Origin of the sequence: Mesorhizobium sp. LNHC221B00 (assembly GCF_000502935.1) — a bacterium.
Classification (GTDB): Bacteria; Pseudomonadota; Alphaproteobacteria; order Rhizobiales; family Rhizobiaceae; genus Mesorhizobium; species Mesorhizobium opportunistum.
In genome coordinates, this window is the sequence record NZ_AYWR01000024.1 from 1 (window position 1) to 56672 (window position 56672).

General features: G+C 64.0%; 51 protein-coding genes and 2 pseudogenes (1 of these 53 running past the window's edge). 25 read left to right on the forward strand and 28 right to left on the reverse strand.

What is annotated here, in order from left to right:
• The 3 genes and pseudogenes from X741_RS01000000167145 to X741_RS142380 form a co-directional block, all read right to left on the reverse strand.
• Positions 1–335 (reverse strand): annotated as a pseudogene (locus tag X741_RS01000000167145) (excinuclease ABC subunit B); the annotation flags it as partial.
• A 128-nt stretch (positions 336–463) separates the two neighbouring features.
• Complete coding sequence (locus X741_RS142385) at positions 464–2062, reverse strand: DUF2778 domain-containing protein (protein WP_032928240.1); 1599 nt, start codon at positions 2060–2062, stop codon at positions 464–466.
• Between the two features lie 587 nt (positions 2063–2649).
• A complete protein-coding gene (locus tag X741_RS142380) occupies positions 2650–3591 on the reverse strand; it encodes a LysR substrate-binding domain-containing protein (protein ID WP_023779848.1) in 942 nt (313 codons plus the stop codon).
• Positions 3592–3692: 101 nt separating this feature from the next.
• On the opposite strand from X741_RS142380, the gene X741_RS142375 reads away from it, so the two are divergent.
• Positions 3693–4907 (forward strand): TauD/TfdA family dioxygenase, encoded by a 1215-nt coding sequence (locus X741_RS142375; RefSeq protein ID WP_031250412.1) that lies wholly within the window; start codon positions 3693–3695, stop codon positions 4905–4907.
• Between the two features lie 292 nt (positions 4908–5199).
• On the opposite strand, the gene X741_RS142370 is transcribed toward X741_RS142375, so the two are convergent.
• A complete protein-coding gene (locus X741_RS142370; RefSeq protein ID WP_023779850.1) occupies positions 5200–6471 on the reverse strand; it encodes a hypothetical protein in 1272 nt (423 codons plus the stop codon).
• A 106-nt stretch (positions 6472–6577) separates the two neighbouring features.
• On the opposite strand from X741_RS142370, the gene X741_RS142365 reads away from it, so the two are divergent.
• On the forward strand, positions 6578–7645 hold the full coding sequence (locus X741_RS142365) for a CapA family protein (protein ID WP_023779851.1): 1068 nt from the start codon (positions 6578–6580) through the stop codon (positions 7643–7645).
• 184 nt (positions 7646–7829) lie between these two features.
• Positions 7830–8798 (forward strand): DUF3137 domain-containing protein, encoded by a 969-nt coding sequence (locus tag X741_RS142360; protein ID WP_023779852.1) that lies wholly within the window; start codon positions 7830–7832, stop codon positions 8796–8798.
• Between the two features lie 13 nt (positions 8799–8811).
• Here X741_RS142360 and X741_RS142355 read toward each other — a convergent pair whose 3' ends face one another.
• Complete coding sequence (locus X741_RS142355; protein WP_023779853.1) at positions 8812–9306, reverse strand: DUF2314 domain-containing protein; 495 nt, start codon at positions 9304–9306, stop codon at positions 8812–8814.
• A gap of 434 nt (positions 9307–9740) precedes the next feature.
• On the opposite strand from X741_RS142355, the gene X741_RS142350 reads away from it, so the two are divergent.
• Both X741_RS142350 and X741_RS142345 read left to right on the forward strand, forming a co-directional pair.
• A complete protein-coding gene (locus X741_RS142350) occupies positions 9741–9983 on the forward strand; it encodes a DUF1344 domain-containing protein (protein ID WP_023767559.1) in 243 nt (80 codons plus the stop codon).
• 134 nt (positions 9984–10117) lie between these two features.
• Complete coding sequence (locus X741_RS142345) at positions 10118–11740, forward strand: FAD-binding oxidoreductase (RefSeq protein WP_023779854.1); 1623 nt, start codon at positions 10118–10120, stop codon at positions 11738–11740.
• Positions 11741–11792: 52 nt separating this feature from the next.
• Here X741_RS142345 and X741_RS142340 read toward each other — a convergent pair whose 3' ends face one another.
• The 3 genes from X741_RS142340 to X741_RS142330 form a co-directional block, all read right to left on the reverse strand.
• The gene (locus tag X741_RS142340) at positions 11793–12314 is read right to left on the reverse strand and encodes a hypothetical protein (RefSeq protein WP_023779855.1); all 522 of its coding nucleotides are present in this window, start codon (positions 12312–12314) and stop codon (positions 11793–11795) included.
• Between the two features lie 222 nt (positions 12315–12536).
• Positions 12537–13667, reverse strand: a complete 1131-nt coding sequence (locus tag X741_RS142335; protein ID WP_023779856.1) for a hypothetical protein — start codon at positions 13665–13667, stop codon at positions 12537–12539.
• A 6-nt stretch (positions 13668–13673) separates the two neighbouring features.
• Complete coding sequence (locus X741_RS142330; protein WP_023779857.1) at positions 13674–14108, reverse strand: hypothetical protein; 435 nt, start codon at positions 14106–14108, stop codon at positions 13674–13676.
• Between the two features lie 804 nt (positions 14109–14912).
• On the opposite strand from X741_RS142330, the gene X741_RS142325 reads away from it, so the two are divergent.
• Positions 14913–15851: a diacylglycerol kinase family protein gene (locus tag X741_RS142325; RefSeq protein ID WP_023779858.1), complete on the forward strand. Its 939-nt coding sequence runs from the start codon at positions 14913–14915 to the stop codon at positions 15849–15851.
• A gap of 93 nt (positions 15852–15944) precedes the next feature.
• Here X741_RS142325 and X741_RS142320 read toward each other — a convergent pair whose 3' ends face one another.
• Genes X741_RS142320 through X741_RS142310 form a run of 3 tightly spaced genes read right to left on the reverse strand, consistent with a single transcriptional unit; the run spans position 15945 to position 19686 of the window.
• Entirely contained in the window at positions 15945–16862 is a 918-nt protein-coding gene (locus tag X741_RS142320; protein ID WP_023779859.1) for an NAD(P)-dependent oxidoreductase, read from the reverse strand.
• Entirely contained in the window at positions 16859–18073 is a 1215-nt protein-coding gene (locus tag X741_RS142315) for a mandelate racemase/muconate lactonizing enzyme family protein (protein ID WP_023779860.1), read from the reverse strand. The genes X741_RS142320 and X741_RS142315 overlap by 4 nt, the downstream gene beginning before the upstream one ends.
• Positions 18070–19686 carry a GMC family oxidoreductase N-terminal domain-containing protein gene (locus X741_RS142310; RefSeq protein WP_023779861.1) on the reverse strand — a complete coding sequence of 539 codons (1617 nt, stop codon included), beginning with the start codon at positions 19684–19686 and terminating at the stop codon, positions 18070–18072. Before X741_RS142310 ends, X741_RS142315 begins: the two co-directional genes overlap by 4 nt.
• A gap of 203 nt (positions 19687–19889) precedes the next feature.
• Between X741_RS142310 and X741_RS142305 the strand changes: the two genes are divergently transcribed.
• From X741_RS142305 to X741_RS142295, 3 genes are all read left to right on the forward strand, one after another.
• Positions 19890–20831 carry a phosphoribosylaminoimidazolesuccinocarboxamide synthase gene (locus X741_RS142305; protein WP_023779862.1) on the forward strand — a complete coding sequence of 314 codons (942 nt, stop codon included), beginning with the start codon at positions 19890–19892 and terminating at the stop codon, positions 20829–20831.
• Between the two features lie 476 nt (positions 20832–21307).
• Complete coding sequence (locus X741_RS142300; protein WP_013893544.1) at positions 21308–21703, forward strand: acyl-CoA thioesterase; 396 nt, start codon at positions 21308–21310, stop codon at positions 21701–21703.
• 115 nt (positions 21704–21818) lie between these two features.
• Entirely contained in the window at positions 21819–22022 is a 204-nt protein-coding gene (locus X741_RS142295; protein WP_023779865.1) for a hypothetical protein, read from the forward strand.
• Between the two features lie 169 nt (positions 22023–22191).
• On the opposite strand, the gene X741_RS142290 is transcribed toward X741_RS142295, so the two are convergent.
• The gene (locus X741_RS142290; protein WP_023779866.1) at positions 22192–22560 is read right to left on the reverse strand and encodes a helix-turn-helix domain-containing protein; all 369 of its coding nucleotides are present in this window, start codon (positions 22558–22560) and stop codon (positions 22192–22194) included.
• 90 nt (positions 22561–22650) lie between these two features.
• On the opposite strand from X741_RS142290, the gene X741_RS142285 reads away from it, so the two are divergent.
• A complete protein-coding gene (locus X741_RS142285; RefSeq protein WP_023779867.1) occupies positions 22651–23256 on the forward strand; it encodes an NADPH-dependent FMN reductase in 606 nt (201 codons plus the stop codon).
• 58 nt (positions 23257–23314) lie between these two features.
• Here X741_RS142285 and X741_RS142280 read toward each other — a convergent pair whose 3' ends face one another.
• On the reverse strand, positions 23315–24124 hold the full coding sequence (locus tag X741_RS142280; protein ID WP_023779868.1) for an MBL fold metallo-hydrolase: 810 nt from the start codon (positions 24122–24124) through the stop codon (positions 23315–23317).
• A gap of 79 nt (positions 24125–24203) precedes the next feature.
• Positions 24204–24611 (reverse strand): helix-turn-helix domain-containing protein, encoded by a 408-nt coding sequence (locus X741_RS142275; RefSeq protein WP_031250415.1) that lies wholly within the window; start codon positions 24609–24611, stop codon positions 24204–24206.
• Positions 24612–24810: 199 nt separating this feature from the next.
• Here X741_RS142275 and X741_RS142270 point away from each other — a divergent pair, with 199 nt between their 5' ends.
• From X741_RS142270 to X741_RS142255, 4 genes are all read left to right on the forward strand, one after another.
• Positions 24811–25737, forward strand: coding sequence for a DMT family transporter (locus tag X741_RS142270; protein WP_023779870.1), 927 nt, complete (start codon positions 24811–24813; stop codon positions 25735–25737).
• Between the two features lie 422 nt (positions 25738–26159).
• Positions 26160–27635: a family 16 glycosylhydrolase gene (locus X741_RS142265; protein WP_023779871.1), complete on the forward strand. Its 1476-nt coding sequence runs from the start codon at positions 26160–26162 to the stop codon at positions 27633–27635.
• 35 nt (positions 27636–27670) lie between these two features.
• Entirely contained in the window at positions 27671–29449 is a 1779-nt protein-coding gene (locus X741_RS142260) for a type I secretion system permease/ATPase (protein ID WP_023779872.1), read from the forward strand.
• A 2-nt stretch (positions 29450–29451) separates the two neighbouring features.
• A complete protein-coding gene (locus X741_RS142255) occupies positions 29452–30771 on the forward strand; it encodes an HlyD family type I secretion periplasmic adaptor subunit (RefSeq protein WP_023779873.1) in 1320 nt (439 codons plus the stop codon).
• A gap of 73 nt (positions 30772–30844) precedes the next feature.
• On the opposite strand, the pseudogene X741_RS01000000167150 reads toward X741_RS142255, so the two are convergent.
• Together X741_RS01000000167150 and X741_RS142250 are read right to left on the reverse strand one after the other, a co-directional pair.
• A pseudogene (locus X741_RS01000000167150) lies at positions 30845–32228 on the reverse strand (hemolysin family protein).
• A 160-nt stretch (positions 32229–32388) separates the two neighbouring features.
• A complete protein-coding gene (locus tag X741_RS142250; protein WP_023779874.1) occupies positions 32389–33096 on the reverse strand; it encodes an LssY C-terminal domain-containing protein in 708 nt (235 codons plus the stop codon).
• A 111-nt stretch (positions 33097–33207) separates the two neighbouring features.
• Between X741_RS142250 and X741_RS142245 the strand changes: the two genes are divergently transcribed.
• Positions 33208–33918: a gamma-glutamylcyclotransferase gene (locus X741_RS142245; protein WP_023779875.1), complete on the forward strand. Its 711-nt coding sequence runs from the start codon at positions 33208–33210 to the stop codon at positions 33916–33918.
• A 108-nt stretch (positions 33919–34026) separates the two neighbouring features.
• On the opposite strand, the gene X741_RS142240 is transcribed toward X741_RS142245, so the two are convergent.
• From X741_RS142240 to X741_RS142230, 3 genes are all read right to left on the reverse strand, one after another.
• Positions 34027–34833, reverse strand: coding sequence for an extensin family protein (locus tag X741_RS142240; protein ID WP_023779876.1), 807 nt, complete (start codon positions 34831–34833; stop codon positions 34027–34029).
• A 116-nt stretch (positions 34834–34949) separates the two neighbouring features.
• On the reverse strand, positions 34950–36005 hold the full coding sequence (locus X741_RS142235) for an extensin family protein (protein WP_023779877.1): 1056 nt from the start codon (positions 36003–36005) through the stop codon (positions 34950–34952).
• Positions 36006–36203: 198 nt separating this feature from the next.
• Complete coding sequence (locus tag X741_RS142230) at positions 36204–36629, reverse strand: DUF3775 domain-containing protein (RefSeq protein WP_023779878.1); 426 nt, start codon at positions 36627–36629, stop codon at positions 36204–36206.
• Between the two features lie 142 nt (positions 36630–36771).
• On the opposite strand from X741_RS142230, the gene X741_RS142225 reads away from it, so the two are divergent.
• Together X741_RS142225 and greA are read left to right on the forward strand one after the other, a co-directional pair.
• The gene (locus tag X741_RS142225; protein ID WP_023779879.1) at positions 36772–37323 is read left to right on the forward strand and encodes a tetratricopeptide repeat protein; all 552 of its coding nucleotides are present in this window, start codon (positions 36772–36774) and stop codon (positions 37321–37323) included.
• Positions 37324–37619: 296 nt separating this feature from the next.
• Entirely contained in the window at positions 37620–38093 is a 474-nt protein-coding gene (gene greA, locus X741_RS142220) for a transcription elongation factor GreA (protein WP_023767588.1), read from the forward strand.
• A 250-nt stretch (positions 38094–38343) separates the two neighbouring features.
• On the opposite strand, the gene waaC is transcribed toward greA, so the two are convergent.
• Genes waaC through rfaD form a run of 3 tightly spaced genes read right to left on the reverse strand, consistent with a single transcriptional unit; the run spans position 38344 to position 41254 of the window.
• Positions 38344–39327 (reverse strand): lipopolysaccharide heptosyltransferase I, encoded by a 984-nt coding sequence (gene waaC / locus X741_RS142215; RefSeq protein WP_023779880.1) that lies wholly within the window; start codon positions 39325–39327, stop codon positions 38344–38346.
• A complete protein-coding gene (gene waaF / locus X741_RS142210) occupies positions 39324–40331 on the reverse strand; it encodes a lipopolysaccharide heptosyltransferase II (protein ID WP_023779881.1) in 1008 nt (335 codons plus the stop codon). Before waaF ends, waaC begins: the two co-directional genes overlap by 4 nt.
• The gene (rfaD, locus tag X741_RS142205) at positions 40304–41254 is read right to left on the reverse strand and encodes an ADP-glyceromanno-heptose 6-epimerase (RefSeq protein WP_023779882.1); all 951 of its coding nucleotides are present in this window, start codon (positions 41252–41254) and stop codon (positions 40304–40306) included. Before rfaD ends, waaF begins: the two co-directional genes overlap by 28 nt.
• Positions 41255–41425: 171 nt before the next feature.
• On the opposite strand from rfaD, the gene X741_RS142200 reads away from it, so the two are divergent.
• From X741_RS142200 to gmhB, 4 genes are all read left to right on the forward strand, one after another.
• Positions 41426–42058, forward strand: coding sequence for a LysE family translocator (locus tag X741_RS142200; protein WP_013893571.1), 633 nt, complete (start codon positions 41426–41428; stop codon positions 42056–42058).
• A 129-nt stretch (positions 42059–42187) separates the two neighbouring features.
• Positions 42188–43681 carry a D-glycero-beta-D-manno-heptose-7-phosphate kinase gene (rfaE1, locus tag X741_RS142195; RefSeq protein WP_023779883.1) on the forward strand — a complete coding sequence of 498 codons (1494 nt, stop codon included), beginning with the start codon at positions 42188–42190 and terminating at the stop codon, positions 43679–43681.
• A gap of 7 nt (positions 43682–43688) precedes the next feature.
• Positions 43689–44261, forward strand: a complete 573-nt coding sequence (locus X741_RS142190; protein ID WP_023779884.1) for an SIS domain-containing protein — start codon at positions 43689–43691, stop codon at positions 44259–44261.
• Positions 44254–44901: a D-glycero-beta-D-manno-heptose 1,7-bisphosphate 7-phosphatase gene (gene gmhB / locus X741_RS142185; protein WP_023779885.1), complete on the forward strand. Its 648-nt coding sequence runs from the start codon at positions 44254–44256 to the stop codon at positions 44899–44901. Before X741_RS142190 ends, gmhB begins: the two co-directional genes overlap by 8 nt.
• A 14-nt stretch (positions 44902–44915) precedes the next feature.
• Here the strand turns inward: gmhB and X741_RS142180 are convergent, their stop codons facing one another.
• Together X741_RS142180 and X741_RS142175 are read right to left on the reverse strand one after the other, a co-directional pair.
• On the reverse strand, positions 44916–45710 hold the full coding sequence (locus tag X741_RS142180) for a glycosyltransferase family 2 protein (RefSeq protein WP_023779886.1): 795 nt from the start codon (positions 45708–45710) through the stop codon (positions 44916–44918).
• A 181-nt stretch (positions 45711–45891) separates the two neighbouring features.
• Positions 45892–46371 (reverse strand): Lrp/AsnC family transcriptional regulator, encoded by a 480-nt coding sequence (locus X741_RS142175; protein WP_023779887.1) that lies wholly within the window; start codon positions 46369–46371, stop codon positions 45892–45894.
• Between the two features lie 266 nt (positions 46372–46637).
• On the opposite strand from X741_RS142175, the gene trxB reads away from it, so the two are divergent.
• Both trxB and X741_RS142165 read left to right on the forward strand, forming a co-directional pair.
• The gene (gene trxB, locus X741_RS142170; RefSeq protein WP_023767598.1) at positions 46638–47612 is read left to right on the forward strand and encodes a thioredoxin-disulfide reductase; all 975 of its coding nucleotides are present in this window, start codon (positions 46638–46640) and stop codon (positions 47610–47612) included.
• 91 nt (positions 47613–47703) lie between these two features.
• Entirely contained in the window at positions 47704–48600 is an 897-nt protein-coding gene (locus X741_RS142165; RefSeq protein ID WP_013893578.1) for a LysR family transcriptional regulator, read from the forward strand.
• 168 nt (positions 48601–48768) lie between these two features.
• Here X741_RS142165 and X741_RS142160 read toward each other — a convergent pair whose 3' ends face one another.
• The 3 genes from X741_RS142160 to X741_RS142150 form a co-directional block, all read right to left on the reverse strand.
• Positions 48769–49266, reverse strand: coding sequence for an isoprenylcysteine carboxylmethyltransferase family protein (locus tag X741_RS142160; RefSeq protein WP_023779888.1), 498 nt, complete (start codon positions 49264–49266; stop codon positions 48769–48771).
• A gap of 723 nt (positions 49267–49989) precedes the next feature.
• Entirely contained in the window at positions 49990–52041 is a 2052-nt protein-coding gene (locus X741_RS142155; protein ID WP_023779889.1) for an elongation factor G, read from the reverse strand.
• A gap of 192 nt (positions 52042–52233) precedes the next feature.
• Positions 52234–53763: an EAL domain-containing protein gene (locus tag X741_RS142150; protein ID WP_023779890.1), complete on the reverse strand. Its 1530-nt coding sequence runs from the start codon at positions 53761–53763 to the stop codon at positions 52234–52236.
• A 258-nt stretch (positions 53764–54021) separates the two neighbouring features.
• Between X741_RS142150 and X741_RS142145 the strand changes: the two genes are divergently transcribed.
• A complete protein-coding gene (locus tag X741_RS142145) occupies positions 54022–54417 on the forward strand; it encodes a cupin domain-containing protein (protein ID WP_023779891.1) in 396 nt (131 codons plus the stop codon).
• Positions 54418–54486: 69 nt separating this feature from the next.
• On the opposite strand, the gene X741_RS142140 is transcribed toward X741_RS142145, so the two are convergent.
• Positions 54487–55689 (reverse strand): pyridoxal phosphate-dependent aminotransferase, encoded by a 1203-nt coding sequence (locus tag X741_RS142140; protein WP_023767603.1) that lies wholly within the window; start codon positions 55687–55689, stop codon positions 54487–54489.
• A gap of 219 nt (positions 55690–55908) precedes the next feature.
• On the opposite strand from X741_RS142140, the gene X741_RS142135 reads away from it, so the two are divergent.
• Positions 55909–56672, forward strand: the 5' portion of a protein-coding gene (locus X741_RS142135; RefSeq protein ID WP_023779892.1) for an EAL domain-containing protein. The gene runs 130 nt beyond the window's last position; 764 of the gene's 894 nt are visible here — the first part of the coding sequence; the start codon lies at positions 55909–55911; its stop codon lies beyond the right edge, outside the window.

Genomic DNA, 56672 nt, shown 5'->3' on the forward strand with positions numbered 1-56672 from the left:
GTGGCCGCGCCGCCCATCGAGGTGCCGCGCGCCGTGCGGCCCGGGGCGGCGGAGCGCTCGGGTATCTTCTTCGACGGTTTCGGCGATTTGCCGCCGTCGCCCTTGCCGGCCTGACGCCCTTCCTTCTCCGCCTCCTGCTCGATCTGCTCGGCCCAGTCGGCGATCGAACCGGTCAGCGGCGTGCCCGACAGCTCGGGTTGCGGCATCTCGGCGAAGCCGCCTTTGTGCAGCGGTTCGGAGGCGTCGAGGAAATCGGTCAGCGGGCTGCGCCGCTTGGGCGCGGCGCGGTCGTCATTCGCCGTCGGCGGCGTTTTCTTGTCGGGGGATCTGGCCATGTCCCGAATATGGGAGGTCTTGGCCAAAATGGAAAGAGTGGGATGGGGCGGGGCACGCCGCCAGACGCGGCTCCTGACAGAAGGCTGTCAGGAGGAGAAAGCCACGGCCCGTGCCTGTCCGATCCCGATCAGGCGCCGCTTCCGTTGGATGCTACCCGCGTCGCCGATCCGTTCAGGCGCGGCACGACGACCAGGCGCTTGATCTTGCCCTTCTTGTAGGCGGCGAGGAAGCGCGCATAGTCCTTGAAGGCAACGCAGCCGCTGGACTGTCCGTAGCGGCCGCGAAGCAGGTAGCTATGGGCCAGGAAGCCGTCGCGATTGTATTTGTTGCGGCCATCGACGGGGGTGAGGCGCAACGCCTCGACACCGTGGAAGCGCGACTCGCGCAGCGACAGATTGTAGGTGTTGGGCGGCGTCGGTCCACGGTTCTTCTGGTTGACATAGCGCGGCTGGTCCGTCATGGCGCCGACGCCCGAATGCGCTTCGAGTCTCTCGCCGTCCGGCATGTAAACCATGCCGGCGCTGATGTCATAGACGGCAACGCCGTGTCCGGCACCGCTTCCGGCGCTCGGCCCATTGAACAGGTTTCTGAACGCCTGGCCAAGGCCGCCCGAAGGCGTGTCCGGCTTGGCATAGGCCAGCACGTCGCCGCCTTGGCGGCCTTGCCTGGCCTGTTGGGCCGGCTTTGCCTGGGGAACCAGCTTCTGCTGCGCGATCTTGGGCTGTGGAGCCGGCTTGTCCTGCTCCACGGCCTTGTCCTGTTCCACCACCTTGGGCTGCTGCGGCGCGTCATATTGCGGCCGGCGGGTCGGCAGCGGCACGTCGTCGGTGAGCGCGTCCGGCAGCGACGCGGCGTCGCCGGGCTGCGCCTTTTGGGTCTCGACAGGCGCGACCGCGACATCGGCCGAGGCGCCGGTCATCGGCAGCGGCGAGGCGAATGCTTCGTCCTCGACCGGCATCGACTGGACGAGAGCGAGCGCCAGCTGCGCGTTGTCAGGCGTCTCCGGCTGGGCAAAACCCGTCGGCGCCGGCGCGGTCTGCACGACAACGGAGCCGGTGCCGGCTCGGGCGAAGCGTTCCGCCGCGGGCGGTGGAATGTCGTCCGACAGGCTGGCGACGACTTGGACGGACGGCACCAGCGATGCCTGGGTAATCTGGGTCCCGATGCTGGAAATCACCGGGCGTGCGTCGGCCGTGGCGACAGGCTTGCCGGCGCCGGCAAAGACAGCCGCGAGCTTGGTCGGCGACAGCGATGCCTCCATGCGTTCGAAGCGCTCCTGCGCCTTCGACTTCAAGACCGCCGGCTTTGCCGATGCCACGAGACGTGCGGATTTCTCCGCGTGGCTCACCCTGGCCAGCTTGAAACAGCTGGCGCCGCATTGCACGGCATGATCGTGCAGGGCTTGTGCGCCGCCATGGGCATTGGCCAGCACGAACGGCGCCGAGGATGTCAGGAAATGTTGTTTCGGCGGATCGGCCAGCGCCAGCGAGTCCGGCATGGACAGCGTCTGCGGCAGGCCGCCCGACGTCGCCGACAGCGAGGCGCCGACCGAACTGAGGCCGGCCATGGTGCCAATCAGCCAAAGGCCCACGGCAGCGCTGACGCCGGGCACGGCGACCCAGCGGACGATCCGTTCAGGGGTGAAGGATGAGGAACGTGGAGCGTCGCAGGCATTCTCGCCCTCCCAACGCGTGTCCCCGACAATGTTTCTACTCAAGAACGCCATGCCACCAATCTTGCTCCAATCGGCTCCCACGTCCGCGGCTGTGATAGCCGCGACGACCATTCTGTGAGTGATCCCAGGTGGTCCCCGACGCGTTTTCCGCGCCTGTCGTTAGTTGCCGATTGCTTCAAAATATGGACAAAGTTGGTTAACCAATCCCTCTCAAAACCAACAGAGAGACGTGGACTTTGTGCCGAAAAAGGCTTGTCCACGACCATGCACGCGGTATTGCAGCCCTTCCAATCCTGTTTTGCTGCCCGTTTTTGTCCGGCAAGTCAAGCAAAACAGCCCTTGCTAATTTGTGCGGGTGGCTGTTCGGCCGGTCATGCCACGATGGCGGGCGCTCGTTGCGTGGCGTCGGGAAGGCCTTGGGCACCGTCAAAAACTGTTGCCCGCCTGCCACAAATTCTTGGCCCGGACGACTGTCTCGCGACGGCCATCGACTCGTTTTGGGAGCCGGTGCAACGCCAGTTCCGACCCGCCGCGTCGGCTCGAAACTGGCGCCATCGCCTTCCTCGCCTCGGATGCCGCCCACGATACGTTCGTCACGCGGGCCTTCGTGGGCAATCCATTGCGGCACGGGGTCCGCGTTAAGGCAGCCTTACCGCGGGCAGGGCGCCATCGATACCGATGTCGGCGATCTCAGCCAGTTCGGCGGCAACGGTTGCGGCACGGCGCGCCTTCGGACCGTGCTGTGGCCAGACGAGACGGCGCTTGATGGTCAGCGCCGGCACGTCACGGGCGATCTCGATGAGATGGCCGGGATCGAGATGGCGTCGCAACACCAGTTCGCTCGCCAGCAGCGCGCCCATGCCGGCGATCGCCGCTTGTGCCGCGACGATCGTCAACCCGAAGCGCGGGCCCTGGTCGATGGCTTTCGGCTGGCGGCCGGCCGCCGCGAACCAGTCGCGCCAGGAGGGATAGACGTCGTCGCCCATCGTCGGGTCGATGTGCAGCAGCGGCATCCTGTCCAGCACCTCGGCCGCGTCCGGCCTGACATGGCCGCGTACCAAGGTGGGCGCGCAGGCCGGGATCACCCGCTCGGTGAACAGGTCGAGCGATGCGAGGTCCGGTGCGGCACCCCGGCGATAGCTGATGGCGAGGTCGACGCCTTCCTCCTGCATGGCATCATGCGCGACGGAGCCGACGATGCGGACATCCAGCCTGCCCAGCGCTGCCCGCACCTTGTTGAGCCTGGGTGCCAGCCAGAGCGAGGCAAAGGACGGATCGGCCGCGATGGTGAAGGTCTCGGCCCGCCGTTCGAAGCGCAGCCGCCGCATGCCGGAGGCGAGCGCGTCGAAGCCGCGATCGATGTCGGGCAATGCGGCCTCGGCGGCGCGGGTCAGGGCAATGCCGTTGCCCTCGCGGTGGACCAGCTTGATGCCGAGCCGCTCCTCCAATTGCCGGATCTGGTGACCTATGGCGCCGGGCGTCACGCCCAGTTCCTCGGCCGCGCGCGTCAGGCTGCCGGCCCTGGCGGCGGCCAGCAGCGCGCGCAGTCCGGAGAGCGGCAAGTCCCGCAACGTTGTCATGTTTTGAGTTTACCTCAAAAGCTTGAGAAGGAAACTCATTTGAAGAGCGGTTTTTCCTTGCCTAGGCTGGTCGAAGAAATTCAAAGCACAGGGGACACCAGATGCTCGACACGCCAAAGCATGCATGCCAGCCGGGATCTGCCGGCTCTCAAGCGATGCCGGTCCGGGCCATGCGAGCCGAGGGCGGGTGGATCGCCATCGAGCTGGCGGATGGCCGCGCGGCAAAACTCTCGACGCGCTGGCTGCGGCTTGCATGCGCATGTGAGCAATGCGGCGACACCGCCTCGGGCAAGAGGTGGCTGACGCCGGCCGATGTCGGCAAGGCTGTCCGTGCCGAGAGTTTCGATGTCTCGACGCCGGGGCAGGTCACCGCGATCTGGCAGGATGGGCATGTCTCGCGCTACGACGCGGCTTTGCTCGCCGGTCATGCCGGCGGTTCGGGCCCGGTCCGCTTCCAGCCGCAACTGTGGAACAGCGATCTCACTGCCCGGCTCGGCCGCTTCGCCTTCGACGCGGTGGTGGCGGACGACGAAGCGCTGTTCCAGTCGCTGCGGGCGCTGAGGGACCACGGTATCGCCATGCTGACCCGGGTTCCGGCCGAAACGGAAGCAACGGCGCGGGTCGCCGAGCGTTATGGGCCGATCCGCGAGACCAGCTACGGCAAGGTGTTCGATCTCATCTCGCGGCCGGATGCGCGGGTGGCGGGCGAGACGGCGCGGGCGCAGATCCCGCACACAGACGAGCCGTTCCGCTACGCGCCGCCCGGCTTCATTTTCTTCCACGCCATCCGCACCGGTGCGGGCGCCGGCGGTACGTCGCTGATGGTCGACGGCTTTCATGTCGCCGAACTGATGCGAAACAGGACGCCCGACCTGTTCGAGCTGCTGACCCGGCAGGGCGTCACCTTCCACCGCGAGCACGCCGGCGAGGTGTTCTTCAGCGCCGAGGCGCATGTCATCAGCCTCGATGCGACAGGCGCGGTCACCGGCATCCGCTACAATGACCGCTGCCTGGCGCCGCAATGGGCGTCGGAAGACCGCATCGACGACCTGATCGAGGCATTGGCCGAACTGACGCGGCTGATCTGCGATCCGCAGAACCAGTTCCAGCACCAGTTGCAGCCGGGCGAAGTGCTGGTCTTCGACAACCAGCGCGTCCTGCATGGCCGCAGCGCCTTCGATCCGACGCTGGCCGTGCGGCACCTCAGAAGCTGCAATATCGACCGCGACGGCGTGCACAGCGCGTTCCGGTCACTGGCCAGACGGTTCGCGCCGGAGGAGGCGGAACAGGTACTCTATCAGGGCGCGATTTTCTGAGCTTGGCGCATGCATTGTCTTATGCTGCGCTGGTCGACCCCCACTCCGTCTCGGCTTCGCCGAGCCACCTGCCGGGGCGAGCCACGGGTCTCGCCCGTCCTTCGGACCCCCCGATCGACGGGGTAGAGGAAGGCGCCAAGCTTTTTTGTCGTCAACGCTCGTCCAGCAACGCTCCCTTCCTTTCCCTCCGGAGGGGGGGAAAGGTGGCGCTGCGAAGCAGCGACGGATTGGGGGAACCACGTGGCAACCAAGCCTCGGGCCGGGGGCGAGGGATCCAAGTTCTGTTCGGCCCTCAATTAAACCACAGCGCGAACATCAAAAACCCGCCGCCGCCGAACTCGCGCTGGATCTGGTCGAAATCCTCGCTGGTCAGGATCTTGCCGCTTTCGAGGTAGGGCGCGATGCCGGGGCCGGTGATCGACAGCACGAGGTCGAAGGGCTTCGGCTCGTCAAAGAAGCGCTTCATGTTGATGCCCTTGCCGGTGATGCGGAAATGCGGCAGCAGCGCCCGGCCTTCGAGCAGATCCTCGGCCATGGTCAAGGTGGCGAGCCACGCCTGCACCTGCTCCTCGCCGACTTCGAGACCGGTCAGCGGGTTCTCGCCCTTCTGCTGCGGACCGGGCAGCCATTCGCGGTCATTGTCGGTCTCGACGCGGATCGCCTTCCAGTCCTCGCGCGACAGCCGGATCATTTCGAGCAACTCCTGGCGCGCCGCCTTGCGACGCTCCGGCTCGACAACTGGCCAGTTGATCATGTGCACCATCGAGATGAAATCGGCGATGCGCCATTCCGAGGAGAAGATGCTTGAGCCCATCTCGCTCGGCGGCGGCACGAGAATGTCCTGCAGCGGCAGCTTGGCGCGCGGGAACAGCATGTGGAAGGAGCCGTCGAAGGTGCCCTTAAAATCATGCGCCAGCCAGAAATCGGCCTGCGCCATCAGGAATTCGGCATAGCCCTGGAGCCAGTAACCGTCGGCGCGGTCGAAGCGGAAGGTCAGCGTGGGTGCGGCGTCGCCCTGCTGGATGCTGCCGTGCGACAGCGCGGCCATGATCGCGGCCATGCTTTCATCAGGCGCGATCATGCCGTCCTCGTTGAGGTCGATGCCGGCATGGGTAAGGTCGATGACCATGCCGATATCAGCCTCGGCGGGGACCGAGCCCAGTGTCGCGGCGGATTTTGCTAGGCGGTCGCGGAAGGCGACCAGTATGGCGCGGAATTGTTCGTAGGTCAGCGGCTCGGGATTGGGATTATCCGGCACCGGCAGCTGCATCAGCGGCAGCATGAAGGATTGCGGGCTCTCGAAGCCATGGCGGTGCAGGCCGCTGGCCAGAAGCTCCAACGCCGTGAAGAATTCGCCGGCGCCGGCGGCATAGGCCGATGCCGGGTCTTTCGGCGCGGCGGCCTCCAGCGTCGATAGCGCGCCGTCGCGCGCGGCGACGGTCTTGGCCTCGAACAGCGCGGTTGCCGCTTCGGGCATGGTGGCGCTGGCAGAAGACAAGCTGGCAAAGGATAAGGGAAGAACCATCATGAAGCCGGATGCCAGCAGGCTTGCTATTCGTGTCATTCTTTCCCTCCCACGCGGTGTTGCGGGCGACCATACACGAATGTCGGCCTCCGCGCTTCAACCTGTCCGGCGGACGGTCTACACAGGGCAAACGATTGGGCTTTGCGTGTCGAACTATCCGCTCTCCTACAAGCTGTCCTGGCTGCCGCGTTTCCTGAAGCCGTCGCTCGGCGGCGATGCCGGCGGGTTTGCGCCTGCGGCTGCAACGTTGGTGGACCCACCACCGAAGCGGACTGTGCGGCTGGCCTTCATCGGCGATATCTCGGCAGTGGCCAATCGCAGCGCGCCGGACTGCGATCCGGCGATCAAGGCGCTGCTAGGTGCTGCCGATCTGGTGATCGGCAATTGCGAAAGCCCTGTCGTGGACAGGCCCAGTGCCGTTCTGGGCACCAAGCTCGGCACGCATCATGCGATGAGCGAGCGATTTCTGGCCGAGGCGCTGTCTTCGGTCGGTATCGCCCGCGAAAAACTGGTGCTGTCGCTGGCCAACAATCATGTCCTCGATCAGGGCGTCTCCGGCTTCGACCATACGGTGGCGGCGCTGAAGCGGCTCGGTATCCGCACCATCGGCCTGGCGGCCAACGGCCCGGTGCAGTCCGTCAAAGCCGGATCGCTGACCGTCGGCTTTGCCGCCTTCACGCTGTGGCGCAATGCGGATGAAGATCTGTTCGCCGGCCGCGTCTCGATGGGCAGCGACCCGGCAGGCTGGCCGCGTGACGGTTTCGATCTCCTCTGCGCCGTGCCGCATTGGGACTGGGAGTTCCGGCATTTTCCACGCGCCGAAACGCGAGCGCTGGCCAAGCGCCTGGCCGGGCAAGGCGTCGGCCTGATCGCAGGCCATCACGCGCATGTCGTGCAGCCGGTGGAACGGATCGGGAAGACGGTCGTCGCTTATGGGCTTGGCGATTTCCTCGGCACCGCCCTTGTCCTCCAGCCATGGCCGGGGCGCATTGGCGGGATTTTCGTCGTCGATGTCAGTGCCGATGCCGGGACGCGTGGGATGGTCGTCTCGTATAGGCTGCATCCCTTTGTGAGGCTGCGGAGCAGGGACCAGGAGCGGCTGGTGCCGGTGGAGGGGTTGGAGGGGGCGATGAGGGAAAGGGTCGAACGGCGGCTGGGCGCGATCTTCCCTTCTCCCCTTGCGGGAGAAGGTGTCGCCGAAGGCGACGGATGAGGGGTGTTCCAGGGAACACCAGCGTCTCATTCCGCTGGAACACCCCTCATCCGTCTCGGCGCTGACGCGCCGATCCACCTTCTCCCACAAGGGGAGAAGGGAAGATCGCGCTTGCTGCCTCCGGCTGGCGACTTTCTCGCAAAACTGGCTATCATGAGCTCATCGAGGCTTGCGGGGGTTGGCGATGGAAACAGCGGATTTCATGCCTGGTGAGACGGCTACCGCCGCCATCCGGAAAGACGTCGAGAGCTATGAGGCGGCGCGGGCCTCGGTGGCGCGGCAGGTGCGCTGGCGTGTGCCGGTGTTTGTCGGCCTGGTCGTGGTCGCCGTCGTCGTGCTCACCTGGCTGTTCAACAAGGTCGCCGACCCAAACGAGCAATGGTTCTCGCCGCCGCATGTGTTCCTCTATGCCGTCGGATTCGCGGCTTCGAGCCTGCTCTACTTCCAGGCCATGAAGCCGGCCGCCCGGCTGCAGCAATCGTTCCGCCAGACGCTGCTGCCCATTATCTTCGGCTTCATCCGCGATGTGCGCTACCAGCACGGCGGCAGGCCAAACTCCTTCGACCGGCTGCCGCGCGAGGCGGTCGGGCCGTTCAACCGGCAAGCGTTCGACGATGTCATTTCCGGCCGCTACGACGAGTTTCCGTTCGAGCTCTACGAAGCGGAATTGCGGGAAGGGACGGGCAAGGGCTCATCGACGGCCTTCAAGGGCGTCATCGTTGCCTTCGAGGCCATCGAGCCGTTCCCTGGAATTCTGGTGGCGACGCGGCGCACCAACGCGGTCATCGGCTTTTTTCGCGGCATGTTCACAGCCAGGATGCAGGAACTGTCGTCGGGTGAGCCCTTGCTCGATGAGACCTATGAATTCCGCACCGACAATGTCGAGGCGGCGCGGCCGTTGGTGACCGGCCGGCTGGCGCAGGCGCTGAAATGGCTGGGCGAAACCTGGCCGGACGATCCGGCCCGCGTCGCGCTCAATGGCGGCGACGGTTTCCTGCTGTTGCCGCAGGCGAAGAACTTCTTCGAACTGCCGGATATTTCGGTTCCACTCGACTACAACAGGCACGTCGCGCCGATGATATCGGATATGGGCGCCATGTTGGCCACGGCAGCGCTGGTGCGCAAGATCGGGGCGAAGGACCCGGCGGATTAGCCGAGCTTGGCCGTCAGCAGTCGAAACCGTATCTGTCGCGCATGGTGTCCACCTCTTCCTTCGACATTTTCTTGAACATCACGCAGACGGTGAAGGCGCCGACCTGCCGCCCATCGCGGGTATAACCCCAATCGGAAATATCGCCCCGGGTGAATTCTATGTTCTGGCCGAGGACGACATTGTGCACGGCTTCCGGTTCGTTCGCCAATATGCCGACGAAGCCGGTTTCGGTGCGCCGGAACGGGATGACCCAGAAGTGCTCGGTGACGTTGCCGTCGCGCACCTTGACCTTTAGTTTGAACCTCTCCGTGTCGGACGGAGGAGCCTCGGACAACGCCAGGAATTCGTCCAGGCTGGCGAGCGCTTTCGCGGTCGCTGCTGCCATCTCGGGGTCGTCCTCGGTAAACATGATCGTCTTGTCGCCATCCGAGTCCGCGTCCTGCGCAGAGGCGGACCCAGGCCCAAGCGCCAGCAGCAGCGATATTATGGTCCGGAATACAAACTTCATGGAATCACGCCCCCCCTCTGGCTGCCGATATTCTCGTGCACCCATTTCGAATTTGCAACCATAGCGCGAGCCAAGGTAGAGGTTTCGTGCCGATCGGTGAAACAAAACTTGTACGGCTGGAAAGCCAGCGGGTGGTTTCGTGAAGCGGCCCAACGAGGATTGCGGCGGCAGCATGGTGTTCGGACATCGCTCGCCGCAATCGGCCAAGTGACTCTTTTCGTGGACGGAGCGCGCTTGCCGGGAAGCGCCCAAGCGGCAAGAGGTCACCTCAGCCGCAGGCAATGTGTCGGAATTAAGCCTATGAATTGCTTTGCGAAAATTCACCCAACGTGATTTGCGGCTGGCATGCTTTCCGCTCAGTTTCAGGCCGTTCGGTGCCGTCGTTCCCCAAGGCGACATCGGGCGAGAACTGAAACAGCATGGAGTGCTTACCGATGAAGAAGACCCTCGCAACCACCGCCGCCCTGCTCGCCTTCCTCGGCACGGCCTATGCCGCGACCGTTCAGGGCACCATCCAGTCGGTCGACGCGACGACCAAGTCGATCACGCTCGACGACGGCAAGATCTACCAGCTGTCGCCGGACGCGGCGGTCGGGAAGCTGAAGGTTGGCGCCAAGGTGGCGGTGACGGTCGACGACAAGACCGGCATGGTGACGTCGATCAAGAAGGCTTCGTAAAAGCCGCCGACGTTCAAGCACTTGCCTTCTCCCCGTCATTATCTCGGGGAGAAGGTGCCGGAACGCCGTTCCGGCACAGCCGCTATGGTTTTTGCCAAAAGGCCGCGCTATCCCTTGGCCAACGGGGGATATTCATGGCCGAGCTCCAAAAAAGGTTTCGCCTGTCGCGGCGGCTGCTGCTGGGTGCGGCGGTGGCCGGCGGCGCGGTGTTGTGGGGCGGAACCACCATGGCGCGGCTGGCGCGCGGGCCTTCCGGACCGAAGAATGCTGGCCGCATCGCAGATGTCGACGGCATTGCCCTGCCGCTGAAGCCGCTTGAGAACGCGCCGGCCTTCGATCCTGCGCTGCCCTGGTCGGCCGAAGGCGGCGACATCAATGATGCCAGCGGCCTGTCGAGGACGCCGGTCTATGGCGTGGTCGAGGTCGGCGAGGAGGACCATATCGCCAGGGCGTTGGCCTTCGCTCGCGACAACGCGCTGAAAGTCTCGCTGGCCGCCATCCGTCATTCGATGGGCGGCCACGCCTTCGACGACAACGCGCTGGTGCTTGACCTCAGAAAGTTCAACAAGGTGACCGTCGACTCGGCGGCCCGGACCATGACGGTGCAGCCGGGCGCGCGCTGGCACGACATCCAAAACATGCTGCATCCGCGCTTCGCGGTGAAGTCGATGCAGTCGACCGACATCTTCTCCGTCGGCGGCTCGCTGTCCGTCAACGCGCATGGCATGGACCATCAGGCGGGTTCGGTTGCCGGTTCGATCCGCTCGATGCGGGTGATGCTGGCCGACGGGTCGGTGATCACCTGCTCTCCGAGCGAGAACACCGGGCTGTTCCGTCATGTCGTCGGCGGCTACGGCCTGTTCGGCGTGGTGCTGGAAGCGACGCTCGATATCGTCGACAATGCCGTCTACCGCACCTCACGGGAAATCATCAAATCCGACGACTTTCCGAAATTCTTTGCCGAGGTGCTGGAGCCGAACAGGGGGATCGGCCTGTTTTACGGCCATCTGTCGACGGCGCCGGGCAATTTCCTCGAGGACATGATCGTCTATCGCTACGACAAGGTGGCCGAGCAGCCGCCGGCCGGCCAGCCCGAGATCGGCGAGCCGGAGGGTGTCGGGCTGAAGCGGGTGATCATGAACCTGGCCAAGCAGGGCAGCCTGTTCCAGGAGCTGAAATGGTTCACCGAAAAGACGCTGGAGCCGAAATTCGAGAGCTGCACGGTGGCGCGCACGGCTGCGATGGCGCAGGGCGAGGCCTGCCTCGTCACCCGCAACAACCCGATGCACGATTCGGTGCCCTATCTCTTCAACGATTTGGTGGATGAGACCGACATCCTGCACGAATATTTTATTCCACGCGCGGCGTATAATCCATTTATCGCCGAGGCCCGCGAGATCCTGCGCAACCAGGACCTGCCTGTGCTCAACGCGTCGGTGCGCATCGTCCACAAGGAGGATTTGGCGCTGACCTATGCACCGGAGCCGGCCTATTCGCTGGTGCTCTACATCAACCAGCCGACCGATGCCGACGGCAACGCTAAAATGCGGGCGCTGACGCGGGCGCTGATCGACGTGACGATCCGGCATGGCGGGCGTTTCTTCCTGCCCTACCAGCTGCACTACACGGCAAGCGAATTGCTGGCCTCCTATCCCGAACTGCCGGCCTTCCTGGCGGCAAAGCGGCGCTATGACCCGACGGAGCTGTTTTCCTCGACCTTCTACCGCGCCATCAAGGCGCTGAGCGGGGTGGCGTAGGCCAGGTAGAACTTCTTGTGAGGAAGGCGCCGTAGACCGCGACGTTTGGAGCCTACAGCCCCGTCGGCATCAGGCCGGTCAGCCAGTTCACCGAGCGTTTGGCCGCGTCCGCGGTCGCGGATGCGGCGCGGCCGAGATCGGTCTTGACCACGGCGTAGCCGTTCTTGGTGCGGTAGAGCACGCCGGTGCCACCATCGACCACCTGCTCATAGGCGACAGGCCGGGCGGCTGCTGCTTCCAGGGCCGTCGTCGGCGAGCCGACCGGAACGCTCGGCCGATGGCTGAGCTCCGGCGGCAGCGGGTTTTGGGTTTTGACGATCCTGCTGGCGGGCTTCAGTTCCGGACGGGATGCAATGGCCGCCAGTTGCGAGGAGGACGACGATCCCTTCGTGCGGCAGATGCCGGAGACGAGCGGATAGTTGAAATTGCTCTCGTGCAGGATCTGGCTCTTCATCGCGGATTCGCACTCCGCGATGGTCGACCACTTGGCCGGCGTCTCACCGATGTATTCGCACAGCTTGGCGTCGCAATCGCAGCCGACGATGGTCATGGCGACAAGGGCGGTCTTGATCACGGTCTTGTCCCTTCGAGATGCCCGGCAACCGATTCAGGTGCCATGTCACGGTCCCAAACCGGTTTCCGCTTTGGGCGACATGGAAGCGTTCCGTCGCGCGCGAACAAGGCGGGATTTGGCCGCGATTGTGGATTGAGCGTGGCGTGGTGTCCGAAAGATCAACCGGGTGTCGATTCTGCAACAGAGACGCGGTTCCCTGTCGCCCCGGCCGCCGTCCCCCTGTCAGTAATCGTAGACGTGTTCGAGTTTCGCGCCGGCCTTGATCAGCGACGGCAGCACAAGGTGCAGCTTGCGCACGGCGACGACCATGCCGGTGCGGCGCATCGAGGGATCGGCCGGCAGCGGGTAGCTGAACAGGATGCGCATGCCTTCGGGAACGGCGATCGCATCCGTCGACAGCATGGTGACCATGATCTCGTCATTGCCGCCGATCTCGACGAAGGAGACGCCTTTGTCGATCAGGCGCGGGATCATGTCGGTGAACACCTGATAGCGCTTGGTGACGAAGACGGTGCCGTCAATGCCGTAGTCGCGTTCCAGCAAGGTGTCTGGCTCATTGCGTGTCGCTTCGCCGACCGGCCCCTTGGCCCAGACGTGGATGTCGAGCAAGGCCGGGTCGGAGGTCGCGGCAAGCGCCTTGGTGATCAGGTCGGCATAGCCCTGCTTGATGGTGTCGGCGAGACCGAAAGCGAGCTTGCGTTCGCTGGTGCGGATAGAACTGTCGCCCGGTGCCGGCTGCACGGCAAACAGGCCGGCGCGCTTCTGCGCATAGGGAAACTGGTACCACGGCACCTGGTCGAGGAAAGCGGCGTACTCGGCCGCCACCTTGGCCTGGTAGATGTCGGCGGCGGTGCGCTTGGCCGTCGTCGCCTCGGTGATGCGGCCGACCGTGTTTTCATAGGCCCATTGCAAAATGTGCTCGATCGAGTGGCTGGTGCCGATGATGACCAGCATCTGGTGGTTGGCATAGTTGAACTTGTAGGCAGAACCGGCGCGGATCACCATGGCGTAGTCCTGCCAGAAGCGGCCGACATAAGACCAGTAGGGGAAGCCGCTCGGCTGGTCCTTGGCAACGAAGCCGGCATATTCGCGCGCGGCATAGACGATCGCCCATTCCGGGTAGGTGAGGAAGGTCGATTCCTCCGGCCGCTGGTAGCCGGGGATCTCAGTGCGGACCTTGTCGGCCAGCGCCTTGGGCGGTGCACCATCGGCAATGCCGGGCAATGGCGTCTTGTCGAGCGACGGCGTCGTCAGGAAGCCATAGGCCAGCCCGACGATCGGGATCAGGATGACGATGACGATCAGCCAAAGGATCGTCTTGATGATGCGCTTCAGCCAGCGGAACAGAAACATGGCCGGTCAGGCCGTGGCGAAGTGGTCGTAAATGCGCTTCGACAGCCAGAAGCCGACATAGACGGCGAAGCCGCCTATGACGAGGTGCGGCAGGTTTGCGAAGAAGCGGGCGGGAAATTCGATGTCGTTGAGGGAGCGGAAACCGTTGATGAAGATGCCGGCATCAAGGCAGCCGGAGCCGGTGATCAGCCCGAGCACGCCGTCGAACAGATAGACCGAGCCGAACAGCTTGAAATAGAACACCGCCTGGCGGTGCGAGATGAAGGCGGCGGCCAGCGCCCAGACGCCGGAGAAGGCGTGCAGCAGGTCGTCGTACCATTGCAGCGAGAACAGCCCGAACAGATTGCCGTTGGCGTCGTTGAAGGCCGGTATGTAGCCGATGGCGACGACGCCGAAGAACAGGAAAGCATAGGCATAGGCAAGCTTTTGGACGAGCGTCATGAAGTATCCCCCTTCAAGAGACTGCTTGGAAAGTCACTCCGGCGGCCATCTGATGGCGCCAGAGCAACTTTCGAAACAGACTCCGAGCGCGTATCGAACAGATTCTATCTGCTCGATACTAACCGATTTCAGCGCGTGGTGAAGCGGCGCCGGCAAGATCGCTGGCAAAGGATATCGAGGGGGCCAAAAACGACAGTCGGCGCCGGGATTTCTCCCAGCGCCTCCCTGTCAGATCAGGACACGGTCGCGGCAGCAACTTCCGTAAAGTCGTCGCGCCATGCCGGCCTTGATTTTGACGGTCCTGCCAGCCACCACCCGAAGGCAGTGTCCGTTCCAGACCACGCTGGTCTTGGCCCTTGCGGGCTTTGCCCTGCGTGCCATCGAAGGTTTTTGCCGTCCTTCATGGCAGCATCGGTCCGCCGTCGGCGTTGGCACGCTTTCCGCGGCCCCGTAGGTCTCGGCCTCCGTCCCTCGCACAGGCAAGCCTGTTTTCGGTCCGGGCCGTACGGGCCTCAGGAAATCCGCCTTTCACTTTCGCCTTTCGGCTTGATGATCGGTAGCCGCCTGAGATGGGTTAAACTTACGCCGGGTAATGGCCTTGGGGAATGGCCATGGGCCTGTGGATAGCGGGATTATCGGGGACCGCTTCCACAAGCCCGGGAATTTCGATGCCGGCTGCTTTGACAACCCGCCCGTTTTTTTTGGGGCACGAACCGACAGCGCCCCTTGCTCCGCCGGCGGGCGCGGGCTTCAATGCCGGCAAATGATCGGGCATCTATGTCCGGCGACGGGGAGGGCGCGTATTTGAAAGTCGGGGTGGTGCTCAATCCGATTGCCGGTGGCGGCCGGCTGAAACGGCATTGGCCTCAAGTCGCCGCCTCGCTGAAGAAGCACTTCGGCAATTTCGAATTGCGTGAGACGCAGGCCGAGGGCGATGCCGAACGCCTGGCAATCGACCTTGCCGCCAGCGGTTTCGACCTGGTGATCGCAGCCGGTGGCGACGGTACGGCGAGCGAGGTGGCCGATGGCCTGCTGCAGGCGGCCGAAGAAGGCGGCCGCACAACCGAGCTTGGTCTGCTGCCATGCGGCACCGGCATCGATTTCGCGCGCGGGCTCGGCCTGCCGAAGCAGGTGGATGCGGCGCTTAAGCGGATCGCCGAGGCGAAGGGGCGCAAGGTCGATGCAGGGCGTATCGGCTACGTCGACGACCATGGCGCGCTGGCCAGCCGCCATTTCATCAACATCGCCAGTCTTGGCCTGTCCGGCGCCACCGACCGCGCCGTCAATGCCGACAAGCGCAAGGGCAAGATGTCGGCCAAGGCGCTGTTCCTGTGGCGCACCGTGGTCGAGTTCATCCGCTACCGCTTCCAGGACGTCAGGATCACCGTCGACGACGCCGCGCCGGTCGAGGCGCGCATGGCGCTGGTGGCGGTGGCCAACGGCAAATTCTTCGGCGGCGGCATGATGATCGCGCCGGATGCCGAACTGACCGATGGCGAGTTCGACATCGTCATCTTGCGCGCGGCGGGCAAGCTGAAGCTGATCTGGGACATCCGCCTGCTCTATGGCGGCAGGCACCGCAACCATCCGGCCATCACCATCCTGCGCGGCAAGAAAGTGGTTGTCGAACCGCTCGGCGATGGGACAGAAAACAACGCGCTGGTCGACATAGACGGCGAGTCGCCCGGGCGCATACCGGCGACTTTCGAGATCCTGCCGGGCGCGCTGACGCTCAGATATTGAATCAAGGCGTTGCGGGTTTGATTCAACTCCTTTCGAGACCGAATCCGGCGATCAATTGAAGCTCATGAAATTGCTTTGGTTTTGGCCTCCGGGTCAAAGCTCCAGTCTGGCCGGAAAACCGGACGCACGCAGGTCGGTGCCGACGGCATCCTCGAGCAATTTGACGATCTGCGTCGACCAGGCGCCGCCGCCATAGGCGGCCTCGCCTTGCTCAAAAATCGCGTTGACGCGCGTGGCGAGATCGAGCGGGACGCCGAAATCCTTGCCCATGCCCAGTGCGAAGCCGAGGTCCTTCAGCGCTAGGTCCATGGTGAAGCCGATGTCGTAGGAGCCGTTCAGGATGAGCTGGCTTTCGGTCTCGTGGACGAAGCTGTTGCCGGAGGATGCAACGATTGCATGGTAGCTCTGCGCGAGGTCGAGGCCACCTTGTTTGGCCAGCATCAGCGCCTCGCCGGCGGCGACGAGATGGATGAAGGCCAGCATGTTGGTGATCACCTTGATCACCGCCGCCGAGCCGATCGGTCCCATCAGGAACGACTTCGCGCACATCGCCTCGATCGCCGGTCGATGGCGCCCATAGAGTGCGGCGTCGCCACCGACCAGCGCGGTGATCTTGCCGGCCGCCGCCAGATGAACGCCGCCGGTGACCGGGCACTCCAATGTCTCGATGCCCTTGGCCGAGGCGAGGGCGGCAAGGCGCAGAATCTCGTCGCGGCCATTGGTCGACATCTCGATCCAGGTGCCACCCCTGGGCAGACCTTCCAATAACCCACCAGGCCCGGCCAGCACCGCTTCGCTGACCTTGGGCGAGGGCAGGCAGGTTATGGCATTGCCGGCCCGTGCCGCTGCTTCGGTCGGGCTGCTGGCGGCGGTGGCACCGAGCGCGACAAGACGCTCGACGGCGACGGGATCGCGGTCGAACACGATGACGGCAAAACCGTTGCGGATCAGGCTGGCGGCAAGATTGCCGCCGAGATGACCGAGGCCGATGAAGGCGTAGCGTTCGCTCACGGCATCAGCGGCGTCTGCATCATCTGCAGATGCAGGTCCTTGCCGGTGTAGGGGTGCGCATCGCAGACCGCCTCGTCGAGTTCGACGCCGAGGCCGGGCTCTTTCGACGGGATGACATTGCCGTCCTGCCACTCGATCTTCTTCTTGAGCAGCGTGGCGTGGAAACCGTCCCACTGCTTCAGCGATTCCAGGATCAGGAAGTTGGGCAGCGTCACCGCCAGCTGGATGTTGGCGGCACCGACGATCGGGCCGCAATAGCAATGCGGCGCGATCTGGATGTGATAGGCCTCGGCCATCGCGGCGATCTTCTTTGTCTCCAGAATGCCGCCGGAGCGGCCGAGATCCGGCTGCAGGATGGTCGCGGCGCGGTTCTCGATGACACGGGCGAACTCGAACTTGGTCGTCAGCCGCTCGCCGGTGGCGATCGGGATCGAAGTGCCGCGAGCCACCTGCGCCATCACCTCGGGCATGTCGGGCGGCACCGGCTCCTCGAACCACAGCGGATCATAAGGTTCGATGGCGCGCGCCATGCGCAGCGCGCCCGACGCGGTGAACTGGCCATGCGTGCCGAACAATATGTCGGCGCGGTTGCCGACCGCCTCGCGGATCGCCTTGATCATGCGGGTGGAGACATCGATGTCGATGAGGCGCGGCTGGTGGCCGTCGAAGGCGGTGTAGGGGCCGGCCGGGTCAAGCTTGACCGCATTGAAACCCTGCTCGACATATTCGAGCGCGCAGGCCGCGGCCAGGTCGGGGTCGTTGTAGACGTTCTTGCCGTCCGGCGCGTCCTCGGAATGGACACTGCCGGTGTGCGGATAGAGATAGGTGTAGGAGCGCAGCGTCTCGTGCACCTGGCCGCCGAGCAATTTGTAGACCGGCTTGTTGGCCTCTTTGCCGATGATGTCCCAGCAGGCCATTTCCAACGCCGAGAAGCAGCCCATGCCGGACACGTCGGGGCGCTGGGTGAAGCCGGAGGAATAGGCGCGGCGGAAGAAATTCTCGATATCGTGCGGATCGCGGCCAACGAGATAGCGTTCGGCCATGTCTTCGACCATCCTGGCCGTGACATGGGCGGAGAAGGTGGCATTGTAGGCCTCGCCATAACCGACCACGCCGCCATCGGTGGTGAGCTTGACGAAGATGAAGTACTTGCCGCCGATGCCGGGCGGCGGATTGCCGACAACCCAGGTCTTGACGTCGGTGATCTTCATTTGTGGTCCTCCAGAACCAGTTCTGCGCCCTTCCACCCGGTCACGATGGAGGCTGCGTTGGTGTTGCCGGTGATGTTATCGGGAAAGATCGAGGCATCGATGACGCGCAAGCCTTCGATGCCGTGCACCTTCAGGCGCGGATCGACGACGGCGCGTGCGGGATCGGGGCCCATGCGGCAGGTCGAAACCGGGTGATAGACGGTGCCGGAGCGTTTTCTGAAATCCGTGATCAGGTCGGCGTCCGACTGGATCGACGGGCCTGGCAGAACCTCCTCGGCGATGATCTCGGCCATGGCCGGCATCGCGGCGATCTTGCGCACGAACTTCACCGCCGCCAGCATTTCGTCGACGTCGGCGTTGGTCGAATAGGCGTTGGCGACGATCTTTGGATAATCCAGCGGATTGCTGGACCGGATCATGATCTCGCCGCGGCTCGACGGGCGGCAGTTGGACAGGCCGATGGAGAAGCCCGGCCACGGGTCGGGCGTCAGGATCGGACGCTCGCCGCCTTTCGGGATGACGGTCGAGAAGGCCTGGAAATAGAGCTGCATGTTGGGGCGCGAAAACGCCGGGTCGGTGCGGAAGAAACCGCCGGCATGGTTCATCGACAGCGACAGCGGGCCCGACCGTGTCAGGATATATTGCATGCCGACCAGGAGCTTGCCCCACCAGGGGCGCAGGATCTGGTTGAGCGTCGGCAGCTTGCCCTTGAACGTGTAGTTGATGCCGACATGGTCTTGCAGATTGGCGCCGACATTCTCGCTGGCGTGGACGACCGGGATGCCAAGACCACCAAGCAGGGCCGACGGGCCGACGCCGGACAGCTGCAGCAATTGCGGCGAGTTGATCGAACCGCTGGACAGGATGACCTCGCGGCCGGCGCGCGCCGTCTTCGTCTCGCCGTTCCGCAGATATTCGATGCCGACCGCGCGCCTGCCTTCGAACAGCACGCGGGTCGCCAGTGCATTCATTTCGACGCGGACGTTTGCGCGTTTCATCGCCGGGCGAAGGAAAGCGCGCGCCGCCGACATGCGGCGGCCATTTCTGGTCGAGATCTGGTAGATGCCGACGCCTTCCTGGGCAGCGCCGTTGAAATCCGGATTGAGCGGCAGACCGGCTTGCTGGCCGGCCGCGAGATAGCGCTTGGTCAGCGGATGGACGGTGTTTGAACAATCGGTGACATGCAGTGGCCCGCCGGCGCCCCGCCATGTGTCGGCGCCGACCTCGTTGTCCTCGAGCGCCTTGAAGGCCGGCAACAGGTCGTCATAGCCCCAGCCGGGATTGCCGGCGGCACGCCAGTCGTCGAAATCCTCGCGCGCACCCCGGATCCAGACCATGGCGTTGATCGAACTAGACCCGCCGAGCAGCTTGCCGCGCGGCCAGTGGTCGGCATTGCCGCCAAGGCCGGGATCCGGCTCGGCCTTGTAGTTCCAGTTGACCGCGGGGTCGAAGAAGGTCTTGCCGTAGCCGAGCGGCATCTGCACGTAGAAGCGGCGGTCGGTGCCGCCCGCTTCGAGCACCAGCACCGAGAAGCGGCCCGAGGCCGACAGTTTGTCGGCAAGCACCGAGCCGGCCGAGCCGGAGCCGACGATGATGAAGTCATAAATCTGCATGGTAGATTGCCGGCTCCGGAAAACTGGCCGCAGCCTAGACGCGGCGGGTTCGCCGCGTCGCAGTGCCTTCCGGCATGCGTTGTGAAAAAAGCGACCGTGATGCCAGGTCGTGTTGTGGGGAATCCCGACAATCGCGCTTGATAGGCATGGGTCGACAGCTTATGCGATTGGCATCGATCACTCTGCGGAAGGCAGGAAATCATATGCGGACCCTGTCGGATGCTTTCATTCCCGAGCTACCTGGTCACTACAAGGGCAAGGTCCGCGAAAATTACGACCTGGCCGACGGGCGGCGCATCATCATCGCCACCGACCGCCTCAGCGCCTTCGACATCATCCTGACCTCTATCCCGTTCAAGGGAGAGATCCTGACGCAGACGGCGCGGTACTGGTTCGAGGAAACCGCCGATATCTGCCCGAACCATGTTCTGGAATATCCCGATCCCAACGTCGTCGTCGGCACAAGGCTCGAGATCCTTCCAGTCGAGATCGTCGTGCGCGGCTATCTGGCGGGTACCACCAGCACCTCGATCCTGACCCGCTACAAGCGCGGCGAACGGGACATGTACGGCATGCGGCTGCCGGACGGCCTGCGCGACAATGAGAAGCTGGCCGAGCCGGTCATCACGCCGACGAGCAAGGCGGCGGATGGCGGCCATGACGAGCCGCTGTCCAGGGCGGAAATCCTCGACCAGGGCTTGCTCACCGAGGCGCAGTGGAACATCGTTTCGGGCTACGCCTTGAAGCTGTTCGCCCGCGGCCAGGCGCGTGCCGCCGAACGTGGGCTCATCCTCGCCGATACGAAATACGAATTCGGCACAGACAAGAACGGGACGATCATCCTGGCCGACGAAATCCATACCCCCGACAGCAGCCGGTACTGGATCGCCGGAAGTTATGAGCATGCGCTGGCCAACGGCACGCGGCCGGAGAGTTTCGACAAGGATTTCATCCGCTCATGGGTGGCGGCGCGCTGCGATCCCTACAAGGATCCTGTTCCCAAAATACCGGACGAGATCGTCGAGCAGGCCTCCAAGGTCTATGCGCAGGCTTACGAGGCGATCACCGGCAAGGAATTCGTGCCCGATGTGTCCGGGGACACGGTGCTGGACCGCATCAGAGCTAACCTTGCAGGTTATTTTTAAGAGGCGCCTCTCAGCTGGCGAATGGTCTTACGCAGCGCAGTCGACCCCCACTCCGTCGAGCTTCGCTCGACACCTCTCCCCCGATCGACGGGGTAGAGGAAGAGCGCGAGCTTGGCCGGCATGGCNGCATGATCCCGAATCTAAGGACCTCGTCAGCGGTGAGCAGTCGACCCCCACTCCGTCGAGCTTCGCTCGACACCTCTCCCCCGATCGACGGGGTAGAGGAAGAGCGCGAGCTTGGCCGGCATGGCCCCTTCCTCTCGCTCCGGAGGGGGGAGAGATGGCTCGGCGAAGCCGAGATGGGGTGGGGGAAGCCCGCCCCAAAACCCGAAGCCGCTGAAAATCAGGCACAACTGTGCGAATGCCAGGGTTAGCCTATGGTCCATCGAGGCCAGGAAACAGTAGCCGCGGCGCGTTGACCTGGTCCTGCAGCGGCGATACGGATCGATGACCATCACCTCACAAGGATTCTGCCCATGGTGCAGTACGCGGACGGACGGCCGATCGGAGACCTGACGCTGCGCACGCTGGCCATGCCCTCGGACGCCAATGCCGCCGGCGATATTTTCGGCGGCTGGGTGATGGCGCAGATGGACCTTGCCTGCGGCATCCGCGCCGCCGAGCGCGCCCGGGGCCGCGTGGTGACCGCGGCGGTCAAGGAGATGTCCTTCGCCAAGCCGATGAAGATCGGCGACACGCTGTGCATCTACACCCATGTCGAACGCGTCGGCCGCACCTCGATGACGCTCAAGGTCGAGGCCTGGGCACAACGCTATCTCTCCGATCTGATGGAGAAGGTGACGCACGCCGATTTCGTCATGGTGGCGCTGGATGGCGAGGGCAAGCCGAAGGCCGTTCCTGCCGAGAGCTGACGAAAGCCTGTTTGCCCACTCCGGGCAATTGTAACATCGCTTGTGCAGGCGATGCGCCGCGCGACATCCGATGGTTGCCTTCACGCCCAATACTGCAGGCGTTGGAGGAGAGACAATGCGTCAACACATGCTGAACGGCTGGCTCGCGGCAGCCCTTCTCGCGCTGACCTGCCTGCTCGGCGCAACGGCCTATGCTGAAGTCAAGCAAGCCCCTCCGCGCACCGCCTGCCTGCATGGCAATGTCGACGTCAGGGGACCGGCCACGACGTGCGCGATCTGTGGGCCAACGCATTGCAGTGGCAAGGCGCCAAGATCCTGAATGGTCACTTTGCCATTGCGATTGTCGTCGCCAAAGCGGTGCCAGCTTGGGTGGTCTTAGGCCCCATAAAGCCAAAGTCGCGAGACCTGGTTTAAAGAATCCCCAGTCCGCTTGTCATCAGGCGACGGCGCTCACAACGAAACTCCGCACTCCTTGCCGTGCAAGGATCTCAGCCGTGCATGCCGTCGAACTTTTCGCGCGCGACCCTGACGCGCTGCGTGTTCCTGCGTGCCCATTCGCCAAGCGCGCTGACCGGGATCAACAGTTCGTGACCGAGTTCGGTCAGTTCGTAGTCGACGCGCGGCGGAATGGTCGGGAACACGGTGCGGGTGACGAAGCCGTCGCGTTCCAGGCCGCGCAAGGTGGTGGTCAGCATCTTCTGCGAAATGCCGCCGACGGCAGCGCGCAACTCGTTGAAACGCAAGGGTCCGCCGCCAAGCTTGCCGACCACGAGCACGGTCCATTTGTCGCCGACGCGCTGCAGGATTTCCGAAACGGCGCGGCAGTCCTCGGTGTTAAGCGGGTTCCTCAGTAACAAAAAGGTGCCTCCTTGCGCGCTGAGTTGTCAGTATCTCATATAGCGCCGGTATCTAAACGATACCAGCTTTTAGTGGAATGGAGAGCCCCCATGTCAAAGCCGAAAATCGCCATCATCATTGGTTCGACGCGCGCCGCGCGCTTCGCCGATGTGCCCACCCAATGGATCGCCAAGATCGCCAAGTCGCATGCCGATATCGATGTCGAAATCGTCGACCTGCGTGACTTCCCGCTGCCCTTCTTCGACGAGGTCGCGTCCTCCGCCTGGGTGCCGTCGACCAACGAGGTGGCGCAGCGCTGGCAGAAGAAGGTCGCCGAATATGACGGCTTCATCTTCACCGCCGCCGAATACAATCACGGCCCTACGGCCGTGCTGAAGAACGCCATCGACTACGCCGCCAACGAATGGAACAAGAAGCCGGCTGGCTTCGTCGGCTACGGTGGCGTCGGCGGCGCCCGCGCTGTCGAGCAGCTGCGCATGCATGCCGTCGAATTGCAGATGGCGCCGGTCAAGTCCGCCGTCCACATCGTCTGGGCCGATTTCCTCGCCGTTCGCCAAGGCGAGAAGAAGCTCGAAGACCTCGAGCACCTGAACCAGGCGGCCACCGCCCTGGTCAACGATGTGGCCTGGTGGGCCAAGGCGCTGAAGAAGGCACGCGATGCCGACGTGGTCGACGAGGAAATCAAGGCGGCCTGATCGCCGGACGAATTATCCTCCGAAGGATATGGGGCGGCGCTTGCGCCGCCCTTTTCAATTATAGCGGCTCAAATCGAAAGCCGCCGCCAGATCGGATGACACGGCCGATGCCGGGCGAGTCCAGATGCGCGCCCGCAACGAAACAATGATCGTCCGCCGCAAGCGCCAGCAGCCGCAACCGGCTCTCGCGCGCCCGGTCCTGATCGTCGTCGAAATCCCACGTCACCTCAGGCCGATCGAACTGAAGCGATGGGACGTGAACGGTATCGCCCCAGATCAAAATGCGCTCGCCGCCGCTCGAAACGCGAAAGCAGCTGTGACCGACCTCGTGGCCATGCGCGCCGATAACGTCAACATGGGTATCGAGGCGGTCTCCGGCTTCGAATGGCTGCGCCATGCCGTGGAACCGTTCGAGCCGCGCTTCGGCGCGAAACAGGCCGAGTTCCTGCCTGGGAACGAGCAGGCGCGCCAGGCGTGGGAAAGCATCCCGGCCGTCGGCAAGCACAAGGCCATGGATGTGGTCGAGATGCGTGTGGGTGAAGCAGACGGCGCGGATTCGTCCGACATCGATGCCGGCTTCGTCCATCCCCTGGGGAAGCCGACCCATGGTCGGGTGCCAGGCGTTCGAGGCGCCGGTATCGATCAAAGTTATCTCATGTCCATCGTCGATCGCGAAGGCATTGACGGAAAGCCTGAGTTGACCGCCAACCAGCGTAACTTGTTCCGGCAATTCGTCGTCAAATGGCTTGTCACCGTTTTGCCGGAGCCGTCTGATCGGCATGTCGACATAGCCATCGCGCAGGGCGGTGATGCGCAGGTCACCCAGAGTGTAGGTCGAATGAAGTTCGCCCGAAGCTATCCGGTGCATTTTTTGCCGATCCGTTCTGAAGATGTCAGTCAGTCTGCTATGGGCAGCCAATGTCGGCAACCCGCCCTGTCGATTCGACCTATGCCATGTGTGCGTGCCGCGCCTGCCGTGGCCGGGTGATGCAGTCGGCGAGGCGGTGCGTCTCGTTCAGCTCGCCGGCGTGATGCTGGCCCCACTGGCAGAGCGCCAGCAGGATCGGCTCGAGGCTGAGGCCGAGACTGGTCGCCGAATATTCGACGCGCGCGGGCACTTCGGCGAAGATCTCGCGGTTGACGAGGCCGTGCTCCTCCATTTCGCGAAGCTGCTGGATCAGCACTTTCTGGGTAATGCCCGGCATCATTGCCTTCAGCGCGGTGAGTCGCCGTGGCCCATCGAACAGGTGATAGAGGATGACCGCCTTCCAACGCCCGGCGATCACCTTGAGCGCCCGCTCCGCCGGCAGCATCGGCAGTCTCTTGATTGGCATTTTCCTGGCTGGGCTGGCCATGGTCACCTCCTGGTCAGCAGGGGACAAAAGAGTGTGTAGTCGCGGCCCCGCAGATAGTGGCAAACCGCAGCCGATGCCAGTGCAGCCTGAGGGGGCGCCCGCGCCTCGACGCTGCCTGAAAGGGTTGGACCGCCATATGGACGACGCTGCCATCTGGCCCTGCCCTCGCGCCCTGATATGTCAGGTTGCGATCCATCACATGAGCAACGCAGTGAAGTCATCCGGCCTGGCAGGCGTCGTTTCCCCCATGATCCCGGTGCTCGTCTGCGCGCTCGGTATCTTCCTTCTGTCGGCGATGGATGCGGCGATGAAGGTCCTGGTCATCGCCGTGGGCGTCTACAACACGGTGCTGTGGCGCAGCATGCTGGCGACGGTGGTCGCCGGCGCGGCCTGGTCGGCAGGGACGCGCTCGTGGCCCACGCTTTCCGTGCTGAGGCTGCATGCGCTGCGCGCCGTGGTCGTCGGCATCGTCTTGTTGTCCTTCTTCTGGGGGCTTGCCAGGCTGCCGCTCGCCGAGGCGATCGGGCTCAGCTTCGTCGCGCCCCTGTTTGCGCTCCTGCTGGCGGCGCTGCTTTTGGGCGAACGCATACAGCGCCAGGCGATCTGGGCCTCGCTGGCAGGCATCGCCGGCGTCATAATCATCATGGCCGGGCAGTTCGGGCAGGCGAGCTATCCCAAGGATGCGCTGCTCGGCACGGCGGCGGTGCTCGCATCGACGGTGTTCTACGCCTACAATCTGATCCTTGCGCGACGGCAGGCCCAGGTGGCCAAGCCGATCGAGATCATGCTGTTCCAAAACCTTTGCGTCGCGATCACGCTTGGCCTTGCCGCGCCCTGGCTCGCCGTCGCCCTGCCGGGCAATCTCTGGCTTCCGCTGGCCGGGGTGACGGCGCTGTCGCTCGCCGGCCAATTCCTGATGAGCTGGGCCTACGCGCGCGCCGAAGCGCAATATCTGATCCCGACGGAATATTCGGCTTTCATCTGGGCGGTCGCGATCGGCTGGTTCTTCTTCAATGAGGCGGCGACCTGGACCACGCTGACGGGAGCCGGCCTTATCGTGGCCAGCTGCCTGATCGCCTCACGCTCCAATCCCAGACTTGCCGAGCCGATCGAAGCCGCGGTTTAAGAGTCCCCGCGACACGCTTAGGGCGCTGCTGCGGTGGTCGCCGAGCAGTCGGGTGGCGACCAGCCTGTCCTGCGGCGCCAGCCCGGCGCGTTGACGCATTATTTCCAGAGCGGCGATTCCACGCCCCATCAGAACGCAGGGGCGCTTCCGTTTGACCAAATCAAGCATGGTCGCAGGCAGATCGGCGCGTGTTGCGAAATTTTTAATAAATATTTCGCCGGTCAAATTACTGTCCGTAGACCATTTCCCGGATCGTTGTGCTTTCAGTCCAGAAAATCTCACTGAACAGTCGATGTAATGTTGATCTATGTGGCAAGTTCCCGGAACGATATCGTGCGTGGCAACGTTGGTCCGGATGCACCCGCCTCGCACCCATGTCGAGCGGTTCAAGCAGGCCTGGCATCACGAGGAGAATTTGTCCGATGAGCTTTTTCGTCAACGCTTTGGGCGTTCCTCTTCCCTACAGCGGCGCTTCCAACCACTGGTTCTCGGCGGCAGGGTCCGGACCGGACTTGTACGGCAGCTCCGGAAACGACTCCATCTACGGAGCATCCGGTGTCAACGTCACCATGCACGGCGGCACGGGCGACGACATCTATTACCTCTATGCGGCGGGCAACAAGGTGGCCGAGGGCGTTGGGGCCGGCATCGACACGATCAGCACATGGATGAGCTACAAGCTCCCCGACAATGTCGAGAACCTCATCGTCACACACGCCAATAACTTTGCTTTCGGGAATGGGCTGGACAACATCATCACCGCCACGGCCGGACACCAGACGCTGGACGGCGGCGCGGGAAACGATGTGCTGATCGACGGCGGCGGCGGCTACGACACTTTCATCGTCTCCAAAGGCAATGGAAGCGACCTGATCGCGAATTTCGCCGCCACCGACACCGTCCGCCTTAACGGCTACGGGTTCACGTCGTTCGACGCCATCCACTCAAACATGATCCAGGCGGGATCGAACGTGCTGTTGAACCTCGGATCCGGCGAGATCCTCGAGTTCAAGGACACGACCATCGACAAGCTGCAGCCCAGCCAGTTCGAATTGCCGATCGACAAGTCCGGAATGAGCCTGTCCTTCAGCGACGATTTCAACACGCTGAACCTTCACAATAGCCAGGGCGGCACCTGGGACACCAACTTCTCGTGGGGAGCGCCCAACGGCAGCACCTTGACCAGCAATGGCGAACTGCAGTGGTACATCGACGCCAATTATGCACCGACAAGTTCCGTCCACCCGTTCAGCGTGAACAACGGCGTGCTCACCATCACTGCGGCTCAGGCGCCGGCGGACATCAAGCCGCTGATCAACAATTACGAATACACCTCCGGCATTCTGACGACCCACGATTCCTTCTCTCAGACCTATGGCTATTTCGAAATGCGGGCCGACCTGCCCGAGCACGCCGGCGCCTGGCCGGCCTTCTGGCTGCTGCCGGAAGACGGTTCGTGGCCCCCGGAACTCGATGTCGTGGAGACTGCCGGCCAAACCCCGAACTCGTTGATCATGACGGCGCACACGAATGAAACCGGTACGCACGTCAAGGTCTCCTCGACGGTGAGTGTCTCGGATACCGCCGGCTTCCACACCTATGGCCTGCTGTGGACGCCGGACAAGCTCGTCTGGACCTATGACGGCGTGCAGGTCGCCGAAGCCGCGACGCCGTCGGACATGAACAAGCCGATGTACATGCTGGCCGATCTCGCGGTCGGCGGCTTTGCCGGCACCCCTCCGGATCACCTGGCCACGCCGGCCGAGATGAAGATCGACTACATCCGCGCCTATACGCTGGACAATGCGCCGGTAAACGCCCTGAACAGCAGCACCGCCACGCACAGCATCGCCAGCAGCACACTGCATGGCGGTTCCGAGTTTGGAGGCCACGCCTGAGGTCTCGGGATCATGCAGCCGCGGGGAATGCCGAAATGACTGGACCGTCCGGCCTGCGTCCGGTTTTCATGCGCGCCATCGCCGATGTCGGCGTCTTCTCTTTGTTGATCAACGTCCTGCTGTTGGTGATCCCGCTCTACCTGCTGCAGGTCTATGATCGCGTGCTGCCGTCCTCGAGCGTCGAGACGCTTGTCTATCTTTCGGCCATCGCGGTTCTTGCGCTTGGCTTCCTCGGGCTGCTGGACGCGATCCGCGCCGTTTACACGCAGCGCGTCGCGGCGACCGTCGACCGGAAGCTGGGCGCTGGCACATTCGCGGTTTCGCTTGGCGCAAGATATGCCGGCGGCCTGTCGCCGCTGCGCGACCTTGCCTCGGTCTGCGCCTTCATCAGGTCGCGCGGCGTGGCGGTGGTGTTCGACCTGCCCTTCGCTCCTGTCTTCTTCGCACTGCTCTATCTCATCCATCCGGTGCTGTTCTGGGTGACGGTCGCCGGCGCGGCGCTTCTGCTTTTCCTGGTCGTGGCCAATCAGCTTGCCATCGGCAGGAACGACGCTTTCTCGGCGGAGCGTTCGGCTTTGGCCAGCCAGGCGGAACAGGCTTTTGCCCGCAATGCCGAGACGCTGCGCGCCATGGGCATGGTGGAGAACGCCGCGCGGGTCTGGGGAGGGTACGTCGCGGCTGCACTCACCTTCCATGACCGTTCCTCGAGTGCCAATGCAATCTTCAGCGGCGCCTCGCGGGCGCTGCGCATGATGCTGCAGCTGGCGATCCTCGGCACCGGCGCATGGCTGGTGCTCAAGGGGCAGATGACGGCAGGCATGATCTTCGCGTCCTCGCTGGTGTCGTCGCGGGCGCTGCAGCCGCTCGACCAGTTGATCGGCGCCTGGCGGCAGATCGCCGATGCCCGGCGAGCGTGGAAACGGCTGGAGACGGCGCTTGCGGCGCGTCCGGCTGAAGCGCGCAAGCTGATCTTGCCCGATCCGACCGGCGCGATTTCCGTGCAGGATGTTTTCTTCATGGCGCCGAATGCCCAGCCCGGCACCGAACCCATCCTCAAGCGGCTGAACTTCCAGATCGGCGCCGGCGAAGCGCTGGCCATCGTCGGCCCGAGCGGTGCCGGCAAATCGACGCTGGCGCGGTTGCTTGTGGGCGCTGCCCAGCCGACCGGCGGCGCGGTCAGGATCGATGGCGCCGACCTCAGGACCTGGGACGAGAGCCTGCTCGGAAAACATCTCGGCTACCTCGCGCAGGAGGTGGAGCTCTTTCCAGGGTCGATCGCCCAAAACGTCGCCCGCTTCGACCCCGGTGCAAATGACGCCGCGATCATCGAGGCAGCAAGGCGGGCCGAGGCGCATGAACTGATCCTGGCGCAGCGGGACGGCTACCAGACATTGATAGGTCCGTCGGACAGGACGCTGTCGGGTGGCGAGCGCCAGCGGATCGGGCTTGCGCGCGCCTTTTACGGCACGCCCAGGATCCTGGTGTTGGACGAGCCCAGCGCCCATCTCGACGGCGCCGGCGAAGCCGCGCTCGAAGCGGTGCTTGCCGCCGCGAAAGCGGCCGGCGTCACGACAATCGTGATCACGCATCGTCCCTCGATCGCTGCGTCCTGCGACCGCGTGATGCTTTTGCGCGGCGGCGTGATCGAAGCCTTCGGCCCCAGTGGCGAGGTGTTGCGGCAGTCTGTGGCCAACCCGGGCGCCAGCCCGGTTGCCAGCACAGGCGCCGGCAAGGGCATTCCCCGGCAGAATCCCGTGGTGACGGGCTCGTTCGCCACGACGATCCGCATGCATAACACCCGTTTTGGATCATAGCCATGGCGGTGCAGAGCCTCGCCCGGGAAGGCAGCCCGCGCACCGACATAAGGCGCGTGGCATCCGCCGGTTACGCGGCAATAGCGCTGTTGGCGGGTTGCTTCGGCTATTGGGCCGTCACGGCGCCCTTGTCGGGGGCGGTGATCACGCAAGGAACGATCTCGGCGACGGGTGGAAACATCCTGATCCAGCATCCCGAGGGCGGCATCGTCCAGGAATTGCTGGTCCATGAAGGCGATCGCGTGCAACAGGCCCAGGATTTGATCGTGCTGGATCCAACAGCCGCGCGGGCCGAGCTCAACCGGTTGACGCGACAGTCGATCGCGCTCAGGGCGAGCGCGGCGCGGCTGGAGGCGGAACGCGACGGGTTGGACCGGCTGGCGCCAATCACCGAAACGGCGCCAGCACCGTTCCAGCACGATTTCGAGACGCTGGTTGAAGAACAGCAGAAGGAATTCGACGCCAGGCTCGCCCGGTTTCGATCGGAACAATCGATCCTTGTCCAACGGGTGGCCATGCATCGCCAGTCGGTCGTTGGATTGCAGGCCCAGAAACAGGCCATTCAGCAACAGGCCGACGTGGTGAAGAAGGAACTCGGCATCAAGACCGGCCTGCTGGACAGAGGCCTCACCAACCGTAGCGAATACTCCCAGCTTTTGCGCAGTGAAGCCGACCTTGTCGGGCAAGCCGGGGCGCTGGAAGCCTATCTTGCGACGGCCAACACCCAGATCGTCGAGGCCCAGGAACAGACCGAGCACCTCGCCACGCAGCGCGTCGAGGAGGCGCTGACGAAGCTGGACGACGTTCGCTCCAACCTGGCCGACATCAAGGAACAGATCAGGGCGGCCGAGGCGGTGCTGCGGCGAACGACGATCAAGGCACCGGCGGCGGGCATCGTGGTGTCGTCAACCTATAATTCAAAGGGCAGCGTGATTGGCCCCGGCGAAAAGATCATGGAGATTCTGCCCACGGCACCGGGCCTGATCGTCGATGCAAGGCTGCGGCCGAACGACATCGATCAAGTCCGTGTCGGCCAGCCGGCGAAGCTGCGATTGTCCGCCTTGAACACGCGGCTTACCCCGGAGATTTCAGCCACCGTGACCCAAATTTCCGCGGACCGGCTCATCGATCAGGCTACGCACGAGCCCTATTTCCGCGCCAGGCTGAAGATTGCCGCCGAGCTGCCGTCCGGCGTCAAGCCCGAGCAGCTTTATCCAGGGACGCCGGTCGAGGCGTTCATCAACACGGGCGACCGGACATTCCTGGAGTATCTGGCGCGACCGATGCTCGATTCCTTTGCTCGCGCCTTCGCGGAGCGGTAGACATCGGGACAGTGCAATCGACCGGCCCGGCCGTCTTCAATGTCCCGCCAGGCCGAAAGCCGACATCGAACTGTCAGCGCACCGCTTCGCGGTGGCCGCCGGGCAGGCGGGTGGCGATCAGCTTGTCGATGCGGCGGCCGTCGAGATCGACCACTTCGAAGCGCCATCCCTGAGCATCGACGCATTCGCCGGTCGCCGGCAAATGGTGCATGTGCGACAGGACATAGCCGGCGACGGTCTCGTAGTCGCGGTTTTCGGGCAGGTCGATGCCGAGAACCTCGGCCATCTCGTCGGCCTGCATATAGCCGGCAAGCAGCCATGAGCCGTCCTCGCGCTTGACGGCGTTTTCCTCGTCACCGGCGTCGAGGTCCGCGCGGAACACGCCGGTGATGGCCTCCAGGATATCGGCAGGGGTGACGATGCCTTCGAAATGGCCGTATTCGTCATGCACAAGCGCCATCGGCACGTCGGATTCCTTCAGCTTCTGCAGCACGTCAAGCGCATCGGCCTGATCGTAGACGATAGGCGCGGCGCGCACATGCTTGCGCGGGTCGAGCGTGCGGCCGGCCAGGATCGCGGCGAGCACGTCACGCGTCTGGACGACGCCGACCATGACATCGACGCCGCCGTCGCCCGCCGGCAGGCGCGAATGCTGGGTCTCGACCAGCAGCTTGCGGATGGCTGCCTCATCGGATTGCAGATTGATCCAGTCGACCTCGGTGCGCGGCGTCATCACCGCGCGCACGGCGCGGTCGCCAAGCCGCATGACGCCAGCGATCATGCGCCGCTCGTCGGATTCGATGGTGCCGTGGTGCTCGGCTTCGGCGACCAGCATCTTGATCTCCTCGTCGGTGACCTTCTCCTCGCTTTCGCCACGCTGGCCGANGCTCGGCTTCGGCGACCAGCATCTTGATCTCCTCGTCGGTGACCTTCTCCTCGCTTTCGCCACGCTGGCCGAGCAGCCACAAGATGGCGCGGCCGGAAATGTCGAGCAGGAAGACCAGCGGCGCCGAGACGGTGGCAAGAATGGTCATCGCCGGCGCCACCCTGGCGGCAACCCGCTCGGGATCGCGCAGTGCGATCTGCTTGGGCACCAGTTCGCCGACGATCAGCGAGAAATAGGTGATGATTGCAACCACGATGCCGACGCCGAGCGGATCGGCGACGGTCTCCCTCATGCCGGTCGAGGCCAGGAACTGCGCCAGCCGTTCGCCCAGCGTGGCGCCGGAAAACGCGCCCGACAGCACGCCGACCAACGTGATGCCGATCTGCACCGAAGACAGGAACTTGCCGGGATTGGAGCCGAGCGCCAGGGCGCGGCCGGCGCCTTTGACCTCACGGTCGATCATCGTCTTCAGCCGGGCGGGTCGGGATGAAACGATGGCGAGTTCGGACATCGACAAAAGGCCGTTCACGCAGATGAGGACGACCACGATAGCAATTTCAACGTATAGCATGAGGGCTCAATAGCATTGCGGCGGGCCGCTCGAAAATAGTCCTTCATGATTTTTGGAAGATGACGGTCGCGGCTCTTGGGCGGCGGTCCCGCAGCGACATCGAAGACACGCCGCGATTTTCAATCCGATCCCAGGCCGACCGGTCTAGGTATGCATGGTTTCAAGGCAGTTGCTTCAGCACGCCGACGAGCGCCTTGCCGTCGGTGAAATAGGGGTCGCCGCCGCCATTGCGGCCGGTTTTGGTGGCGCCGATGCCTGCCAGTTCGCTGGTCGAGATCAACTCGCCGGCGGCGCGCAGGTCGCCGATGAGAAAATCGCGCTCGGCGTCGATGTCGGGGCCGATATGGTGGGTGATGGCGCCGGTGTCGCGGCTGAGCCCCACGCCGCGATCGAAGCTCGCGGAGCCCAGCCAAAGCGGACGGCCATCGTCGCCGACCGTATCCGTCTGCCAGAAGCGGACATGGTGGCGCCGGTCGGCGCTGTCTCCGACGGGCTTTTCGAAGGCAAGATCCTGGGCGCGGCCTTCGAACAGCAGGCGGCTCATCGGCGCATCGGGATAGGGGCGGGAAAACAGGACACTTTCGCCGATGTCGATGGCGGTTCTCAGGGTGATCGCATCAGCGGTGTCCCAGCCGGCGAGGGCGAAGGCGTGGACGACCTCCTTCTCGGTACCGACAAGGCCGATATTGATCGGATCGCCGGGAATGCCTTGCGGCGTGTGTGTCACCATTTCGAAGCGCTGGTTGCGAAAACCGCGATCCCGAAATGTCCAGAATTCCGGTGCGGCGACATAGGCGAGTGCCAGCCAGGCGGCCAGCAGGGCCGCTACCCAGATCGCAATGCGTCGCTGGAGGCTTCGTTGGCTCATGAAGGAGGCTCGATCCGTGGGGGGTATCTGTTGCCTGACGGTCTTTTGGAAATCAATGGCCACAGATGAGCAGCCGGTCTATCGTCAGCCATCATTTTTCAGGGGGCTGGAATGAAGCGGAAGCCGACGCGCCGGAGATCGATGGCGTTGACCGCCGATCTTGTCGTCAGGGTCGAGCGTATCGAACCGGATCCCGGCCCTGAGCCTGGAACAACCGAGCACACCGATGCGGAGTTCGATGGGTTGGTCGAGCGACTGCTTGCCGAATATCGACCCGAAACGCTGTGGGTCTTTGCCTATGGTTCGTTGATCTGGAATCCCGAATTCGTTCCTGTCGAGCAGCGCCCGGCGACAGCGCCTGGATGGCACCGCTCGTTCTGCCTGAAGTTAACCCGCTGGCGCGGAACGCGCCAATTGCCGGCCCTGATGTTGGCGCTCGATCGCGGCGGCAGCTGCAACGGCATTGTCTATCGACTGCCCGCGGAAGATCATTTCGGGCAACTCGGCCAGCTTATGCGCCGCGAGATCGATGCCAATCCGCCAACCAACGTGCCTTGCTGGATCAAGGTCAAGACCAAGGAGGGTCCGCTGCGCGCTCTGGCTTTCGTCGCCGCGCCGGATGGCAAGGCCTATGCCGGACGGTTGCCGTTGGAGCAGGTCGCGGACACGCTGGCGCGAGCCGCCGGACACTGGGGCTCGTCGGCGCAGTATCTGTTCCGGACTGTCAGCAAGCTGGAGGAAAGCGGTATTCGCGACAGGAATCTCTGGCGCATCCAGGATCTGGTGGCACGGCAAATTATCGCATCCACCGGTGAAGCTTGACCTTTTCCTAAAGCGCGTTCCGCTGAAACGGATTCATGCGACGCGCTTTAAGTCTTTGTTTTTACGCATGTCGCACCCCCGAAACCGAGGTCACTTCTAGGACATGCATTAGCGGCAGGCGCGATAACCGTTCTTGCGGTTCTTGATGTCGAAATGGAAATGGTTGCGGTGGTCGTAATTGTAGCCGGGGCCGAGCACGGTGGTGAAATACTGGCAGCCGTCGGCGCGCACATTGTTGAGGAAGCCGCGGGTGCGGAAGGCGAACAGGCCGGGCTTGCGCACGTCGATGTCGTCGCCATTGTTGAGCTCGATGCTCATGACATCGAGCGCGTTGCCCTTGCCGTGCTCGGACAGCACGCCTTCGCCGGCGATGTTGCGGCAGGAATAGCTGGAGCCCTGGTGGATGGTCCTGACGCCGGAGAAGTAGCGCCAGCGCGCGGAAGGAACGAGTTCGTTCTTCGTCCAGGCGGCGAAGGTGGCGGCCATGTCGCAGGTCAGCGTCGCGGCGGGTTTCATCTGGATGCTGCCGATGGCCGTGACCTTGACCGGGTAATCGATGCCGCACTGGCCTTCATGGATCGGTGCAAGGTCGGTGTAGGCGACATCGAGGCGCTTCAGCTGCTGGCGGCAGTCGATCTCGCTGGCCGGGACTTGCTCGACCGGCGACATCGGCTCGTCCATGCGCGGATAGGCGGCCTGCGTCATGTAGGGATTGGACGGGACAAGGCTCTGCATGCCTGTGTATTGCGGCACGGCCGCCGTCTGCGAGCCGACGTCGACGGCCGGCTGCAGCGACAGCACACTGCCGGTGTTGCAGGCCGAAACGGCCGCGAGGGTGAGGCCGGCGGCCAGCAGCATCACGGGTTTCGATCGGCGCGCGGTGGCGAAAAACACGGCGCGAAATTTGCCGGCCATTTGCAGGATCCCACTTCTGGATATCCGGCATTTTAACGATCAAGGGTAAAGGAAAACTCAGCGACCGCGTTCATGTCTGCGGCCGAATTGCGGCGGCGATCCTGCAACAGCCGCGTTTACTGGCAGAACGTGCCGCCATGGCGGCGCGGTTCGAGATCGAGATGGAAATGCAAGGCGTGGTCGGCATCGGCGCCGGGTCCGAGCACGGTCTTGAACGGACCGCAGGCGGCCTTGCGCACGGTGTCGAGGAATTTTGCATCCTTTTCCGGCGGCGCCGGCCCGACCTCGATCTTCTTGCCGTTCGACAAGGTGAAGCTGGCGATATCGATCGCATTGCCGAAAGCGTGCTCCGAGAGTTTCCTGGTGCCGTTGCGGGGACGGCAGACAAAGGCTGACGCCTGGTTGATCGATTTCAAGTCGGCGCCGAATTCGGCCTTTGCAGCCGGCTGGACGACGTCCGCGGCAAACCGGGCGGCCGCCTCGGCCATCGGGCAGTTGAGCTCGGTGCCGGGGGCAATCGCAATCGACTTGCCCAGGCTTTTCAGCATCAGGGGATAGGGGATCGAGCAGCCGATTTCGGGATTGCTTTCCGCCTTGTGCTCCTCGAATTCGACGCCGAGCGCCTTCAACCGCTCGCGGCAAGCGACTTCCTCCGCCGGCATTTTCGCGTCGGGCAGATCGGCAGAGCGCGGGTCGGGGAGCATCTTCTCGTCGCCGGCATCCGCTGGTTTTTCAGGCGGCGTCGGCGCGACATCAGGCGGCTGAGCCCCTGGTTCGACAGTGTCGGGCCTTGGTGTCGGGACCGGGACCTCGGCCGGCGACTCCAGCTCGTTTTCCGTATCGGCTGATGGTTCTGAGGCTGGCGGTCCGGGGCGCGCCTGCTTCTCCCGATAGGACTTTTCTTCATTGAACCGATCCGCCGCTCCGGAGGCCTTTGGCACGTCCGCCTTTTGTTCCTTCCTCGTTGCGGCATCGGTCTTCGGCGCGTCCGCGGGACGCGGTTCAGGCACCGGAACAACGGCAGGCGAGGTCTCCCGGTCCTGCATCTTCTGTGGTGCCTTCTCCGGAGTGATGTTGTCCGGGGTGACATGCCGCTTGCCCCGTGATTTCAGGCGCTGCCTTGTCCGGGGTGTCAGCGGCTGGTCGGCACGCGGTGTCAGCGGCTGTTCCACCCGTGGTGCCGGTCGTCCGTGATGCGTGTGACGATGCTTGGCGTCGGCCGGGGTCACCAGCAAGGCGACGGCCATCAACGGCAACGCCAGTCTGCGAAACAGGGAAAAGCTCAGCGTTGCCATCGCTTCGAAACGGCGCCGGCATGCCGAAGTTGCCTGGAAGGCGCTTTCCCCCGATCACAATCGGTAACCGCGCCGTTACGCGCCAATTGCTTCGAGGCCTTCCTCCAGCCAGTCGGCGAGCAGCGGCATGCCGAGCAGGTATTTCGCCGTGCGCCTGTTGGCGCGTTCGCGCGCCGCCGTCACGGCATCGGACCATTCCGCTGCGTCATAGTCGCCGCGGCCGACCCAGGCCAGCGCGATCAGTTCGGCCGCCTCGTCGACATTGAGGTCGTTGATCAGTTCGCGAAATTCCTCTTCGGTCAGGTTTTCCGAACTTTCCTCGGCGAGGCCATCATGATGATGATTGTCGTGGGTGCCGCCGTCGAACTCGATCTCGTGCTCGGCGCCGTCGGCATAATCCTCGTTGACGGCCGCGCTCAGCGCCTTGGCCTTGAGGATGAACAGGCGCACGGTGTCGGGGCCGATCGTAAGATCCCAGTCCTTTTCAAGCCGCCGCTGCACGGGCCGTCTCCGTCGGTCGTTTGCCCGGATGATAGCGGATTTGCTGCATCCGTCACCTCATGTTCTCCACGCATGCTTTTCCGGGATGAAACGCGGAGAGCTTGGCGTTAGTGTTGTATTCTCACCCCTCCAGGAGGCTTCGATGCATAAAAGAGTGCTGATCCAGGCGGCGGGCGCGCTTCTCGCCCTGCAGTTCATGGCCGTTCCGGTGTTCGCCGCCGGCAGCGACAGTTCGGGCGGCGGCGGTGGTGGCACCCAGACCACCACAAAGTGCAAGAAAGGCGAAGTCTGGGACAAGAAGAAGAAAAAGTGCGTCGCACCCCAGGAAGGCATGCTCGACGACGACAGCATCTATGATGCCGGTCATGATCTCGCGATGGCCGGACGTTATGATGAGGCGATCGCCGTGCTCAGCCTCGCCGCCAACAAGCAGGATCCGCGCATCCTCAACTATCTCGGCTATTCGCACCGCCATTCCGGACGCGTCACTGTCGGCCTCGGCTACTACGAGGAAGCGCTGCGCATCGACCCGAACTACACACTGGTGCGCGAATATCTCGGCGAGGCGCATCTGCAGATCGGCGACCTGGCCGGCGCCCAGCAGCAACTGGCGGAGATCGAGAAGCGGACTGGCAAGGGCTCGCGCGAATACGGCATGCTGGCCGAGCAGATCGACCATTTCATGCGGAGCTGACCACGCTCCAGGCAATCCTCGAAGCGGCCGCGAACCATCGCGGCCGCTTTTTTGTTCACCCTGTCTCGTTAGCACAGTTCCTGGAATTGCCTCGGCCGCCTCGGTTGGATGAAAGCCGCGACGATTTTTGAAAAACCCATTTTTTGGGCGTGAAAAAACCGCTGACATTGCTATATTAGGGCAAATTGCGGTGAGACGGTTCCGTTAGCCCGAGGCTGCCGGACCGTTTTCTTTTTGTACCCAACGACAAGGCTTCCCCCGAAACGCGGGGGTGGCGGCAGGAAAGGTGAGGCATGATGAACAAGGTCCCGATGACAGGCGAGGGGTTCGCGTCATTGAAGGAAGAACTGCGCTGGCGCCAGCAGGAAGAGCGGCCGCGCATCATCGAGGCGATCTCCGAAGCGCGCTCGCATGGCGACCTGTCCGAAAATGCCGAATATCATGCCGCAAAAGAGGCACAGAGCCTCAATGAGGGCCGCGTCAACGAGCTCGAGGATTATATCGCGCGGGCCGAGGTGATCGACGTCACCAAGCTCAGCGGCGAAAAGGTCAAGTTCGGCGCTACCGTCGTGCTGGTCGACGAGGACACCGAGGAAAAGAAGACTTATCAGATCGTCGGTGACCAGGAAGCCGACGTGAAGTCCGGCCGCATCTCGATCTCCTCGCCGATCGCGCGCGCGCTGATCGGCAAGGAAGTCGGCGACGCCATCGAGGTCAATGCGCCTGGCGGTGCCAGGGGTTACGAGATCGTCCAGGTGCAGTTCATCTAGGGGATTGGGCGCGGCATCGCGCGGGTTGGCGCGTTTCAAACCGGCGTTGGCGCCGCCCCTCATCTGGCTGCCGCCATCTTCTCCCCGTGAACGGGGAGAAGGACGCCCTCATCGATGGTTTCGCCTTTTCAAGTTGCAAGATGGGCGCCAGCGTTGCGGCCAGCTTCTTTCGCCCCGTTTACGGGGAGAAATGCCAGGCAGGGCAATGAGGGGCGGCGCTGACCTTCCCAATTGAATTGATTTGAAAAAATCAAGTCTTACCAGCCAGAGCTGCGCCTCTACGCGCCAGTAGCCTCTCCGCCTCCGCCACCACCTCGGCCGGCGTCAAACGCCCACCTGGCGGCGCCAATAGCGTCGACGCATATGGCCCGCGAGGGCCTGTCAAACCAGGCTCGGTGGCCAAAAAAACCGCGACCGTCGGCAGGCCGAAGGCGCTGGCGAGATGGGTCAGGCCGGTGTCGGCGCCGATGACCAGCGTCGAGCGGCCGAGGATGGCGGCGATGTCGGCCAGCGTCGATTTCGGCACCACGACCGCAGAGGGCACCGCCCTGGCGATCGCTTCGGCCACGGCTTTCTCACGCTCGTTCGACCAGGTGGTGACCGGTGCCATACCCCGCTCGACGAGCAGGCGGGCCGTCCCGATCCAGTCTCCGGCCGGCCATTTCTTGTCCTCACGGCTGGTGCCGTGCAGCAGGAAGGCGGTGTTTGCGCCGATGTTGGCTGGAGTGACCGGCGGCGGAACGATGCCGGAGTTGAGTGTCGACAGATCGGGCTGATAGCCGAGCGCCTGCCCGAACAGCCGCCGCGTCCGCTCTATGGCGTGCAGGTTGCGCGGCACGCCGTAGGTGACGTCATAGAACAGCGTTGCCGACAGTTCGCGCGCGCTCGACCGGTCGAAGCCGGCAATCGGTGCGCCCGCCTGCCGCGCCACAAGGGCCGACTTCAACAGACCCTGCGCATCGATGACGAGGTCGTAGCGGCGTTCGCGCAAGGTGCGGCGCAGCGCGGCCGCCTCGCGCCAGGTGGCGCCATCGAGCAGCGCCTTGCGCCAGCGCCGGATGGCGACCGTGTGGATCCTGCCGATCGCCGGGTGCAGCGCCACGATGCCGGCGAACGCCTCTTCGACGCACCAGTCGAAGGACACGTCCGGCCTGGCGAGGCTGGCGTCCTCGACAGCCGGGAAGGTGTGAATGACATCGCCCATCGACGATGTCTTGACGATCAGCACCTTCATGCCGCCGCCGGAAGTTCCAGCAGGCGTTCCGCCGCTGCCGCGACTTGCCCGACTTCCAATGTCTTCAGGCAGTTGAGGTGGCCAAGGGGGCAGATCTTCTGGTGGCAAGGCGAGCAGGACAGGCCGAGCCAGACCAGTTCGCGGCGCTCCGCCAGCGGCGGCGTATTTTGCGGCGAGGTCGAGCCATAGACGGCGACGATCGGCGTGCCGACCCCCGCCGCGACATGCATCAGCCCGCTGTCGTTGGACACCGCCAGCCTTGCCGCCGCGATCAGGTCGATGGCGTCTTCCAGCCGCGTCTGGCCGGCGAGGTCGACGACGCCGGGGGCCAGGCTTGCGATCTCCGCCGTCACGTCGCGGTCGTTCTTCGAGCCGAACAGGGCGACCTTGAGACCCTTGCCCATCAAGTCGCGGGCCAGGCCGGCATAGCTTTCGCTCGGCCAGCGCTTGGCCGGTCCGAACTCGGCGCCGGGCATCAGGGCCACGAATTGCTGTGGCGCGAGCCCGAAACGATCGAGCAGGGCGGCCTGGTTGCCACCGTCGACGGTCAGGTGAGGGGCGCGGAAGGTGCCACCCTGGGCGAGGCCGAAATAGGCCTGCGCGGTGCGCCGTTTCACGGCCTCGGGCAGCGGCACGACGTCGGTCAAAAGGCCATAGCGCATTTCCCTGAGATGGCCGAACCGGCGTGGAATGCGAGCAAAGAAGGGGATCAGCGCCGATTTCCAGCTGCCCGGCAGGATATAGGCCATGTCGTAGCGGCCGCGCAGCAGGCGGCCGAAGCGGCGGCGATGGGTGAATTCGAGCGCGCCGGGCTTCAGCGGAAAGTCGATCTGCTGGCGGATTTCGGGCATGCGCTTGACCAGCGGGGCGGCCCAGGCCGGCGCCAGCACGTCGATCGCGGCGTTGGGGTGCAGCTCCTTCAGCGCCGAGAACAGGCACTGCGCCATCACCATATCGCCCACCCAGCGTGGGCCGATCACGAGGATCGTTGGGCTTTCAGCCATTCGACATAGTCTCTGACGCCAGTTTCGACGCTCCGGAACTGGCCATTGTAACCGGCCGCGCGCAAACGGGACATATCAGCTTGCGTGAAGCTCTGGTAGCTGCCCTTGAGATGGTCGGGAAATTCGATGAACTCGATCTCGCCTTTGCCCAGTGTATCGATCACCGTTTCGGCAATGGCGCGGAACGGCTGGGCGCGGCCGGTGCCGCAGTTGAAGATGCCGCTCGCGCCGCGCTTCCATAGCCACAGATTGACGTCGGCGACGTCGCCGACATGGATGAAGTCGCGGCTCTGTTCGCCAGGGCCGAAACCGCCATAGGCGCCGAAGAGCTTCGGGTTCTGGCCTTGCTCGACCTGGCTGAAGAGATGGAAGGCGACCGAGGCCATGGCGCCCTTGTGCGCCTCGCGCGGTCCGTAGACATTGAAGTAGCGCAGGCCCGCGACCTGCGAGTGGTCACTGTCAAAGACGGTGCGCCTGACATAGTCGTCGAAGAGTTTCTTGGAATAGGCGTAGACGTTGAGCGGCCGTTCGAGCGCCGGATCCTCGCGGAACTCGGCGCCGCCGCCATATACGGACGCGGAGGAGGCGTAGAGGAAGGGCACGCGCAACGCCTGGCAGGCATGCAGCAGCCGCTTCGAATAAGCAAAATTCACGTCCATCATGAACTTGCCGTTCCACTCTGTGGTGGTCGAGCAGGCGCCCTGGTGAAAGACGGCCTCGATACGGCCGAGCGAGCCGGCCTCGATGCGGGGCAGGAAATCGTCCTTGTCGAGATAATCGGCAATGCCGAGATCGGCGAGGTTGGAGATCTTGTGGCCGTCGGTGAGGTCGTCGACGACAAGGATGTCGTCATGGCCCTCGGCATTGAGCGCGGCGACGATGTTGGAGCCGATCATGCCGGCGCCGCCCGTGACGATGATCATGAAGGCCTCTGGTTGCTTGCGATTCCGGTCCTTATAAGGGAGGCCAGCCGGGCTGTCGACAAAGCAGGTGCAGGGCGACGGCAGGCGAGGCGGGTTGACGTCACGGTGGGGCCGCAAAGCTGCCGCTTCTGTTGGTTCGCCTGCCGGACTGGATCACGAAGGAACAAACGAATGCCGTCGACGGAACTGCTCATTGCGTTTTTCGCCACCACGGCGATCTTCGCCTACATCCCTGGTCCGGCCATGCTTTATGCCGCGGCCCAGACGATGGCGCGTGGGCGCTGGTCGGGGCTGACGGCGGCACTCGGCATCCATCTCGGCGGCTATGTGCATGTGTTTGCCGCTGCCGCCGGCCTGTCGGTGCTGTTCCACGCCGTGCCGCCGCTCTACATGGCGGTCAAGCTTGTCGGCGCGCTCTATCTGATTTGGCTCGGCATTTCGCTGTTCCGCAAGCGCGCGGACGGTGACACGACGCTGCCCGTCATCGAGCGGAAATCGGCGCGGCGTGCCTTTTTCGAAAGCATCACCGTCGAGGTGCTCAACCCGAAGACCGCGATCTTCTTCATGGCCTTCCTGCCGCAGTTCATCGATGCCTCGGCGGCGTTCCCGGTCTGGCTGCAATTCGTCGTGCTCGGCACCATCGTCAATTTGATGTTCTCCTCGGCCGACATCGTCTGCGTCTTCCTGGCCGGTCTCGTCATCGGCCGGCTGCGGCGTTCGAGCCGTGCACAGCGCCTCATGCAGCGCGCAGGCGGGGCCGTGCTGGTCGGACTGGGCGTCCACGTTGCCCTGCAGAAGAGCTGACCGCCGGACTATGTCCTGCCGTTGCGCTGCATGGATTTGCGGTATATCGGCAGGCATGAACGATCCGGCCCGTAAATTGACAATTTTCAGCACGACAGAGATCGGCCTTTCCCGCGCGTTGCCAGTGACATGATCAAGCACAATCCGCCTTCTCCCGAACCTTTGCACCGCGCGATCGCGCGTTTCGGCGACGTGACCGTTCTGGTGGTCGGCGACCTCATCCTCGACCGCTTCGTCAACGGCGTCATCGAGCGGATCTCGCCGGAGGCGCCGATCCCGGTGCTGCATGGGCGCGGCGAGGTCTTGGCCATGGGCGGTGCCGGCAATGTCGTGGCCAACATCGTCTCGCTCGGCGCGCGGGCCATCCCGGTTTCGGTGATCGGTACCGATGCGGCCGGCGACAGCCTGGTGCGGATGCTCAGCGAGCTTGGCGCCGAAACGGTGGGGCTTTCGCAGCAGCGCGGCCGCATGACCTCGTCGAAGAGCCGCTTCAGCGCGCTCAACCAGCAGGTGCTGCGTTTCGACGAAGAAGAAATCAAGCCGCTCGGCGACGACGAGCGGGCTGGTCTGGTCGGTCATTTCCGGGATGCGCTCAAGCAGGCCGATATCGTTGTCCTGTCCGACTACGGCAAGGGCATCCTGCTCGACGGCGTCGCCGGAGAACTGATCGCCATCTGCCGTGAGGCGGGAAAGCCGGTGCTGGTCGACCCGAAGGGCCGCGACTATGCACGCTATGCCGGCGCGACCGCCATCACCCCCAACCGCAAGGAGCTTGGCGAGGCAGCCGGCCATGCTGTGTTCGCCGATGACGAGATCGTCGCGGCGGCGCGTGAACTGATTTCCGCGCATAGCTTCGACTTCGTCGTCGCCACCCGCAGCGAAAAGGGCATGAGCGTGGTCGGCCCCGGCGAGGCGCACCACATCGCCACCCAGGCGCGCGAAGTTTTCGACGTCTCGGGCGCGGGCGATACGGTGATCGCGACCTTCGCGCTGGCGCTGGCCGCCGGTGCCGATCCGGTCGCGGCGGCCTCGATTGCCAATGCCGCCGGCGGCGTCGTGGTGGGCAAGCGCGGTACCGCGCGGCTGACGGTCGAGGAACTCGCCGGCGCGCTGTTCCGCTCGCATGGACCGACCGCCCACAAGGACGCCATCCTCGATGCCGCATCGGCGGCGCGCATGGTCGCGGCCTGGAAGGCGGAGGGACTGAGCGTCGGCTTCACCAATGGCTGCTTCGACATCCTGCATGCCGGCCACGTCAGCCTCTTGCATGCCGCGCGCAGCCAGTGCGACCGGCTGGTGCTCGGCCTCAACAGCGACGCCTCGGTGCGACGGCTGAAAGGCCCGGGCCGCCCGGTCAACGACCAGCATGACCGCGCCTGCGTGCTCGCGGCACTTGCCTCAGTCGATGCCGTCGTGGTGTTCGAGGAGGATACGCCGCTGGCGCTGATCGAGGCGCTTCTGCCCGACATCCTGGTCAAGGGCGCGGATTATACGATCGACACCGTGGTCGGCGCCGATGTGGTGCAGAAGGTCGGCGGACGCGTGGTGCTGGTCGATCTCGTCGCCGGCAAGAGCACTACGGGCACGATCGGCAAGCTGCGTGCTGGCGCCACCACGAACTGAGGGTTCCATGTCTGAACTGAACGACTACCTGGTCCGCTCGGCGGCTGCGATCACGGCGATGGTCGAGCGCGACCTGACCGGCGAGATGGAGCGCGCGGCGAGCGCCGTGGTGGCTGCGCTTTCAGCAGGCAAGGCCTTCCTGATCGCCGGCAATGGCGGCTCGGCCAGCGATGCCATCCACATCGCCGGCGAACTGGTCGGCCGCTTCCTCAAGGAGCGCAAGGCCTACAATGTCATCGCGTTGCCGGCTAACGCCGCAGTGCTGACCGCCTGGGGCAACGACTACGGCTTCGACACGGTGTTTTCGCGCCAGGTCGAGGCGCATGGCGCGGCCGGTGGCGTGCTGCTGGCGATCTCGACCAGCGGCAATTCGCCGAGCATCCTCGCCGCCGCCGAACAGGCGCGGATGATGGACATGACGGTGATCGGCCTGACCGGCGACACCGGCGGCAAGTTGAAGCCGCTGTGCGACATCCTGCTCAACGTGCCCTCGACCTCGACGCCGATCATCCAGCAGGGGCACCTGTGCCTCTACCATCATCTGTGCGAGGTGGTGGAAGCACGCCTGCACAATGGCTGACGCGATAGCGTATCCGCTGACCGAACCGGGCCTGTGGGTCGAGCGGATCGGCGACCGGGTTTTCCCGGGACGCCCGCCGGCGCTGTTCCTCGACCGCGACGGCACCATCAACGTCGATACCGATTACCCCAGCGATCCGGCCGAGATCGTGCTGCGCGACGATACCGTGCCGGCGATCGCGGCCGCCAACCGCAACGGGACCCCGGTCGTCGTGGTCACCAACCAGTCGGGCATCGCGCGTGGCTATTTCGACTGGAGCGTCTTTGCGGCGGTGAACGGTCGCGTGCTCGACCTGTTGCGCGAGCGGGGCGTGTTCGTCGACATGGTGCTTGCCTGCGCCTATCACGAGGCCGGCGTCGGGCCGCTCGCCGTATCGGACCATCCGATGCGCAAGCCCAATCCGGGCATGCTGGTCGAGGCGGGCAAACGCCTCGATCTCGATCTCCAGCGCTCCCTGATCGTCGGCGACAGACTGGGCGACATGCAGGCCGGACGGCGCGCCGGCCTGGCGCAGGGATGGCTGGTGGACGGCGAGGCGGCGGCTTTGCCCGGCTTCGCCATCAGGCGCTTGCATGACGCCGATGACCTCGGCGGTCTGCTCGCTGCCATCGAAACGCTCGGCTGGGACAACGGGTTCTGATCTGGCCTGACCGCTCACGCCTGATCGTTGCGCTCCGAGGCTTCGTAGAGCTTGGCCTCGGTGGCGAAGGAATAGATCATCACCGACATCGAGTAGACGAAGCCGTGCCGGCCGCACAGGAAGTAGCGCTTGGCGAGATAGAATTTCAGGAAGTTGCCGAACGGCGACAGCACCAGCCGCACCAGGCCGGGCTTCTTGCCCTTCTCGACCAGCGTCACAGCCTTGAGGCCGGAGTAGCTGTTGGCCCGGGCAAGATCTTCCTCGACCGAGATCTCGCGGCGATGCAGCAGCACGCCGTTTTCGATGGTGCCGGTTTCGCCGGGCACACGGAAGGATTCATGCACTCGCGCGGTGAGGTCCATGGTGGCGCCCTCGCGCCGGAAGAGCCGCAGCAGCCTGTTGTGCAGCACCCAGCGATGCGCATAGCCGTAGCCCTTCAGCCAATCGCGGCGGCGGATGTACCAGCCGCCGATCTTGGTGTCGGCAGCCTGCGTAGCGGCCACGATCGACTGTCGCAGCCGGTCGTCGACGCGTTCGTCCGGGTCGATCGAAAGACACCAAGGCTGGTTGGCATGGTCGAGCGCGAATTGCCGCTGACGGGGAAAGCCCGGCCAGTCGTTGTGCAGCAGCGTTATCGGGTAGCCCTTGGCGATATAGCCTTCCACGCATTCGACGGTGCCATCGGTCGAACCGGAATCGACGACGATGATCTCGGCGCAGAAGTCGATGCTTTCCAGGCACGGGCCGATCATATCGGCCTCGTTCACGCAGATGATAAGCGCCGAGACCGGGCTTGCAAATCGAGTCATGGTCCCCTTCCCATGGCGGGCCGTCCCCGGAACAACACTGCTTGCGCTCTGTTCGAGCGTCAGTTGAGCGGCGAAGTCCGGCAGGCCGTCCAGCCTTGTACATCAGCGTCTGTCTGATACCAACGGGGCGCCGGTGTGGCGAAGGTAAGGAATTTGCCGGCCGACAGGCCTTCGCCCGGCCTCAGGGGCGCTCGAACGAGACCAAGCCCTCATCCTTGACCCGGCGGATGGTGAGGGCGGTGCGCACCGTGTCGACATTCGGCGTCGAGGTCAGTTCCTCGATGACGAAGGTCTGGAAGGTGCCGAGGTCGCTTGCCACGCAATGCAGCAGGAAGTCGGATTCGCCCGAGACCATCCAGGCATCGCGCACGATCGGCCAGCCGCGCGTGCGCTCGGCAAAGATGCGCAGTTCGGCATCGGCCTGGTGATGCAGCCCGACCAGGCAGAAGGCGACCACGTCGAGGCCGAGCGCCGGGGCGTTGAGCAGAGCGCGGTAGCCTCGGATGATGCCGGCTTCCTCCAGCCGCTTGACCCGGCGCAGGCAGGGCGGCGCCGAAATGCCGACGCGGTTCGACAGTTCGACGTTGGTCATGCGGCCGTCGCCCTGCAATTCGCGCAGGATCTTCCAGTCGATGGCGTCGAGGTCGGCCTTGAGCGGCATTGGAGGTCTCGATGATCAGAGTGGCGCAAGAATCTTTCGCGATTTTGTAATTAAACGACTTTTGTGTCGACGCCAGCCCTCATCAGCGCGATTTTGGAAAGGCAACGAAAAGCGGTCATCGCGCGAATATCCACATGGGCCGAAGCTTTCCGGGGACGACGGCCCGTTCGCCTTGCTGGCGTGGTTGGCAACCCTTACATTAAGCGCAACATTCCACGTCTTTTTCCAAGGCAACACCTCTATTGTCTGCCCCGCAGAGGCTTCAAATGACCACCAAGCATGCGCCCGTTCTCATCATCGGTTCCGGCCCGGCCGGCTATACGGCGGCGGTCTATGCCGCACGCGCCATGCTGAAGCCGATGCTTGTCGCCGGCCTGCAGCAGGGCGGCCAGTTGATGATCACCACCGATGTCGAAAACTATCCCGGCTTCGCCGACCCCATCCAGGGGCCATGGCTGATGGAGCAGATGCTCAAGCAGGCCGAGCATGTCGGCACCGACATCATCAACGACATCATCACCGAGGTCGACCTCAACGTGCGGCCGTTCCGCGCCAAGGGCGATTCCGGCACGACCTACACGGCCGACGCGCTGATCATCGCCACCGGTGCGCAAGCCAAGTGGCTGGGCATTCCGAGCGAGCAGGATTTCATGGGCTTCGGCGTCTCGGCCTGCGCCACCTGCGACGGCTTCTTCTATCGCGGCAAGGATGTCGCCGTGGTCGGCGGCGGCAATTCGGCGGTGGAGGAGGCGCTCTACCTGTCGAACCTCGCCAAGAGCGTGACGGTCATCCACAGGCGCAGCGACTTCCGCGCCGAACGCATCCTGCGCGAGCGGCTGCTGAAAAAGGACAATGTCCGCGTCATCTGGGACACGATCGTCGACGAGATCACCGGCCGCCCGGGCAAGACGCCGCTGCCGCCGTCGGTCGAAGGGCTGAAGCTCAAGCATGCGGTGACCGGTGCCGAAACGCACCTCAAGGTCGATGGCGTGTTCGTGGCGATCGGCCACGCACCGGCGGTCGAACTGTTCGCCGGCAAGCTGAAGCAGAAGCCGAACGGTTATCTGTGGACCGCGCCGGATTCGACCCGCACCGACGTGCCCGGCGTGTTCGCGGCCGGCGACGTGACCGACGATGTCTATCGCCAGGCGGTGACGGCGGCGGGCCTCGGTTGCATGGCGGCGCTCGAGGCGGAAAAGTATCTGGCCGGTATCGAGGTGCATCGCGAAGCAGCGGAATAGGGGTCGCTGTAAAACTGTTAAAAAAGCGGCTTAGAAACGCCGTGCAAAAGCCTGATTTTTCATTCAGACGCCAAACAGAACGAGGGGTATCATGGCGTTGGACTGGGACAAGCTACGCGTGTTTCACGCAGCGGCGGAAGCGGGGTCGTTTACGCACGCGGCCGAGACATTGCATCTGTCGCAATCGGCGATCTCGCGGCAGGTCAGCGCGCTCGAGCATGATGTCGGCGTGCCGCTGTTCAACCGCCATGCACGCGGCCTGGTGCTGACCGAGCAAGGCGAAATGCTGTTCCGCACGGCGCATGACGTGCTGATGAAGCTCGAGACCATCAAGTCGCGGCTGACCGAGACCAAGGACCGACCCTCCGGCGTGCTCAGGGTGACGACGACCGTTGGCCTCGGCGCCGGCTGGCTGACCGAGCGGGTGCAGGAATTCATCGAGCTCTATCCCGAAATCAGCCTGCAGCTGATCCTCGCCAACGAGGAGCTCGACCTCACCATGCGCCAGGCCGATTGCGCCATCCGGCTGCGCCAGCCGCAGCAGCCGGACCTGATCCAGCGCCGCCTGTTCACCGTGCATTTCCACCTCTACGCCGCGCCTTCCTATGTCGCCAAGCATGGCAAGCCGGCCTCGGTCGCGGAGCTCAGGACCCATCGCATCGTCACCTTCGGCCTGCCGGTGCCTTCGCATCTGTCGGAACTGAACTGGCTGGAGACGGTGGGCGATTTCGAGGGCGGCCAGCGTGTACCTTCGCTGCAGATCAACGACATCCTGTCGATCAAGCGGGCCGTGCAGGGCGGTGCTGGCATCGCCATGCTGCCGGACTATGTGATCTCCAAGGATTCAGGCCTGGTGCAATTGCTGCCGGAGACCGAGGTGCCGTCCTTCGACACCTATTTCGCCTATCCCGACGCGATGAAGAACCAGGCCAAGCTGCATGTGTTCCGGGATTTCATCATCGCCAAGGCCAGAAGCTGGTCCTTTTAGGATATGCCGATATTCAGGTGAGGCCGGCCTGCGAACGAGAGCTTCCTGCGCTTCCGGTACTCACGGACGGAAAGTCCGCTCCGTTCCGGTTCTCGGAAGCTCCCGTTCTCGGCTCGGCCTGACCTGAATCTCGACATATCCTCTGCGGCGCTGCGTCCCTAAGCCGGCTCACCCCCGCCAGGGCGTCAGGCGGGGCAGCCAGCCGGGCACGTTGCGGCGGTAGGTATCGTATTCTTCGCCATAACGACGGCTGAGCGTCGGCTCCTCGTAGAGCCTGACGAAGGCTCCCATGGCGACCGCGCCGACGGCGGCATAGGCGACAAGCGTCCAGCTCGAGAACAGCAGCGCCTGGCCGAGGATGATCGACAGCACCGCGACATACATCAGGTTGCGGACGTGACGGTAGATGCCGCCGATCACCAGCTTTTCGGTCGGCGCGATCGGTGCTGGTGTCCCCAGCCCCTCCAGCGCAAAGCGCCCGAAGGCATGCAGCAGCACGGCCGCAGCGGCGAGGATCAGGACCCAGCCGGCAAGCACAAAGCCCGGCATCGCTGACCAAGGCAGGCCCCAGCGATCACTGAGCAGCCACGGGATCAGACCGGCGACCACGCCAGGTGCCGCAATCAGGAAAATAGCGCTGCCGGCAATCGCCGTGAACGTACGCATTGGCTGGCTCCTTCCGATTGCCTTAGAAATGAACGCCTGCTGCTCACTTCCACGTCATTGCGCGGTTTTGGCATTTCGCGGCGAAAACCGATCGCTATTCGCGATTCCGGTGTGACAATGGCCCGATCGCGCGCTGCAATTCGACGATTCCACTGGTCCTATTGGCGTCGGGAGCGGGTTAGACCACAGCCTGCGTCTTTTTGCATGCGTGTGTTGCAAAATAGATGCTTGTTTCTTGGGCATGATGAGCACATATATAGATCATCTCCTGGGCGCGTTCTCCTCCCATTAGCGCCCTCGAGTGTTCCCCTCTGGAGGTTAGCCTTAACAGGCACTTCCATCAAACTCAGCCGGATCTTCATTGATCCGGCTTTTTTGTTGCCCGCATGCCCCCCAGGGCGGCTGAGAATTTCACCTGAATTGCCGCGTAACAGTGTCATGTAACCTCTGGTAACATGACAAGGGCATCCTCCATCTGCTATGTAGATCATAGGACGCGGTGTGGTTCGGACGGGAGATGGGGGCATCACTCGAACGACCCGGGCTCAGGCGGCTACCGCGTCCGAACCTTTTTGCCGAAGCTCGGCGACTGCTCATGCGGCGGACCTGCCGTTTCTCCTCCCAAGAAAACGGTCCGCAGAACAAAACGGCGTCCGGCTCCCCGGGCGTCGTTTTTATTTCCGCCCCCTCGAATTTCGAGGGGGCGTTATATCAGGATGGAAATCACGCGGCCTTGCCGTTGGCATTCATCGCCTCGTCCGCGAGGCGGCCGGTGAGGTCGGCCATGTGGTCGAAGACGGCGCGATAGCTGGCAACGCCCGCGGTTGCCGAGCGCAACTCGATGATCAGGTCGCCGATCTCGGCCTGCGGCATGGTCGCCTCGACGACATCCCATCCCGGCCAGTCGGGCCGCGCGTCATAACCGAGGATCTGGCCGCGGCGTTGCGGGATCAGCGCGATGATCTTCGACGTCGCGTCGGACGGCGTGACGATCTCGACCTTCATCACCGGTTCCAGAAGCACCGGCGAGCAGGCGGCCATGCCTTCCTTCATTGCCAGCTTCGCCGCCATCTGGAAGGCCATGTCGGAGGAATCGACCGCATGGTAGGAGCCGTCCGAGAGGTTGACGGCGACATCGACCACGGGGAAGCCGAGCGGGCCGGACTTCAGGTAGTCGCGCACACCGGTCTCCACCGATTGGATGTAGGTCTTCGGCACCACGCCGCCGGTGATGGTGTCGGTGAACTGGAAGCCGGAGCCGCGCGGCAGCGGCTTGATCTCGATCACCACATCGCCGAACTGGCCGTGGCCGCCCGACTGCTTCTTGTGGCGGCCGCGCTGCTGCACCGATTTGCGGATGGTCTCGCGATAGGGCACCGCCGGCGCGTGGCCTTCCACCGGAATCTGGTTCTTGCCCTCGAGCCGCTCGCGCACGACGCGCAGATGCATCTCGCCATGGCCCGACAGCACGGTCTCGGCCGAGTCCTGGTTGTGGCGCAGGTTGAGCGAGGGATCCTCCTCGGCCAGGCGCTGGATGGCCGCCGACATCTTCACCTCGTCCTTGCGCTCCTTGGGGCGCAGCGCGAAGGCGAAGACCGGTTGCGGCGGTTCGACATCGAACAGCTGTTTGATGCCGCCCTTGGCCGAGGTCAGCGTCTGGCCGGTCTTGACCTCGTCCAGCTTGCCGAGCGCGACCGTGTCGCCGGCCCTGGCGGCGGTGAGCTTGAACTGGTCCTTGCCGAGCATCCGGTAGATACCGGAGACCTTGGCGGTGCCGCCGCCGGGCAGCCAGAGTTCGGAGCCGTCGGCAGCCTGGCCTGACAGGATGCGCGACACCGACAGCTTGCCGCCGTGCGGCGTGTGAATGGTCTTCATCACCTGGGCCACGATGGCGTTGCCATCCGGTGCGCCGAGCCGCTTGCGGGTCGCCTCGATGTCGGGCGCATCGTGGCGGATCGTCTTCAGCAGGCGCAGCACGCCATTGCCCTTCTCGGCGGTGCCGATCAGCACCGGCGTCACCGCGCCGTCGCGCAGATCGGCCGAGAGGTCGTCGAAGATCGCATCCTTCGGCGGCTCGATCTCCTCGAGCAGCTGTTCCATCAACTGGTCGTCATGGTCGGCGAGCGTCTCCAGCATGGAGAAGCGCGCTTCCAATTCGCGCGCCTTGTCGTCGCCTGGTATCTCGGCCACCTCGCTCTCGGCATATTCGCGGTAGATGTAGGCGCGCTCCAGCGCCAGGTCGATCGAGCCGATGACGACGCCGTCCTTGCGCAGTGGAATCTGGCGCAGCAGGAGCGGTACCGAACTGGCCGGCTGCAACATCTTCAGCGTGTCGCGCACGCCCGATATCGCCTTGTCGACCTTGTTGAGGAACAGGAGGCGCGGCACGCCGAGATCGTCGAGCTTGCGCATGATCAATTGCAGGGCGGGGATCTTCTTTTCATCGGCCTCGGCCACGACCACGGCGAGGTCGCAGGCGGCCAACACCGGTTCGGCCTCGAAGGAGAATTCGATCGAGCCGGGGCAGTCGATAAAGGTGATCTGCTCGCCCATGAACTCGGTGGTGGCGATCGTCGCCTCGACGCTCATCGCGTGGGCACGCGCCTCCGGCGAATGGTCGGAAACGGTGTTGCCGGAAGAAACGGGATTTTGTCGGGGAATGGCGCCCGTACGGGCCAATATGGCTTCGAGAAGTGTCGTCTTACCGCTTGCGAAGGGACCGACTATGGCAATGCATTTCGGTCCCGTGCGTCGTCCTCCGGCGCGAGTACCCATGACTGACCTCCACTCAGGCGTTTCCCGTAGGACCGACTGGCATGCATGGTTCAGGCGTGGTCAATCGGTCCTAAGCGGCGGCCGGCCTGTTCGACCGTCGCGGGCGGGGTTCTTTTGGTTTCACCACCTGCCCGAAAGCATCGTCCCACTTGTTTGCCGGCAGGGCAAGAAAAATAGGAATCCGCCGCTGCGTCAGGCGCTCAGCGCCAGCGGCTCGATATTTGCCAGGCGTGACGGTAGAGGCTTGTCGCGTGGCGCCGGCCTGCCGAAGAAATAACCCTGGAAGCGGTTGCAGCCGGCCGCCCTGGCCAGTGCGAACTCTTCCTGCGTCTCGACGCCCTCGGCCACGATGGTGACGTCCTGGATGCGCGCAATCTGCGCCAGCGCCGAAACGAAGATCTGCGCCACCTGGTCATGGGCAAGGCTGCGGATATAGGAGCGATCAATCTTGATGGTGTCGATCGGCAACGTCTTCAGATAGTTGAAGCCGCAATGGCCGGTGCCGAAATCGTCGAGCGCGATATGGAAGCCGAGGCCGCGCAACGCTTCGAGACGCCGCAGGACTTCCGGCGTGGCGGCGGTAGCCACGGTTTCGGTGATCTCGATAATGAATTGCGCCGCCGAGCGGCCGGTTTCCTTCAGCACGCGGTCGCACATGGTGACGATCTCGTCGCGGTTGAGTTGCTCGCCGGAGACGTTGATCGAGATGCGGCGGCCGGCGAAATGGCCGATGTCGGCGCAAGCGCGCTTGAACACCCATTCGCCGAGCATGTCGATCAGGGTCGAGCGCTCGGCGATGGCGATGAACTCGACCGGCGGGATCAGGCCGCGAACCGGATGGCGCCAGCGGATCAGCCCCTCGAACGCATGGGTGGAGCCATCCGGATTGACGATCGGCTGGTAATGCAGTTCGAGCTCGCCGAGATAGACAGCCGCGCGCAGTTCCCTTTCGACCAGGCGCCGATAGCGCTTGTCGGACAGCATCTCCTCGTCGAACACGGTGACGCGGCCACGGCCCGCCGCCTTGCTTTCGTAGAGCGCGAGGTCGGCAACCAGCATCAATTCCGTCGTGTTCGAGGCATGGGCGGGCGCCAGCGCCACGCCGACCGAAATGGAAAGCGGAATGGTCTTGCCTTCGTGTGACTTGCCGGCCCGCATGGCATCCAGCAATTGCCTGGCATGCTTGTTGATGGCGGCGAGATCGCCATGCGGAATGATGACACCGAATTCATCGCCGCCGAGCCGACCGACCATGCAGCCGGCGAAAATGCGCTCGGCCGTCTTCACCAGATGCGCCAGGGTGCGGTCGCCGAACTGATGCCCGAACGTGTCGTTGAGCTGCTTGAAATGGTCGAGGTCGATCAGCAGCAAGGCCGCATCGCGCCGGTCGCGCATGGTGCCCAGGCTGTTACCCAGCGCTTCGAGGAAATAGCGGCGGGTCATCGCCCCGGTCATCGCGTCCCTGGTCAGGAAATGATGCTTTTCCGCCTCGGCGGCGGCTGCGGATCTCAGGCTATGAACGACACTGCTGCGCATGTACATCAGCGCCATCAAGGCCAGCCCGGTGGCGAGGATCGAGACCACGAAAGCGCCGCTGGAGGGGAGGTTTTCCGACATCTCGACGGTGCCAAGCAGCGCGGCGCCGATGCTGATCAAAAGCAATGACTGGATGCCGCGGTAGATGCGGCCGCTTTGGTCCTTGATCGTAGCCAGTATGCTCATCTCACCGCCCCCTGAAATGCAGGCTCAGGGCTAGAGGGCAGCCGTTAAGAAGACATTGAATTCACCGTCTTTTCGTCCCGCGATGCGATGTCGGAAACGGTCATGGTTAAGGAGAGAGAACCGGATATTGCGGCGGCGCGGCAAACGGCCTGTTGCGCCTCGGAAGATATCGGTCGAGAATGCAGCCGCCTCGAATGAGAGACGGCGTTTGCCGTCGGTCGCTTCACCACCGGTCTTGACCGGTCTTGGGATTAGACGATGAAGATCATTGCTTGCGGCAGCGTACCCACCATCATCGCACCGGAAAAGTACTTCACCGGCCGCGTTCTGCAGACGCCGATCATCGAGAAGGAGGAACCGGCGCGGCTGAGGGCGACACTGGTCAGTTTCGAGCCGGGTGCTCGCACATACTGGCACACACATCCGCTCGGCCAGACGCTCTACGTCACCTCGGGTGCCGGCCTTGCCCAGACTTGGGGCGGGCCGGTCCAGGAGTTCAGGGCAGGCGACGTCATCTCGTTCGCGCCCGGCGAGAAGCACTGGCATGGCGCGGCGCCGAAATCGGCAATGACGCATATCGCCATGCAGGAAGCGCTCGATGGCGTCCACGCCGACTGGCTGGAAGCGGTGACCAACGAGCAGTATGGCGGCTGAGGCCGAGCCGGGCTCACAAAAAAACCCGGCGTGGAGCCGGGTTTCCGTTGGCCGCGATGATGCGTCCGATCAGGTCAGCGATGCCGTGAAGCGCTGGATGCGCGTGCAGGCTTCCTCCAGAAGGGCATCCGAGGTGGCGTAGGAGATGCGGAAGTTCGGGCCGAGGCCGAAGGCCGAGCCGAACACCACCGCCACGCCCTCGGCCTCGAGCAGTTCCGAGCAGAAGGCTTCGTCGGTGTCGATCACCTTACCCGCCTTGGTCTTCTTGCCGATCAGCTGGGCGCAGGACGGATAGACGTAGAAAGCGCCTTCCGGCGACGGGCAAGAAATGCCGCGCGCCTGGTTGAGCATCGAGACGACAAGATCGCGCCTGCCCTGGAAGATCGCCTTGTTCTTGGCGATGAAGTCCTGCGGGCCGTTGAGCGCTTCGACCGAGGCCCATTGCGCGATGGTGCAGGCGCCCGATGTCTGCTGGCCCTGGATCATATCCATAGCCTTGATCAGCTGGACCGGGCCGGCCGCGTAGCCGATGCGCCAACCGGTCATGGCATAGGCTTTCGATACGCCGTTCATGGTCAGCGTGCGCTCATAGAGCTTCGGCTCGACCTCGGCGAGGGTCTTGAAGACGAAGTCGCCATAGGTCAGGTGCTCGTACATGTCGTCGGTCAGCGTCCAGACATGCGGATGCTCGAGCAGCACGTCGGCCAGCGCGCGCAGTTCAGCTTCGGTATAGGCCGCGCCCGACGGGTTCGACGGCGAGTTCATCAGCAGCCACTTGGTCTTCGGCGTGATCGCTTTGTCCAGCACCTGCGGGGTCAGCTTGAAGCCGTTTTCGATTGAGGTGTCGGCAAACACCGACGTGCCGCCGCAGATCGCCACCATTTCCGGGTAGCTGACCCAGTAGGGGCGCGGGATGATGACTTCGTCGCCGGGGTTCAGCGTCGCCATGAAAGCGTTGAACAGGATCTGCTTGCCGCCGGTGCCGACGATGGTCTGCTCGGGCTTGTAGTCGAGATTGTTCTCCCGCTTGAACTTTTTCGCGATCGCCTCGCGCAGCGGCACGATGCCCGAAACCGGCGGATACTTGGTCTCGCCACGACGGATAGCCTCGATCGCCGCATTCTTGATGTTGTCGGGCGTGTCGAAATCCGGTTCGCCGGCGCCGAGGCCGATGATGTCACGGCCGGCATTTTTCAGCTCGCGGGCTTTCTGCGTCACCGCGATGGTGGCGGAAGGCTTCACGCGGGAAAGGGTGTCGGCAAGAAAGGCCATGACCTTTTGTCTCTCCTGAGAGGATCAGCGCGGCCAAGAGCGGCCGCGGCGCTTCTCATGTCGCATCATTCCGCGCAGTGCAAGCCTTCTTGGCTGGGCCAGGTGGGTCGCGCGGTCAATGACCCGTGATTGAGAGCCGTGATTGGCAACGATAAATTCATTAACGGGCGGTAGAGGCTTGCGTGACAGGATCGCAATCCAATTGCGGAGCGAGGAACCGTGTCGCGCAGCGTCGGGCTTGCCCATATCATCCGTCATGATGACGGCACCTCTACCGGTGTCTGGGGCATTTATACGCTGCAAAGTGCCTTCCAGCCGATCTTCGCCTTCAAGGAGGGCAAGCTGTCGGTCACCGCCTTCGAGGGGCTGATCCGACCGTTTCGCGATGGCGAGCCGCAATCGCCGATGAGCTTCTTTTCGACTTGTCCGGCCGCCGACCGCCTGCATGTCGAAGCGCTGACCAGGACGCTGCATCTCCTGAATGCCGGCGCCTGCCTGCCGCAGGAGGCATCGATCTTCATCAATTTCGACCCGTCTGTGTTCACCGAGCGGGCGATCGCCGACAATGCCTTGCGCGAAATGCGGCTGGTGCTGCACGAGGCCGGTATCGACCCGGGCCGCGTCGTTTGCGAGGTGACGGAACAGAGGTCGGCGTCGCAGGAGACCCTGCACAGCTTCGTGGCGGCGCTCAAGGGCAACGGCTTTCGCATTGCCGTGGACGACTATGGCGCTGATGAGTCCGACATCGGCCGGATCAAGGAATTGAAGCCCGACATCGTCAAGTTCGATGCGCAGTGGATCACGCAGCTGATGGAGTCCGGCGCCGGCTTCGCGCTGCTGACCACGATGGTGAAAAGCTTCGAGGAGCAAGGCATCCGCACCGTGTTCGAGGGCATCGAGGAAGGATGGCAGCTGGAGCTTGCCGAGAAGTCGGGAGCGTCGATGATCCAGGGCTATGTGCTGGCATGGCCCGAGCTGGCGCC

Bases quoted from the DNA above. Each gene is read 5' to 3' on its own strand.
- waaC (WP_023779880.1), bottom strand. From the start codon at position 39,327: ATGAAGGTGCTGATCGTCAAGACATCGTCGATGGGCGATGTCATTCAC.
- X741_RS142285 (WP_023779867.1), top strand. From the start codon at position 22,651: ATGTCAAAGCCGAAAATCGCCATCATCATTGGTTCGACGCGCGCCGCG.
- X741_RS142255 (WP_023779873.1), top strand. From the start codon at position 29,452: ATGGCGGTGCAGAGCCTCGCCCGGGAAGGCAGCCCGCGCACCGACATA.
- X741_RS142175 (WP_023779887.1), bottom strand. From the start codon at position 46,371: ATGCCGCTCAAGGCCGACCTCGACGCCATCGACTGGAAGATCCTGCGC.
- X741_RS142155 (WP_023779889.1), bottom strand. From the start codon at position 52,041: ATGGGTACTCGCGCCGGAGGACGACGCACGGGACCGAAATGCATTGCC.
- X741_RS142265 (WP_023779871.1), top strand. From the start codon at position 26,160: ATGAGCTTTTTCGTCAACGCTTTGGGCGTTCCTCTTCCCTACAGCGGC.
- X741_RS142200 (WP_013893571.1), top strand. From the start codon at position 41,426: ATGCCGTCGACGGAACTGCTCATTGCGTTTTTCGCCACCACGGCGATC.
- X741_RS142300 (WP_013893544.1), top strand. From the start codon at position 21,308: ATGGTGCAGTACGCGGACGGACGGCCGATCGGAGACCTGACGCTGCGC.
- X741_RS142355 (WP_023779853.1), bottom strand. From the start codon at position 9,306: ATGAAGTTTGTATTCCGGACCATAATATCGCTGCTGCTGGCGCTTGGG.
- X741_RS142335 (WP_023779856.1), bottom strand. From the start codon at position 13,667: ATGTTTCTGTTCCGCTGGCTGAAGCGCATCATCAAGACGATCCTTTGG.
- X741_RS142295 (WP_023779865.1), top strand. From the start codon at position 21,819: ATGCGTCAACACATGCTGAACGGCTGGCTCGCGGCAGCCCTTCTCGCG.
- X741_RS142375 (WP_031250412.1), top strand. From the start codon at position 3,693: ATGCTCGACACGCCAAAGCATGCATGCCAGCCGGGATCTGCCGGCTCT.
- waaF (WP_023779881.1), bottom strand. From the start codon at position 40,331: ATGGCTGAAAGCCCAACGATCCTCGTGATCGGCCCACGCTGGGTGGGC.
- X741_RS142165 (WP_013893578.1), top strand. From the start codon at position 47,704: ATGGCGTTGGACTGGGACAAGCTACGCGTGTTTCACGCAGCGGCGGAA.
- X741_RS142260 (WP_023779872.1), top strand. From the start codon at position 27,671: ATGACTGGACCGTCCGGCCTGCGTCCGGTTTTCATGCGCGCCATCGCC.
- X741_RS142350 (WP_023767559.1), top strand. From the start codon at position 9,741: ATGAAGAAGACCCTCGCAACCACCGCCGCCCTGCTCGCCTTCCTCGGC.
- trxB (WP_023767598.1), top strand. From the start codon at position 46,638: ATGACCACCAAGCATGCGCCCGTTCTCATCATCGGTTCCGGCCCGGCC.
- X741_RS142345 (WP_023779854.1), top strand. From the start codon at position 10,118: ATGGCCGAGCTCCAAAAAAGGTTTCGCCTGTCGCGGCGGCTGCTGCTG.
- X741_RS142140 (WP_023767603.1), bottom strand. From the start codon at position 55,689: ATGGCCTTTCTTGCCGACACCCTTTCCCGCGTGAAGCCTTCCGCCACC.
- X741_RS142315 (WP_023779860.1), bottom strand. From the start codon at position 18,073: ATGAAGATCACCGACGTCAAGACCTGGGTTGTCGGCAATCCGCCGCCC.
- rfaE1 (WP_023779883.1), top strand. From the start codon at position 42,188: ATGATCAAGCACAATCCGCCTTCTCCCGAACCTTTGCACCGCGCGATC.
- X741_RS142370 (WP_023779850.1), bottom strand. From the start codon at position 6,471: ATGACACGAATAGCAAGCCTGCTGGCATCCGGCTTCATGATGGTTCTT.
- X741_RS142330 (WP_023779857.1), bottom strand. From the start codon at position 14,108: ATGACGCTCGTCCAAAAGCTTGCCTATGCCTATGCTTTCCTGTTCTTC.
- X741_RS142270 (WP_023779870.1), top strand. From the start codon at position 24,811: ATGAGCAACGCAGTGAAGTCATCCGGCCTGGCAGGCGTCGTTTCCCCC.
- X741_RS142310 (WP_023779861.1), bottom strand. From the start codon at position 19,686: ATGCAGATTTATGACTTCATCATCGTCGGCTCCGGCTCGGCCGGCTCG.
- X741_RS142180 (WP_023779886.1), bottom strand. From the start codon at position 45,710: ATGACTCGATTTGCAAGCCCGGTCTCGGCGCTTATCATCTGCGTGAAC.
- X741_RS142245 (WP_023779875.1), top strand. From the start codon at position 33,208: ATGAAGCGGAAGCCGACGCGCCGGAGATCGATGGCGTTGACCGCCGAT.
- X741_RS142360 (WP_023779852.1), top strand. From the start codon at position 7,830: ATGGAAACAGCGGATTTCATGCCTGGTGAGACGGCTACCGCCGCCATC.
- X741_RS142250 (WP_023779874.1), bottom strand. From the start codon at position 33,096: ATGAGCCAACGAAGCCTCCAGCGACGCATTGCGATCTGGGTAGCGGCC.
- X741_RS142305 (WP_023779862.1), top strand. From the start codon at position 19,890: ATGCGGACCCTGTCGGATGCTTTCATTCCCGAGCTACCTGGTCACTAC.
- rfaD (WP_023779882.1), bottom strand. From the start codon at position 41,254: ATGATCATCGTCACGGGCGGCGCCGGCATGATCGGCTCCAACATCGTC.
- X741_RS142385 (WP_032928240.1), bottom strand. From the start codon at position 2,062: ATGGCGTTCTTGAGTAGAAACATTGTCGGGGACACGCGTTGGGAGGGC.
- X741_RS142225 (WP_023779879.1), top strand. From the start codon at position 36,772: ATGCATAAAAGAGTGCTGATCCAGGCGGCGGGCGCGCTTCTCGCCCTG.
- X741_RS142380 (WP_023779848.1), bottom strand. From the start codon at position 3,591: ATGACAACGTTGCGGGACTTGCCGCTCTCCGGACTGCGCGCGCTGCTG.
- X741_RS142240 (WP_023779876.1), bottom strand. From the start codon at position 34,833: ATGGCCGGCAAATTTCGCGCCGTGTTTTTCGCCACCGCGCGCCGATCG.
- greA (WP_023767588.1), top strand. From the start codon at position 37,620: ATGAACAAGGTCCCGATGACAGGCGAGGGGTTCGCGTCATTGAAGGAA.
- X741_RS142190 (WP_023779884.1), top strand. From the start codon at position 43,689: ATGTCTGAACTGAACGACTACCTGGTCCGCTCGGCGGCTGCGATCACG.
- X741_RS142150 (WP_023779890.1), bottom strand. From the start codon at position 53,763: ATGAGCATACTGGCTACGATCAAGGACCAAAGCGGCCGCATCTACCGC.
- X741_RS142145 (WP_023779891.1), top strand. From the start codon at position 54,022: ATGAAGATCATTGCTTGCGGCAGCGTACCCACCATCATCGCACCGGAA.
- gmhB (WP_023779885.1), top strand. From the start codon at position 44,254: ATGGCTGACGCGATAGCGTATCCGCTGACCGAACCGGGCCTGTGGGTC.
- X741_RS142160 (WP_023779888.1), bottom strand. From the start codon at position 49,266: ATGCGTACGTTCACGGCGATTGCCGGCAGCGCTATTTTCCTGATTGCG.
- X741_RS142275 (WP_031250415.1), bottom strand. From the start codon at position 24,611: ATGGCCAGCCCAGCCAGGAAAATGCCAATCAAGAGACTGCCGATGCTG.
- X741_RS142280 (WP_023779868.1), bottom strand. From the start codon at position 24,124: ATGCACCGGATAGCTTCGGGCGAACTTCATTCGACCTACACTCTGGGT.